Consider the following 57,671-nt stretch of genomic DNA (forward strand, 5'->3'; position numbering starts at 1 on the left):
GGTGACTCCCTTTGACGCGGGCGTCGGCTGGGCGGTCTCGAAGAAGAAGCCCGATTTCGTCGGCATCCGTGGCCTGAAGCGCCCGGACCTCGTCGCCGAGGGCCGCAAGCAACTGGTCGGCCTCAGGACCAAGGACCCGACGGTGGTGCTGGAGGAGGGCGCGCATATCGTCGCCGATCCGAACCAGCCGATCCCGATGAAGATGCTCGGCCACGTCACCTCGTCCTACTGGTCGTCGAACTGCGGCCATTCGATCGCCCTGGCGCTCGTCGCAGGCGGCCAGGCCCGCATGGGCCAGACGCTCTACGTGCCGATGCCCGATCGCACGATCGCGGTCGAAGTCTGCGACATGGTCTTCATCGACAAGGAAGGAGCACGCCTCAATGGCTGACCAAGCATTGCGAAAAGCGCCGCTCGGCGGCTTCCACGGCGGCTCCGGCGCCGCCCAGGTCTCCGCGGCCGGCCCGGCGACGCGCCTGTCATTGCGTGCCCGGCCCGACGCTGTCACCGCGTTGTCTCGCGCGCTCGGCGTCGACCTGCCGACGGACCCGAAGACATCGTCCTCCAAGAACGGGCGTCATGCGCTCTGGCTCGGCCCGGACGAGTGGCTGCTGATCGACGAGAATGGCGCCGATCTGGCCGCTGCGGCGGCCAAGGAGGGCGTGCTGCATTCCGCTGTCGATATTTCCCATCGCAACACGGCGATCGTTGTTGCCGGACCGAAGGCGGCGCTGGCAATCGCTTGCGCCACCCCGCACGACCTTTCGCCGTCGGTGTTTCCGGTCGGCGCCTGCGCGCGGACCGTGCTCGGCAAGATCGAGGTCGTGATCTTCCGGACCGGCGAGGAGGAATATCGGGTCGAGTGCTGGCGGTCGTTCGCCCCTTATGCGTCGGCGATGCTCGCCGAGGGAGCCGAAGACGCAGGCATTTGAGCCCGCGTCTGCATCAGGCTCGCGACAAAGACTGGCCGGTCATGCATCTTCCGGCCGGTCCTTCGGGTCGAACTGGATGATCGTGATCCAGTTCGCCGTCAGCGCCGGCTTGCGTTCGTTCTCGACGTCCACCGTCACGTCGTAGGTGACCATCAGCATGCCGGCGCCGCGAAACCGGGCTTCAGCCATGGTGAACCGGCCGCGAACGCGGGCGCCGCTCTTCACCGGTGTCATGAAACGCACCTTGTCGAAACCGTAATTGATGCCCATCGTCTGCTCGATGACGCGCGGCAGGCAGTCATAGTTCATCGCCGAGAGCAGGGACAGCGACAGGAAGCCGTGCGCGATCGTGCCGCCGAACGGCGTTTCCGCCGCCGCGCGAACCGGATCGGTATGGATGAACTGGTGGTCTTCGGTCGCCTCGGCAAAACGGTCTATCATCGTTTGGTCGACGGTAAACCATTTCGACACGCCGATCTCCTTGCCGACGAGGTCCTTGACGTCGGAAAGGTGTATTTCGGCAGGCATTGGCGATCCTTTCGTTCGGCGCGTGGCGAAGTTTTCAGGCGATGTTTATCGCATGGGCCGCTGAATCGTAACCGGTATTCGTAACAATTGTACCGGGACTACGCATGAGCCGGTCGAGCTATGCGAGGAGAAAATCCACGCTGCGCGGCATCACTTCCGTCACTTCTGCGCTGGAACCTGTCAGCAGGCTGCGCCATTTTTTGTTGGCGACGCAGGGCAGGGACAGCGGCAGCGTTTCATGGCTTCGGTTGAAGCACACTGCAAGTCGCACCGTTTGCCCGCTTTCGGCGTCCGGGCTGTTGAGGATCATGGCCAGCGAGGACGCCGACGGCGTTTGCCAGTCGCGGGCCTGCATCGGCGCACCGTCCAGCCGCCGCCATTCGACGTCACCCTTGCCGTGGTAGAAGGCCGGATCGGCAAAGATGGAGAACCGCCTGCGGATGTCTGCGAGCGCTGCGACATGGGCGATTAGGTCCTCATCGAGTTTTGCCCAATCGAGCCAGGTCAGCGCGTTGTCCTGGCAATAGGCGTTATTGTTGCCCTTCTGGCTGCGCCCGCCTTCATCACCCGCCGTGAGCAGCACGGTTCCCTTCGACGCGAAGAGGCTGGAGAGCAACGCTTTGATGTCGCGTTTGCGCGCCGAGAGCACGGTTGGATCGCCGGTCGCGCCTTCCACGCCATTGTTCCAGGAGTGGTTTTCGTCGTGGCCGTCACGGTTATGCTCGCCGTTGGCCTCGTTGTGCTTTTGGGTATGGGAGACGATGTCCTTCAGCGTGAACCCGTCATGGGCCGCAACGAAATTGACGCTGCGCGTCTGCGTCACGCCATCGTGCTGGAAAATGTCGGCGGAGCCGGAAAGAACGGTCGCGAATGCGCCGAGCCGGTCGGTATCGCCGCGCCAGAACAGCCGGGTGCCGTCGCGGAAACGATCATTCCATTCCAGGAACGGGGCCGGAAAATTGCCGAGCTGGTAGCCGCCGGGGCCTATGTCCCAGGGTTCGGCGATCAGGATGCGGTCGGAAAGGATGGGATCGGTCCGCATTTCCGAAAACAGTGCCGCCTTGGGGTCGAAACCGTTGGCCTCGCGTCCGAGGACCGTGGCAAGATCGAAGCGGAAGCCGTCCACGCCGGCGTTGCGGACGAAATGGCGCATGCTGTCGAGGATCAGTCGCCGGACGACCGGGTGCGCGCAGGCAATGGTGTTGCCGCAGCCCGTGTCGTTGACCAGTTCGCCCGGCCGGCCGGGCCCATGGCGGTAGTAAGTGAGGTTGTCGAGGCCGCGCATCGACAGCGTCGTGCCGAAGCGGTCGCTTTCGCCGGAGTGGTTGAACACCAGGTCGAGGATGACGCCGATGCCCTCGGCGTGCAAGGCGGCGACGGTCGCGGCAAGCTCGCTCATGCCGCCGGGCGCAAGCATGGGGTCGAGCGCCATCAGTGCGATCGGATTGTAGCCCCAGCTGTTGTGCAGCCCGAGCGGGGGAAGGTGTCGTTCGTCGATCCAGGCGACGATCGGCATCAGTTCCACGGCATCGACGCCGATGTGCTTCAGATGGGCGATCACGGAAGGATGGGCGAGCGCGCCGATGGTGCCGCGGGCGTCTTGCGGAATGTCGGGATGGAGCATGGTAAAGCCGCGCACCGCCACCTCGTAGACCAGTCCGCCCGGACGAAATTGCGGCGGCACAGGCGACACCGGCGCATCGGTCGTGACAATGGCCTTCGGCACGAGATCGGCGGTGTCCTCGCCATGCCGGTTGAGGCGGACGTTATGAACGAAGCGCCGGTCCAGCTGCTTGGCGTAGGGGTCGACGAGCAGCTTGGTCGGATCGAACCACAGGCCGTGATCGGGCGAATGGACACCGTCGGCCCGATAGCCATAGCGCGTTCCTGGCCCGGCGCCCTCGACGAAGACCCGATGCACGTCGCCCGCCTCGCGCCGCATCGGCAGCCGCCGCGTTTCCGCCTTGCCGTTGTCGTCGAAGAGGCAGAGATCGATGCGCGCGGCATCGCGGGAGTGGACGGCGAAGGTGACGCCGCCATCCACCACGGTCGCGCCAAGTGGTTCTGCCACCGTCGGCACGGGGGCGGCGTCAGGCACCACGGTCACCTCACGTGATCACGCTCGGGGCGCTGCGGCCGGTGCGGGCCTTGATGCCGGCGATCTCGTCGGCGATGGCGATGAGATCGGCAAGCGCTTCCTGCGTCTCCATGCCATGGCGCGAGGCGTCCGGCTCGAAGCGCTCGATATAGACGCGCAACGTGGCGCCCGCAGTACCGGTTCCGGACAGGCGAAAGACGATGCGCGAGCCGCCGACAAAGAGGATGCGGATGCCTTGATGCTTGCTGACCGACTTGTCGATCGGATCGTGATAGGCGAAGTCGTCCGCCATCTCGACCACGCGGCCGTCGAACGCCTTGCCGGGAAGATCGGCAAGCCGCTTGCGCAAGTCTTCGATGAGACCGTTTGCGGCTTCGGTTTCCACCTCTTCATAGTCGTGGCGGGAATAATAGTTGCGGCCATAGGTCGCCCAATGCTTCTGGACGATGTCGAGCACGCTTTCCTTGCGCACCGCGAGGATGTTGAGCCAGAGCAGCACGGCCCAGAGGCCGTCCTTCTCGCGCACGTGGTCGGAGCCGGTGCCGGCACTTTCCTCACCGCAGATCGTCACCTTGCCGGCGTCAAGCAGATTGCCGAAGAACTTCCAGCCGGTCGGCGTCTCGTACAGGCCGATGCCAAGCTTTTCGGCGACGCGATCAGCCGCGCCGCTGGTCGGCATCGAACGGGCAATGCCGGCAAGCCCCTTGCTGTAGCCGGGCGCGAGATGGGCGTTGGCGGCGAGAAGCGCGAGACTGTCAGACGGGGTGACGAAGATGCCGCGACCGATGATCAGGTTGCGGTCGCCGTCGCCGTCCGATGCCGCGCCGAAATCGGGCGCATCGTCGGCCATCATCGCCTCATAAAGAGCGCGGGCGTGGACGAGGTTCGGATCGGGGTGATGCCCGCCGAAATCGGGCAGCGGCATGAAATTCAGCACCGAGCCCTTCGGGGCGCCGAGGCGGTTCTCCAGGATCTCCTTGGCGTAGGGTCCCGTGACGGCGCTCATGGCATCGAACACCATGCGGAAGCCGCCGGCGAACATGTCGCGGATCGCGCCGAAGTCGAACAACTCTTCCATCAGTTCGGCATAGTCGGTGACCGGGTCGATGACCGCAACGGACATCCCCGCGACGGTATGCTTTCCCTCGAGGTCGAGATTGATATCGGCGGCATCCGCGATCTTGTAGCTGTCGATCACCTTCGAACGGGCAAAGATCGCATCGGTGATCTTTTCGGGCGCAGGGCCGCCGTTGCCGATGTTGTACTTGATGCCGAAATCTTCGGTCGGTCCGCCCGGATTGTGGCTGGCCGAGAGGATGATGCCGCCAAAGGCCTTGTTCTTGCGGATCAGGTTCGAGGCGGCAGGGGTCGAAAGAATGCCGCCGCGGCCGACGATCACCTGCCCGAAGCCGTTTGCCGCCGCCATCTTGATGGCGATCTGGATCACCTCGCGATTGTAATAGCGACCGTCGCCACCGATCACGAGCGTCTGCCCGGCGAACCCTTCAAGCGAATCGAAAATCGACTGGATGAAGTTCTCCGCGTAGTTCTTCTGCTGGAAGATCGGCACCTTCTTGCGCAGGCCGGACGTTCCGGGTTTCTGGTCGTCGTATGGCTTTGTTTTTACGGTGGTAATCATGGCTTACACTCTCGCGAGAAGGCTGGAATAGAGGCCGGCATAGCGTTCGGCGCTTCGCTTCCAGGAAACGTCCGACTTCATGCCCTGATTCTGCAATCGGGCCCAGACCTTGGGGTCCCGAAATGCGGTGAAAGCGCGGCGAAGTGCCTGACGGAATGCGTCGGCCGTGACCGGGGCGAACTGAAAACCGGTCGCGACCCGGGCGGAAAGTGCGGCCTCGTTGGCATCGATCACCGTGTCGGCAAGCCCGCCGGTCCGGGCCACGATCGGCACGCAGCCATAGCGCAGACCGTAAAGCTGGGTGAGGCCGCAGGGTTCGAACCGCGAGGGGATGAGGATGGCGTCTGCGCCGGCCTGCATCAGGTGGGACAAAGGCTCGTTGTAGCCGATGACGACGCCGACCCGCCCGCGATGGCGCGACGCGGCGGCCAGCAGCGCGCCCTCCAGGCCCTGATCGCCGGTCCCCAGCACCGCCAGCGTGCCGCCTTCGGCAACGATCCAGTCGGCGAGTTCGGCGATGAGGTCGATGCCCTTTTGCCAGGCGAGGCGGGAAACGACGCAGAAAACCGGCCCGCCGCCGTCCGCCAGTCCGAACCGATCGAGCAGGGCCTGGCGGTTCTTCGAGCGCGCGCGCAGCGCCCCGGGACCATAGTTGGCGGCGATGTGTGGATCCGTCGCCGGGTCCCACACAGCCGTATCGATGCCGTTGACGATGCCCATCAACTCGCTTGCGCGGGCGTTGATGAGGCCGTCAAGCCCCATCCCGAATTCGGGCGTCCTGATTTCCTGCGCGTAGGTCGGGCTCACGGTCGTCACCTCCCAGGCCGTCCGCAGGCCGCCTTTCAGGAAGCTGACGTCGCCGTAATATTCGAGCCCCTCGATGCTGAAGGCTTGCGCCGGCAAGCCGAGTTCGGGAAAGATTTCGGGGCCGAACTGTCCCTGGAAGGCAAGGTTGTGCACCGTAACGATGCTGGGGATGTGCCCGAGACCGGTATAGCGCATGTAGACGGGAGCCATCGCCGCCTGCCAGTCATGCGCATGGACGATGTCCGGCGTCCAGTCCGGCAGCAGGCCGCGCGCGATCTCCGCGCCCGCATGCGAAAGGGCAGCAAACCGTTTCCAGTTGTCGGGATAGTCCTTGCCGGTCGTATCCACATACGGCCCGCCGCTGCGGTCGAAATAGCCTGGCGCGTCAAGGACGAAAAGGTCGAGCCCGGCATGCTGCGCGGCAAGGATGCGCATCTCGTCGCCGAACACGCTCGTCAGCGTCGCGATCTTGCGCGGTTTTGTCAGTTGCTGCATCACCGCCGGATAGCCGGGCAGCAGCGTCCGCATCCGTATGCCGTTGCCGTCGAGGGCCAGCGGAAGCGCGCCGGTGACGTCGGCAAGGCCGCCCGTCTTGATAAGCGGAAACACCTCGGATGCCACCGAAAGTACGTTCATCGGTAATAATTCCTAGAGTTCCAGCCGGTCGATCATCGGCTGCGTGATCAGGCAAATGCCGTTGTCGGAGCGACGGAAACGCCGGCCGTCCAGTTCCGGATCCTCGCCGACGATCAGTCCCTCCGGAATCACCACGCCGCGGTCGATCACCACATTGGTCAGTTGCGCATGCCGGCCGATCGTCACGTCGGGAAGGACGACCGCACCTTCCAGGCGGGAATAGGAATTGGCGCGAACGCCGGTGAAGAGCAGGCTCCGGTGCAGCGACGAGCCCGAGATGATGCAGTTGCCCGACACCAGCGAGGAGATCGCCGAACCACGGCGGTCCTCGTCGTCATGGACGAATTTCGCTGGCGGTGTGATCTCGGCATAGGTCCAGATCGGCCAGGTGACGTCGTAGATGTCCAGTTCCGGGGTCACGTCGGTCAGGTCGATGTTGGCCTGCCAGTAGGCGTCGACCGTGCCGACGTCGCGCCAATACGCCTCACGCTCGAAATCGGAACGGACGCAGGACGCGGTGAAGCGATGGGCAACCGCTTTGCCGTTCTCGACGATGTAGGGGATGATGTCCTTGCCGAAGTCACGGGTGGAGTTCGGATCGGCGGCGTCGCGGCGGAGAATGTCCATCAGGAACTTCGTGTGGAAGACGTAGATGCCCATCGAGGCGAGCGCCATGCCGGGATTTCCGGGAATGCCGGGCGGATCGGCCGGCTTTTCGACGAAGGCGATGATCTCGTCCTTTTCGTCCACCTGCATGACGCCGAAGCCGGTGGCCTCCACCCGGGGCACTTCGAGGCAGCCGATCGTCACCTGGGCGCCGGAATCGACGTGCTGCTGCAGCATCAGCTCGTAGTCCATCTTGTAGACATGGTCGCCGGCCAGGATCACCATATATTCGACGCCATAGTCCTCGATGATGTCGATGTTCTGGTAGACCGCATCGGCGGTGCCCTCGTACCATTGCGTCTCGGAGACGCGTTGGCTGGCGGGCAGGATATCGAAACTTTCGTTGCGCTCGGGGCGGAAGAAGTTCCAGCCGCGCTGCAGGTGGCGGATCAGCGAGTGGGCCTTGTACTGGGTGGCCACGCCGATGCGGCGGATGCCGGAGTTCAAGGCATTGGAGAGGGCGAAATCGATGATGCGGGCCTTGCCGCCGAAATAGACCGCCGGCTTGGCGCGCCGGTCGGTCAGTTCGTTCAGGCGGCTCCCGCGCCCGCCGGCAAGAACATAGGCCATCGCGTCACGCGCGAGGGGTTGTATCCGCTTCTGCTCCATCGTGTCCTCCCGACTGTCAATTCACGTGTCCTGTTCCAGCATCAGCGTCGCCAGAGGCGGCAGCGTCACCGAGGCTGAAATGGTCCCCCTGTCATCGCGGGTCGCCTGAACGGCGCCTCCATTTCCCTTGCCCGACCCACCATAAATCTCCGCGTCGGTGTTGAGAATCTCCTTCCATCGTCCTTCAACCGGCAACGGAATGCGGTAGTGTTCGTGGTATCCCGGCGTGAAGTTGGCGACGACCGCAATCAGCTTTTCCCCCGGCGCCTTGCGCAGCCAGGCGAACACCGATTGGTCGCGGTCGTCGGCGAGCAGCCATTCGAAGCCCTCGCCCTCGCAGTCGCGCCCGTGCAGCGCCACCTTGCGCCGGTAGGTGCCGTTGAGGTCGCGGACCAGCCGGCGCATGCCCTCGTGCAGCGGATACTCGAGCAGGTTCCAGTCGAGCGCGCGGTCTTCGCTCCATTCTCGCCACTGGGCAAATTCCTGGCCCATGAACAGCAGCTTCTTGCCGGGATAGCCCCACATGAAGGCGTAGTAGGCTCGCAAGGTTGCGAACTTCTGCCAGTCGTCGCCCGCCATCTTGGCGATCAGCGAGCCCTTGCCGTGCACGACCTCGTCATGGGAGAGCGGCAGAACGAAGTTCTCGGAAAACGCATAAAGCAGGCCGAAGGTCATGTCGTTGTGGTGGAACTTGCGGTGCACGGGTTCGCGCGTGAGGTATTGCAGCGTGTCGTGCATGAAGCCCATGTTCCACTTGAAGCCGAAGCCCAGCCCGCCCTCGTGCACCGGATGGGAGACTTTCGGCCAGGACGTCGATTCCTCGGCGATCGTCATCACCCCCGGACGGGTGCCGTAGAGGCGGGAATTCAGCTCCTGCAGGAAGCGTACGGCCTCGAGGTTTTCGTTGCCGCCGTATTCGTTCGGAACCCATTCGCCATGCTTGCGCGAGTAATCGAGGTAGAGCATCGAGGCGACCGCATCGACGCGCAAGCCATCGATATGGAATTTCTCCGCCCAGTAGAGCGCGTTGTTGATGAGAAAGGCGAGGACCTCCAGGCGGCCGAAATTGTAGATCGCCGTGTTCCAGTCGGGGTGGAACCCCTTGCGCGGGTCGGCGTGCTCGTAGAGCGCAGTGCCGTCGAACCAGCGCAAGCCGTGCTCGTCGGTCGGGAAATGCGCCGGCACCCAGTCGAGGATGACGCCGATGCCGACCTTGTGCGCGCCGTTGACGAAGCGGGCGAAGCCCTCCGGCTCGCCGAAGCGGGCGGTGGGCGCATAGAGGCCGGTCGTCTGATAGCCCCAGGACGGGTCATAGGGAAATTCCGAGATCGGCAGGAATTCGATGTGGGTGAAGCCCATATCGATGCAATAGGGGATCAGCCGCTCGGCAAGCTCGTCCCAGGACAGCATCTCGCCATTGTCGCGCCGCTGCCAGGAACCGGCATGCACCTCGTAGATGGAGATCGGCTGGCGGCGCGGATCGGCCGTCGACCAGAAGGCGCGGTGGGCCTCGTCCTCCCACACCTGTGCAATCTCGCCGGTCGTCATCGAGGCGGTTCGTGGCCGCAGTTCCGAGCGCCGGGCATAGGGATCCGCCTTCAGCGGCAGCAGGTCGCCGTTCTTGCCGACGATCTCGTACTTGTAGGCCTGGCCGGCGGTGACGCCGGGAAGAAAGATCTCCCAGATACCGGTGTCGCGGCGCAGCCGCATGACGTGGCGGCGGCCGTCCCACTCGTTGAAGTCGCCGACGACGGAAACCCGCTGCGCATTCGGCGCCCAGACGGCGAAGTGGAAACCCTCGACGCCTTCCAGCGGCAGCGGATGAGCGCCCATGCGGTCGAACAGGCGCAGGTGCGAACCCTGACGAATGTAGTAGTCGTCCATCGGGCCCAGCACCGGGCCGAAGGAATAGGGATCGACGACGATCCACTCGCCTCCGGCATTGCGGGCGCGATAGCGGATCGGTTGCTGCTTGCGAACGGAGATCGGGCCGGCGAAAACGCCGGCGGGATCGAGGCAGTCGAGCGCGCCGATCGCCTTGCCGGCGATCGTTTCGGCAATGACGGTTTCGGCATGAGGGATGAAACAGCGGGCGACGAACGTCTCGCCGGACTGCTGCACGCCCAGGACCGAGAAGGGGTCGGCGTGCCGGCCTCCAAGAATTGCCTCGATATCGGCCTTCGCAAGACCCGTCGATAGCTGTTCCAGCGGGTCCTTTCTCGTCATCAGACGCCCCAGATCTCGGTTGCGTATTGTCGGATCGTCCGGTCGGAAGAGAACCAGCCCATACGCGCCGTGTTGTGGATGGCCTTGGTGTTCCAGCTGACCTTATCGTTCCACAGCCTGTCCACGTTGCGCTGCGCCTGCGCATAGGCATCGAAATCGGCGGCGACCATGAACCAGTCGTGATTGTAGAGGCCGTCGATCAGGCCGGCAAAGCGGTCGCGGTCGTCGGGGGAAAAGACGCCGGAGGAAATGGCGAGCAGCGCCTGGGACAGTTCGGGCGAACTCTCGATGATAGCGCGCGGGTTATGCCCCTCGGCGCGCACCCGGGCCACTTCGCCCGCCGTCATGCCGAATATGACGATGTTGTCCGCGCCGACATGGTCGCGCATCTCGACATTGGCGCCGTCGAGCGTGCCTATGGTCAGCGCGCCGTTCAGGGCGAACTTCATGTTGCCGGTGCCGGACGCCTCCATGCCGGCAGTCGAGATCTGCTCCGACAGGTCGGCGGCGGGAACCATCACCTCGGCCAGCGAGACATTGTAGTTCGGCACGAAGACGACCTTGAGAAGGCCGCGCACGGCCGGGTCGTTGTTGATCACCCGGGCCACGTCGTTGGCGAGCTTGATGATCAGCTTGGCGTTGTGATAGCTCGGCGCCGCCTTGCCGGCGAAGAGCTTGACGCGCGGCACCCAGTCCAGTTCGGGGCGCGAGCGGATCTGGTCGTAGAGCGCCACCGCCTCGATGATGTTGAGAAGCTGGCGCTTGTATTCGTGGATGCGCTTGATCTGGATGTCGAACATCGCGTCCGGATCGAGGCGCACGCCGAGCCGGGCCTGCACGAGATGGGCGAGCTTGACCTTGTTCTCCCGCTTGATCGCGGCGAAGCGCTCCCGGAACGCTGCATCGCCGGCGAACACGTCGAGCGCCTTCAGCCGTTCGGCATCGTCCTCGAAGGCGACGCCGATCGATTCGCGGATCAAATTGAACAGGCCGGGGTTGCACTGCATCAGCCAGCGGCGCGGCGTGATGCCGTTGGTCTTGTTGTTGATGCGGGTCGGATAGAGGCGGTGAAGATCGGCGAAGACCGTCTCCTTCATCAGTTCGGTGTGCAGAGCCGAGACGCCGTTGACCGAATGCGAGCCGACGAAGGCGAGGTTGCCCATGCGCACCCGGCGCTCGCCGCCTTCCTCGATCAGCGAGATGTTGCGGATCCTCTGGTCATCGTAGCCGCGGTCCCTGCGGGCTTCGAGCAGGATCTTGGCGTTGATCGCGTAGACGATCTGCATGTGGCGCGGCAACAGCCGCTCGAACAGCGGCACCGCCCAGCTTTCCAGCGCTTCGGGCAGCAGCGTGTGGTTCGTATAGGCGAAGGTCTTGCGGGCGATGTCCCAGGCGGCGTCGAACTCCAGCCCATGCACGTCGGTCAGCAGCCGCACCAGTTCGGCCACGGAAACGGCCGGGTGGGTATCGTTCAGCTGGATCGCGACGGCATCCGGCAGCGAGGTGAAATCCGGATACTGCTGCAGGTGGCGGCGCAGGATGTCCTGCAGCGAGGCGGAGGAGAAGAAGAACTCCTGCCGCAGCCGCAATTCCTGGCCTGCCGGTGTGGCATCGGCCGGATAGAGCACGCGGGTCAGGCTTTCGGCCTTGTTGCTCTCGCGCAGCGCGCCGATATGGTCGCCGGCATTGAAGGCATCGAGCAGGATCGGATCGATCGGATAGGCGGCCCAGAGGCGCAGCGTGTTGACGCGCTTGGCGCGCCAGCCGACGGCGGGCGTGTCGTAGGCGGTGGCGATGACGCGCTCGGCCGGCTTCCAGACGAAGCGCTGCTGGTTCTCGCCGAGGTCGAGCGTCTCGACGGCGCCGCCGAAGCCGATCTCGTAGGAGCTTTCGCGGCGCTCGAATTCCCAAGGGTTGCCATGCGCCAGCCAGGTTTCCGGCAGTTCCACCTGCCAGCCGTCGGCCATTTGCTGGCGGAAGAGGCCATGGACGTAGCGGATGCCGTAGCCGTAGGCGGGCACGTCGGTCGTCGCCATCGATTCGATGAAGCAGGCGGCAAGCCGGCCGAGACCGCCATTGCCGAGTGCGGCGTCCGGTTCGAGCTCGGCGATGACGTCGAGGTCGACGCCGAGCGAGGTGAACGCCTCGCGCATCTCGTCCATGATGCCGATGTTGGTCATGGCGTCCCGCATCAGGCGGCCGATGAGAAACTCCAGCGACAGGTAATAGACGCGCTTTGCGCCGGTGGCATAGGTGCGCCGGGTCGAATCCATCCACTTGTCGGTGATGCGGTCACGCGCCACCAGGATGGCAGCGGTCAGCCAGTCATGCGGCTTGGCGACCTTCGGGTCCTTGCCGATCCGGTACTTCAGGCGTTCCAGAAGCTCGGTGGCAAGCTGCGACGGCTCGGTGGAGCGCAGCGCCGGGGCGGGGATTTCGTTGGAGGAGACCCTGTTCATCATGGGCGGTAACGAACCCCTTCATTGCAATCGGCCGCCGTCGGGACACGGCCTTCCGACAATTTTGCATTGATCCGAAGCGCTTGCAATACGGGTTCGCCGGATGGGAGGCATGCGGGGGATGCAGGGTCCTTTGAGCATGAAAAAGCAAACCCGCCACGCACGAGGCGCAGCGGGTTTGCAGGGAGTAACAGCATCTAGATTGTAGTATTTAATGAGTCAGGCGGGCGATCGTCGCGGCCGCTTCCTGGCCGATCTTCTCGAAAGCCTTGACGAGGTCCGACATCTTGTCGGCTACAAAGAAGCTTCCGGGTGTTGCGCAGTTGCTCAAGAGCTGCTGGCCGCGCGGCGGCGCCATAAACGCGACCGTGTATATTTTTACTCCGGCGGTCTTCGCGGTCTTGCAGATATTCAGCGTCTTCGTGTCGTCGGAACTGTTGTTATTGTTTCCGTCTGTCATGAATACGATGTACTTTGTCGGTACCTGCTGATTCTTCTTTTGATGTTCTGTGTTTTCGGTAGAGGCCATCAGTTTATCATACGCCGCCTGCATGGCAGCAGTCGAACTCGTGCCGCCTCCGCCCTCGAGCGCATTCACTTGTGTGCGCGATGCGGTCGTTCCCCAATTGATTTTGTAGGTCGTCCCCCGTTCGCTGTTGTAAGAGACCGTACCGGTCCTTACATAGATGGTATCCGGGTCAGCCGCATCCAACGTATCAAACAAGCTGCCTGCAGCGGTCTTGAGAGCCTCGATTTTCTTTACATAGCAGGGGCTGATCGGGTTCTTGTTCAACAGGTTGCCGCTGTCGTTGTACTGGTAGCAGCTTGTTACCGGCACGATTTTCTGTTCGGTGTTCGCCAGCATCGAACCGGATTTGTCGAGCACGAGATACATCGACAGCGCGTTCTTCGATTCCGTTGCGCTCTCGGCTGAGGTGTTGGCCGTTATCGTTGCCTTGTCTTTCACAAGAAGGCGTGTCAGCGGGTTCAGGTCCATGTCCATACTGGCGGTGACGGTGATGACCCAGGCCTTGCTGCTCTTGCCCGTGGGTGTCTCCTCGATATTGACGACCGAGCTGGCGAAGGAACTTGGATCCTTATTGTCCGGATTTTTGGTGTCGGTCCCGTCACCATCGACGTTGCCGCCGCTCCGCATCTGGGTCTCGATGAACCGCAGTGCCAGGAGCTTGGCAGCCTCGATGCTGTACCCATCGTTGGCAAGCGCCGATGCGGCTGCGAGCGCCGCCGAATCGGCCGCATCCTGCAGCCTGTTCTTGGTCATCATCATCTTGGTGACATCGATCGAGATGCCGCCGGCGCCCAGAAGCACCGGCAGCAACAGCGCCGTCATCATTCCGAAGTTGCCACGTCGGTCTTTCGCCAGGCGGGAAAGGACGCCCTGCTTTTCCGTTGCCAGTTTCATCTGTCGCCACCCCATCATCATAATGTTGGGCGGACGGTAGCGCGGAAAAATTATCTTCCCGTTTAGGTGGTCGCTACAATTTGATCGAAACCGTACCGATGTTGGAATTGCAGGCCGTTGTGCGCGGGGCTGCCTGTATGGAAACGGGACTCCCACAGAAAAGAGCAGCGCCATAGCCTGGATCTCGGTGGGGAACCTCGATCGACGGTTCAGGGAGAAGAGACGCGGGCCGGGCTTGATTCGCCATGTCACCCTGGCCAGATTCCGTCGGGCCCGGCCGTGTTTCTCCCCGCGACGGGCCTTGCCGTCTGCAGGGAGCCGTTGTGATGCCGATGGCCTTGCAACCCGTCAGCGCTTCGGCGCGACCAATGAGAAGTGGGCGCCCTGCGGATCGACGGCGTTGATGATCCAGCTGCCGCCGGGGACCTCCATCGGTCCCATCACCACCCTGCCGCCGCCGGCGTTGACGCGCTCGACCGCGGCATCGATGGCGTCGACATTGAAGTAATAGCCCCAGTAGGGCGGCGCCGGCAGGTCCTTCGGCTTCGTCATCATGCCGCCGGATGGCTGGCCGTTGACCTTGAAGATCTGGTAGATGCCCATCTCGCCCATGTCGAGGGCCTGGTCCTTTTCCCAGCCGAAGAGCGAGGAATAGAAAGTCCAGGCGGTGTTCAGGTCGCCAGCCATCAGTTCGTGCCAGCCGACCTGGCCGGGTGCCGCGCGGTCCGCATCCTGGCCCTCTTCGCTGGTCGAGCTGAACAGGCAGAACACCGCCCCGGTCGGATCGCCGACGACGGCGAAGCGGCCGACACCGGGGATGTCGTCCGGCTGGCGATGGACCTTGCCGCCCCTCGCGGCGACCTCCTTCGCCGTCGCATCGACATCGTCGGCGTAGATATAGCCTATCCAGCCCGGCGGCATGCCCTCGGCGTCCTTAGGCATCGCCATCAGCCCGGCGATCATCCGTTCACCGGCGGAGAAGAGAGTGTATGTCATGTCCGGCATGCCGGCATCCTTGGCGGTCCAGCCGACGACGGATTTGTAGAACCGCTCGGCGGCGGCGATGTCGGTGGTCATCAGTTCGTACCAGACGAATTCTCCCTGGTTCGTGGACATTGGTTCCTCCGGTTTTGTTTGGCCCAATGCAAGCACGTGCGGAGATAGGACGGCGCCGGCTGCAGTCAATCACGGGTGGACGACAGCCGGAATTTTCGACCTCCGCGGTCATCCGCGGCAGGGCTGGGCCTGCGGCGCGTCGTCGTATTCGTCGTGCCGCTTGACGAAGCTCAGCGTTCCGGTCTCGTTGCGACCCTTCGGTGCCCGGTCCAGCACCATCAGCGTGCCGAGGATCTCCTCTCCGCCACGCGCATATTCGGAATAGGTATGATAGATGTCGCCCGCCTCGTCGCGGAAGAAGGCGCTCATGCCCGGCAGTTCGTCATGGGCGTCGGCCGAGGGCGTTTCGCGATAGTTGTAGTAGACTTTCTCGCCGGCAAGTTCTTCCTTGGTGAAGGAGACCTGGTAGTCGAAATTGAAGTCGCTGCCGTACGAGGAGTACCACGGGAACTTCCATCCCATGCGCTTCTTGTAGGCCTCGATTTTGTCGAGCGGCGCGCGCGAGACGCAAACCATCGTCACGTCGTGATGGTTCAGGTGCGGCAGCATGCCGTCGATGTGGTCGGCCACGAAGGAGCAACCGCGGCAGCCGGCCTGCCAATCCGGGCCGAACATGAAGTGATAGACCATCAGCTGGCTGCGGCCGTCGAACAGATCGGCCAGCGTCTTCCTTCCCTCGGGCGTATCGAAGCTGTAGGCCTTGTCGACCTTGACCCAGGGCAGGGCCAGACGTTCGGCGCGCACCTTGTCGCGCAACTTCGTTTCTTCCTTCTCCACGGCCAAGAGCGCCTTGCGGGCCTCCAGCCAATCTTCGCGGGAGACGACCTCGTGGTTCGGTCTCATGCGCGTAACTCCTCTTTGTCAGGCATTTTGCCATTAAGAGTTGATGTCAACATTGGGTGATCGTGGCAAATCTCCGGGATTTGGCATTTGTTCCGAAGCCCCGGATTGTTGACGAAGCATGGGGCAGCTTTCCGACACTACCATGTCAAAAAATCGAATCTTTGGGCCCCGCGGCCGTCGCTTGCGAGAAAGCCGGGGGCCGTCGTGAGTCAAGTTTGAGAAATTTGCGTGCAAACCAGCAGTCGTCTCTTGGGGGCAATTGACGCAACGGTTGAAATTCCAGATAAGTTTGCTCGCGGCCGGGTTTCTTCAGGCAGACTGACACGGGTGAAGCGGCGTGCGTCGAGACGGAAATTGCGGGATCGTGTTGCGCTCGCCCTTGAGCGGAGTGCATTGGTGAGCTTCAAGCGATTGTGGATGGACCAGAGGGAGGTCTCGGAAAACCGGAATATCCTCATCACAGGGGGTGCCGGCTTTCTCGGGTCGCACTTGGCCGAGCTGCTTGCCTCCCGTGGCAACCATGTATTTTGCCTCGACAATTTACAGACCGGCCGCCGCGAAAATCTTACCAATCTGGAGGCGAACACTCGCCTGACCTTTGTCCGGCACGACATTATCGACGGCATCCCCGATGCCCTTCCGGCGTTCAGCGAAATCTACAACCTCGCCTGTCCGGCCTCGCCCGTCCACTATCAAGCTGATGCGGTTTCGACCGCACTCGTCAATTCCACCGGCGTCTGGAACGTCCTTCGCAGGGCCGAGCGGGACGGCGCGCGCGTCTTCCAGGCCTCCACCTCGGAGGTCTATGGTGACCCGCATGTCCATCCGCAACGCGAAGACTATTGGGGCAATGTCAACCCCATCGGGCCGCGGTCCTGCTACGATGAAGGGAAGCGCTTCGCCGAGACGCTGTGCACCGATTTTGCGAGGGAACGCGGCCTGACGCTGCGAATGGCGCGGATCTTCAACACCTACGGGCCCCGCATGCGCTGCGACGATGGCCGCGTGGTGTCGAACTTCATCGTGCAGGCACTGCTCGGCCAGCCGCTGACGCTCTATGGTGACGGAACGCAGACGCGATCCTTCTGCTACGCCGACGATCTCATCCGCGGCATCGACCGGTTGATGCAGAGCCCGACCGCCGAGGGGCCGGTCAATCTCGGCAATCCCATCGAGTTCAGCATGGAAGAGCTTGCCCGGCTGGTTCTCGACATCACGGGCTCCGGCTCCCGGATCATTCGCCTGCCGCTTCCGACCGACGATCCCAGACGACGCCGGCCGGATATCGGCAAGGCGAGCCGCCTGCTGGACTGGCAACCGCAAACCGCATTGCGCGACGGCCTCGTCAAGACGATCGAATACTTCAGGGGCGAGCTTGGTCGGCACCCCGCTGCCAGCATCAATGCGGCCGAATGACAGGATTTCCAGCTCAGCCATGACTTCCGGAAGCAGCCATCCGCGGTGTTTCGACGCCATCGAAAACGCTTTCGCCGGGGGCAGAGCATGAGCTGGTTCCGATGGAAGAAGAAGGGCATCATCGCCCTCTCATTCGCGCCGCCGGTGCCGAGACCGGGCCGGCACGGCATCGCGATTGTGGCCTGCGTCAAGAACGAGGCGGCGTACATCGCCGAATGGCTGCGTTTCCACAGGGCGGTCGGCGTTCGCTATTTCATTCTCTACGATCATGGATCGACCGATGAAACGACCGACGAGATCCGCCGCACGCTGCCACCCGAGGCCTTCACGCTGCTGCCTTGGAGCGGTGGCGTTGTCGCACCGAAGCTGGACCGGCTGATCGACTGGCAGGTCGTTGCCTTTGCCCACGCCATTCAGAACTTTGGCGGCGACTATCGACACATGGCGTTCATCGATGCCGATGAGTTCCTCTTGCCGAGGCAGGGCTCGACAGTCGAGGAGGCGCTCGCCGCGACGGGCGGCTTTCCGAATGTGGCGTTGCCCTGGCACATGTTCGGCACGAGCGGGCACAGGACGAAGCCGGACGCGCCGGTGGCGCTGAGCTACACGATGCGCAGCGCCGACCCGATGAGCCGGCTGAAGCACGCGAGCAACTTCAAATGCATTGTCGATCCCTGCGAGGTGGTGCAGGCCAGCGTTCACAGCTTCAAGACGCGCTCATACGGCAACATCGCCTGCAATGACGCCGGCAAGCGCGCTGCGGGCAAGGAGCGCGAGCAGCCCGGCTTCTACTCCAATGCGTTCCTGCAGCTGAACCACTACTACAGCAAATCTGAACAGGAATTTGCGGCGAAGCTGGCCCGCGGCGCGATCTACACGCTGACCAGCAAACTGATTACCGACCGGATGACCACGACGATCCGGAACATCCAGCTATCCCAGGTCGAGGACCGCGCCATGGCGGATTTCGTCGCGCACCGGGGCATTGTGCTTTAGCGAGGAGCGGGATGAATGTCGCTGGCACAGCCAGCGTGGTGCTCGGTTTCGGTTTCATCATCTGCCCTCTGGATTCTTGCAGAGTGGCGAACGCTCCTGCTTCCGCCATCCTGCCCTGAGCCGGGATCCAGCAGCGCCGCGTCTGCGGCGCGAAAAAGTCCTTCGCGCGCAAGGACTTGCGCGCACTGGATGCCGGATCGAGTCCGAGATGACGGAGCCGCTGGAGGCTGCTCAATGAGGGGGAGAGCGGCGGGGGCCTTTGGCCAGTGGCGAAACGGCCGCTGGTTTCGATCAGCGGCCCTTTCGAATGCTTGCGACGTTGCTTGTGCCGCTTATTCCGGCAGGATGCGCACGGCGCCGAGGTCCGCCGAGCTGGCGAAGGCGGCATAGGCCTTCAGCGCCGTCGTCACGTTGCGCTTGCGCGGCTGCGCCGGCTTCCAGCCGAGCTTGTCCTGTTCGGCGCGGCGGGCGGCGAGTTCGCCTTCCGACACCGCCAGGTTGATCGTACGGTTGGGGATGTCGATCTCGATGATGTCGCCCTGGCGCACGAGGCCGATCGCGCCGCCTTGCGCCGCTTCCGGCGAGGCGTGGCCGATCGACAGGCCCGAGGTGCCGCCCGAGAACCGGCCGTCGGTAACGAGCGCGCAGGCCTTGCCGAGACCCTTCGACTTCAGGTAGCTCGTCGGATAGAGCATTTCCTGCATGCCGGGGCCGCCCTTCGGGCCCTCGTAACGGATGACGACGACGTCGCCGGCCTTGACCTCGCCGCCGAGAATGCCCTTCACGGCTGCGTCCTGGCTTTCGAAGACGACCGCCGGGCCGGTGAACTTCAGGATCGATTCATCGACGCCGGCCGTCTTCACGATGCAGCCGTCGAGCGCGATGTTGCCCTTCAGCACTGCCAGCCCGCCGTCCTTGGAGAAGGGGTGCTCGACCGAGCGGATGACGCCGTTCTCGCCGTCGGTGTCGAGCTCGTCCCAGCGGGCTTCCTGGCTGAACGCGACCTGGGTGGGGATGCCGCCCGGTGCCGCGCGGAAGAAGGTGCGGACCGTCTCGCTGTTGGTGCGGGAAATGTCCCAGCGATCGATGGCGTCGCCAAGCGTCGCGGCATGCACGGTCGGGGTATCGCGGTGGATCAGGCCGCCGCGGTCGAGTTCGCCCAGAATGCGCATGATGCCGCCGGCACGGTGCACGTCCTCCATGTGCACGTCGGCCTTGGCCGGGGCGACCTTGGACAGGCACGGCACCTTGCGCGACAGCTGGTCGATGTCGTCGAGCGTGAAGTCGATCCCGCCTTCATAGGCCGCCGCCAGGATGTGCAGCACGGTGTTGGTCGAGCCGCCCATGGCGATGTCGAGCGACATGGCGTTCTCGAAGGCCTTCCTGTTGGCGAGGTTGCGCGGCAGCACGCTCTCGTCGTCCTGCTCGTAGTAGCGCCGGGCCAGGTCGACGATCAGGTGGCCGGCCTCGACGAACAGGCGCTTGCGGTCGGCGTGGGTGGCGAGCGTCGAGCCGTTTCCGGGCAGCGACAGGCCGAGCGCCTCGGTCAGGCAGTTCATCGAGTTGGCGGTGAACATGCCCGAGCACGAGCCGCAGGTCGGGCAGGCGGAGCGCTCGATCGCCTTGACGTCCTCGTCGGAGACGCTGTCGTCGGCGGCGGCAACCATCGCGTCGACGAGGTCGAGCGCCTGGGTCTTGCCGTGCAGCACGACCTTGCCGGCCTCCATCGGTCCGCCGGAGACGAACACGGCCGGGATGTTCAGGCGCATTGCCGCGTTCAGCATGCCCGGGGTGATCTTGTCGCAGTTGGAAATGCAGACCATGGCGTCGGCGCAATGGGCGTTGACCATGTATTCGACGCTGTCGGCGATGATCTCGCGCGAAGGCAGCGAGTAGAGCATGCCGTCATGGCCCATGGCGATGCCGTCGTCGACGGCGATCGTGTTGAACTCCTTGGCGACGCCGCCGGCCGCCTCGATCTCGCGGGCGACGAGCTGGCCGAGGTCCTTCAGGTGCACGTGGCCGGGCACGAACTGGGTGAACGAGTTCACCACCGCGATGATCGGCTTGCCGAAGTCCGCATCCTTCATGCCGGTGGCGCGCCACAGGCCGCGGGCGCCGGCCATGTTGCGGCCGTGGGTGGTGGTTCGGGAGCGATAAGCTGGCATCGGCAAAGTCCTCACATCCGGTCGGGCAGGAATTGGCGGTCGGGCACGGATCTGCAACGTGCGCGCCGCCATTCCTGCCGGTGTCAGCGGTTCCCTACCGCAAATCCCCCGCCGCGTCACGAAAGGAATGACATTATTTGTCGCGGAACGTGGAATTTCCTGTCGCAGGCGGCGCGCGCCGATGACCGCCGTCGGCAGCGGCTTCGGTGAGACTGCCTGCCCCTGAACTGGCGCGCGAAAGGGCGGCGAGGCGGACATGCAGAACTGCGCCACCGCGAAGGGTTTCAGGGAAACAGTGCTGACGACAATGACTGGGTATGGTATACAGGCTGCCAGAGACGAAGTCTTGTCGCCCCTGAGGGAAAACAATCTTTAGCAGCAGGCACGACGGGCGCATAGCGAAGCGTTTTTCGGTGCCTGCAAGAACGTAACATAGCTCATTGTCGGTCGCTCTCCACTCCGGGACTATGCTCCGGTGTGTGGACGACGTGCGCTTTCCTTTGACTTGGCAGCCTCAAGAGGAGCGTGAACCATGAATGTCATGCAAAAGCTATATGTTGGACTGCTATCATCAGCACTCGCCGCAATTGTTGTTGTGCCTGCTGTAGCGCAAGAACCGAAGCCCAACATCGTCGTCATCATGGGCGACGACGTGGGCTGGTTCAACATCGGCGCCTATCACCGCGGCATCATGTCCGGCAAGACGCCGAACCTCGACCGGCTGGCCGCGGAGGGGATGCTGTTCACCGACTATTATGCCGAAGCGAGCTGCACCGCCGGACGGGCGAGCTTCATCACCGGCGAGATTCCCCTGCGCACGGGCTTGACGACGGTCGGCCAGGCGGGCGCGGACGTCGGCATGCCCGACAAGGCCGCCACCATCGCCGCCGCCCTGAAGGTGCAGGGCTACGCCACCGGCCAGTTCGGCAAGAACCATCTCGGCGACCTCAACAAATACCTTCCCACCCTGCACGGCTTCGACGAGTTCTTCGGCTATCTCTACCACCTCGACGCCATGTCGGATCCCTACTGGTACTCGTTCCCGAACGACCAGTCCTACCGCGACAAGGTCGGCCCCCGGAACCTGGTGCACAGCTTTGCATCCGACACCGACGACACCACCGAACAGCCGCGCTGGGGCAAGATCGGCAAGCAGCGGATCGTCGACGAGGGCCCGCTCGCGCCCTACCCGGACATGACCAACGTGCCGAACATGCACGACATCATGCCCAAGGCCAAATACGACATGACCACCTTCGACGAGGTGCTGGTCAAGGCCTCCTGCGATTTCATGGACAAGGCGAAGACCGATAACAAACCCTTCTTCGTCTGGCACAACACGACACGCATGCACGTCTGGACCTTCCTGTCGCCGAAATATCAGGCGCAAATGAACAGCGACACCAACTACGGCCTCGAGGAAGCCGGCATGGCGCAGCTCGACGACAGCGTCGGCGCGATCATGAAATGCATCGACGACGCGGGCGAGACCAACAACACCATCGTTATTTTCACCACCGACAACGGTGCGGAGGTGTTCACCTGGCCCGATGGCGGCATGACGCCGTTCAAGGGCACCAAGGGCACCGTCATGGAAGGCGGCTTCCGGGCTCCGGCGATCATCCGCTGGCCGGGCAAGGTCAAAGCCGGCGCGGTCGAAAACGGCATCTTCTCGGCGCTCGACTGGTTCCCGACGCTGCTCGCCGCCGCCGGCAACGCCGACGTCACGCAGCAATTGCTGAAGGGCGTGCAGCTTGGCGACCGCACCTACAAGAACCATCTCGACGGCTACAACCAGCTGGACCTTCTGACCGGCAACGGCCCGTCGGCCCGCCACGAGTTTTTCTACTTCGGTGGCCCGCACCTCGGCGCCATCCGCATCGACGACTTCAAGTTCCAGTTCTACCAGCAGCCGCAGGGCTGGCCGGGCGCCAAGGTGACAACCGACATGCCGACCATGGTCAACATCCGCCAGGACCCGTTCGAGCGGACACCGTCGATCAGCGAGCAAAGCCTCAACGACCTCGGCGGCGGCTACATGAACGATTTCTACGCACGGGAGTTCTGGCGCTTCGTCTCCGTGCAGGATCGGGTCAAGGAGCTGGCCCTGACGGCGATCGATTACCCGCCGATGCAGGATCCCGCCTCCTTCAATCTGGACGCCGTCAAGAAGCAGATCGACGAGGCGATCAAGAACAAGCCGGGCAACTGAGGCCACTCGGATAAAGCGGGTTCATGCGACCTGCCTAAAGGTTTTGTGTTGATGCTTGGCTCCGACGAAGAGCATTCATCGGCGGGTCAAAGTGGAGAGCGACCTGTGCGGCCGCTCTCCCGCAGGCTTTCGCTAAGCGGCGGAATTGAACCGAAAACTCGCTCCCTCGACAGGCGTGCCCACCTGCGAAGGGTACGTATTCGTTGCCGCCGTCGACGGCTACGATCAGCTACGGCATGGCGTGCGCGCGGGATGGCGCGCTCCGCCGGCGGTGGCGGTCGCCTGACCCCGTGCAGGCGCTGACCAGAGACTGCGCAGGTCACAGCGTGACGCCAGACCAAACCTTATGACTCGACCAGGATCACCAGGGACTCCGGCACCACGCCGTCAAAGTCCATCGCCTCCGCAGCGGCCTTGCTCTCCATGGCTTTTGCGAGGGCGTCCATGTCCGGGACGTCCATGAGGATGGCCACGCGGGTTGGATCCCGCGGGTCAACGAATGTCCGAATGTCCTTTATGCCAAGCTGGCCAAAAAACGCGGTGCGCTTCGGTGATTTGAGCCAATGTTCCGCGCCCTTGGTGATGTTGTGGTGGGCAATAATCGTCGGCATTGCATCGTCCTCCAGTATCGTCGACGTTCTCAGTCGACCATGGGGGCTGAGAGCCTTTCGCGTTGACCACGGAACGCCCTGGCATCCGGGCTGTCAAGCATTTCCGCTGCGCAGCGGCGTTGGGATCGCAATGCCGGGCATGGCTTGTCGAAGATGGGGCGGCCCGCTTCCTCGATCGTCGCGGTGCCGTCGACGATGGTGCCGCGGTGGCAACTCGATCGGCGGATTTCCCACCGGGTCGGCAAAAGTCAAACGCGGTCGCTCACGGCAGAAGCTGGTGCATTCTTAATCGTCATACACATCGCATCTATTGTATGATGAATGAAATTGCGACAGGATGGTCCGGAGCGATCAAGTGGCGCGCTTTGCGCCGGCGAGGGCAGCGTGGACGCGAAGAGCACGCAACGAAAGAGCGAAACGGGTGGCGATGCGGCCCAACCGAGGCGGCCGCGCGTCCAGAAGGACATCACCGCCGCGATCGGCCTCGACATCTGTTCCGAGCGCTATCCCGTCGGCAGCGTGCTGCCCAAGGAAAACGATCTGTGCGACCGGTATGGCGTCAGCCGCACGGTGATCCGGGAATCGCTGAAGGCGCTCGCCGCCAGGGGCCTTGTCCATGGCCGTCCGCGCATCGGCACGATGGTGTGCGAGAAGGAGGAATGGAACATCCTCGATCCGCAGATCCTGGCATGGATGGGACCCCGCATCGAGGAGCTCGACCTGCTCGGCTGCATCCTCGAGACGCGCCGCACCGTCGAGCCGGTCGCGGCTGAATTCGCGGCCGAGCGCGCGACCGTTCAGGAGATCGCCGACCTGGAAAACGCCTGGAAGCGGATGCGTGATGCCGGCGCCGACACCGAGGCCTTCACCCGCGCCGACGTGCATTTCCACGAGCTCCTGCTGAAGGCCAGCCACAACCGGGTGTTCCGCCAACTCTCCTCCATCATCGATGCGGCGATGAAGTATGCGCTGCACTGCTCCAACAAGGCGGTCGACAAGCGCGACGAGGCGCTCGATATCCATCGCGAACTCGTCGAGGCGCTGCGCCTGCGCGACGGGGCGGCGGCCCGCGCTTGCTCCCACCGTATGCTCGACCTTGCCGCCCGCGATCTGGCGCCGGCGATGCGACAGCGCGGCCAGGCCGGCCGCACCCACCTAACCAAAAGCCCGTGAACTGGCGACCAAGCCGGCACCCCGATCATTCAAATCCTCCTTCCAACGGACCTCGCGACCATGAAGATCACCAAGCTCACCACCTATATCGTCCCGCCGCGCTGGCTGTTTCTGAAGGTCGAGACCGACGAGGGCGTCACCGGCTGGGGCGAGCCGGTGGTCGAGGGGAGGGCGCTGACGGTCGAGGCGGCCGTGCACGAGCTTGCCGACTATCTCGTCGGCAAGGACCCGATGCTGATCGAGGACCATTGGCAGGTGATGTATCGCGGCGGCTTCTATCGCGGCGGCGCGGTGCACATGAGTGCGCTCGCCGGCATCGACCAGGCGCTGTGGGACATCAAGGGCAAGGCCTACGGCCAGCCGGTCCACGCACTGCTCGGGGGGCAGTGCCGCGACCGCATCAAGGTCTATTCCTGGATCGGCGGCGACCGCCCCTCCGACGTCGCCAACAACGCCCGCGAGGTGGTCGCCCGCGGCTTCAAGGCGATCAAGCTCAACGGCTGCGAGGAGATGCAGATCGTCGACACCTGGGAAAAGGTGGAGAAGGCGGTCGAGACGATCGCCGCCATCCGCGAGGCGATCGGCCCGCACATCGGCATCGGCGTCGATTTCCACGGCCGCGTCCACAAGCCGATGGCCAAGGTGCTGGCGAAGGAGCTCGAACCTTTCAAGCTGATGTTCATCGAGGAGCCGGTGCTCTCCGAAAACCGCGAGGCGCTGAAGGAGATCGCCAACCATTGCTCGACGCCGATCGCACTCGGCGAGCGCCTCTATTCGCGCTGGGACTTCAAGTCGGTGCTCTCGGACGGCTATGTCGACATCATCCAGCCGGACCTGTCGCACGCCGGCGGCATCACCGAATGCCGCAAGATCGCGGCGATGGCCGAGGCCTACGACGTCGCGCTGGCGCCGCATTGCCCGCTCGGGCCGATCGCGCTCGCCGCCTGCCTGCAGATCGACGCCGTCTCCTACAACGCCTTCATCCAGGAACAGAGCCTCGGCATCCACTACAACCAGGGCAACGACATTCTCGACTACGTCGCCAACAAGGAGGTGTTCCACTATGCCGACGGCTTCGTCTCGATCCCGCAGGGGCCCGGCCTCGGCATCGAGGTGGACGAGGCCTACGTTGCCGAGCGCGCCAGGGAGGGCCATCGCTGGCGAAATCCGGTCTGGCGGCACCCCGATGGCAGCGTCGCCGAGTGGTGAGGACAAGCTGGCTGAGGCACTCGCGAGGGGAAGGGCGCTTGACTGGCCGCACCCGTCTCTGAAGCGCAGGCGATATGCGGGCTGTCTACTCCCGGCACTGCCATTGCCGCGATATCCGATTGCCTGCAAAGAGAACGCCGGTTAAATCAATGCAGCAGGAGCGGTGCCGCTCCGCCGGTGGAGTGGCCGGTCGGGGGGCATCATGGCGGCAACAGGGGGAGTGCCGGAATGCGTGGTGCCTGGCGGGTAGCAGTCGTCCTGTTTCTTTCGGTGGCTCTGGCGGCGTGCGGTGGCAAGAAGGGTTTCATGGTGCCGGTCGCCGAGACCGCTGCCGTGCCGGGCACCTCGACCGTCGAAATGCTGGTGGCGACCACGCGCACGCCCTCCGGCGATCCGAACACGCTTTTTTCCGGCGAACGCAGCGCGCGTCCCTACCTGACCGAGATCGCCGTCTCGATTCCGCCCGCCAGCAGGCGCAAGGTCGGCTCGGTCCAGTGGCCGAAGACGTCGCCGCCCGATCCGTCAAGGGATTTCGCGGTTCTGCGGGTGAAGCAGCTGCCGTCGATCGAAAGCGGCGAGAACTGGCTGCGCATGCACAACCGGAACGGCCATGTGATGGTGTTCGTGCATGGCTTCAACAACCGCTACGAGGACGCCGTCTTCCGCTTTGCCCAGATCGTGCACGATTCGAAGGCGGACGTGACTCCGATCCTGTTTACCTGGCCCTCGCGCGCCCGGGTGTTCGACTATAACTACGACAAGGAGAGCACCAACTACTCGCGCACCGGCCTGGAGCGGCTGCTGCACGTGCTCCAGAACAATAAGGACGTCACGGACATCACCATCCTCGCCCATTCGATGGGCACCTGGCTGGCGATGGAATCGCTGCGCCAGATGTCGATCCGCGACGGCCGGGTCGCGCCGAAGATCGAGAACGTCGTTCTCGCCTCGCCAGACATCGACATCGACGTGTTCGCGCGGCAGTGGTCGGAACTCGGCGGCAAGAAGCCGAATTTCACCATCTTCGTCTCGCAGGACGACAAGGCGCTCGCCCTGTCCCGCTTCATCTCGGGCGACATCCAGCGGCTCGGCCAGGTCAATCCGGCCGACGAGCCCTACCGCGCCCAGTTCGAAAAGGCCGGCATCACGGTCGTCGACCTGACCAAGGTGAAATCCGGCGATCGCCTGGCTCACGGCAAGTTCGCCGAGAGCCCGCAGATCGTCCAGTTGATCGGCGAGCGCCTCGTCAACGGCCAGACGCTGACGGATTCGGACGTCACGCTCGGTGAGGGCATCACCGCCGTGGTCGCCGGCACGGCGGGCGGCATCGGCAGGGTCGCGGCAACGACGGTTGCAACCCCCATCGATCTGCTGACGCTGACGCCGCAGCAGGAACGGCTCGGAGGCGGCCCCGATTCGGGCCTCATCTTCGACCAGGCGGACGAGCCCGCCTCACCGCCGCGGTGAGGCACTCCGGCTTGGCGGCGTTGGCCGAGCCGTCCTAAAAGAACGCTTAATCCGGCTTCGTTTGTCGTGCGGTCGATTGCGCGGTCAGGCGGCCGCGCGAGCGGGAGCGGTTGGCGTTCGCCAGCCGTTCGCGGGCTTCCTTCAGTTCGTCGGCCGAAAACAGCGCCTGGAATTCCGGCTGCAGCATCGTCGCCTCCATCGAAAGCTCCGGCCTGCCGAGATCGATCAATCGCTCGAGCCCCGTCGTGCCCGGTTTGAAGACCAGTTCCCTGGCCGCGGCGACGCCACCGTGCAAGATCACGTAGCGCCGGAACAGCACCGGCCGGAAGCCGAGGGTGGCGCAGGTATCGTAAAGGGCAAGCATCGACTGGTGGAAGCGCTGTTCGGGTCGTTCGCCGGCGTGGCCGGGCCTGACGGATCTCATGGCAGGCGCCTCGGATAAATGAGCAAAAACAAAGGGCTCAGCGGTTGCCCGCTAAGCCCTTTTAAATTCGAATGGTGGGCGTGACAGGGATTGAACCTGTGACCCCTACGATGTCAACGTAGTGCTCTCCCGCTGAGCTACACGCCCATCCGATGTGGGCGCATAGACCAAAAAAGCGGCACGGCGTCAATAGGCTTCATGCAGCTTTTTTCGTCTTCTTCCGGGCCTGCGGCGCAAGGCTCGGATTTGCGCCGGTTCGAGGCGCGTACGCCTGCGTGGATAAAATGGGGATCGCACTCGCCGCGAGAAAATGGCACCCTGTCGAAATGCTGGCGCCTGTGGAGGAGCGCCATCGGGCAGGACGGCAATCGGACGCGCGAATTCTCGGCGCGAACCGGCCGGGCGCCGCAGCGTGTTGCAATTCGGGCAGTTCTCTCGCCCAGAGGGCGAAGGCTGCCGCCGCGGGAGGACCTGACCATGTACACAGCCGGCATGAGCTTCGGGCTGGGCGAAGATATCGAGGCGCTGCGGGAGACCGTGCGCCGCTTCGCCACGGAGCGGATCGCACCGATCGCCGCCGACATCGACCGCAACAACGCCTTTCCGCCGTCGCTGTGGCGGCAGATGGGCGATCTCGGCCTGCTCGGCATCACCGCTGCGGAAGACTATGGCGGGGCGGCGATGGGCTATATCGCCCATTGCGTGGCGATGGAGGAGATCAGCCGCGCCTCGGCTTCGGTGGGCTTGAGCTACGGCGCCCACTCCAACCTCTGCGTCAACCAGATCATGCGGAACGGTACGGAGGCGCAGCGGGCCAGGTACCTGCCGAAGCTGATCGCCGGCGAGCATGTCGGCGCGCTCGCCATGTCGGAGCCCGGGGCCGGCTCCGACGTCGTGTCGATGAAGCTGCGGGCCGAGAAGAAGGGCGACCGCTACGTCTTGAACGGCAACAAGATGTGGATCACCAACGGCCCGGATGCCGACGTGCTGGTCGTCTATGCCAAGACCGATCCGGAGGCTGGCCCGCGCGGCATCACCGCCTTCCTGGTCGAGAAGGGCTTTGCCGGCTTCTCTACGGCGCAAAAACTCGACAAGCTTGGCATGCGCGGCTCCAACACCTGCGAGCTGCTGTTTGCCGACTGCGCGGTGCCGGCCGAGAACGTGCTGGGCGGCGAGGGCCGCGGCGTCAACGTGCTGATGTCCGGCCTCGACTACGAGCGGGTGGTCTTGTCCGGCGGGTCGCTCGGCATCATGGCCGCGTGCCTCGACGTGGTGGTTCCGTACGTGCACGAGCGACGCCAGTTCGAGCGTCCGATCGGCGAGTTCCAGCTGATGCAGGGCAAGGTGGCCGACATGTATGTCGCGCTCAATTCGGCGCGCGCCTATGTCTATGCGGTGGCCGCCGCCTGCGACCGCGGCGAGACCACCCGCAAGGATGCCGCCGGCTGCATCCTCTACGCCGCCGAACAGGCGACGCAAGCTGCGCTGCAGGCGATCCAGGCGCTCGGCGGCAACGGCTACATCAACGACTACCCGACCGGGCGACTGCTGCGCGACGCCAAGCTCTACGAGATCGGCGCCGGCACCTCGGAGATCCGCCGCATGCTGATTGGCCGCGAGATCTTCCAGGAGACCGCGTGATGGCGGTGCTGCGCACCAACATCGTCCCGCGCGGCGAGACCTTTTCAGCCAACCGCCAGGCGATGCTTTCAGCGATCGCCACCGCGCAAGTCGCGGCGGAGGTCGCCTTCGAAGGCGGCGGGGCGAAGGCGCGCGAGCGCCATCTCGGGCGCGGCAAGCTGCTGCCCCGCGACCGCGTGGCGCAACTCATCGATCCCGGCTCGCCCTTCCTGGAGATCGGGCTCGTCGCCGGCCACGGCCTCTATGACGGCGCCTCGCCGGGCGGCGGGCTGATCGCCGGCATCGGTCGCGTGGCCGGCCAGGAGTGCATGATCGTCTGCAACGACGCGACGGTGAAGGGCGGCACCTATTATCCGATCACGGTGAAGAAGCACCTGCGCGCCCAGGAGATCGCCGAACAAAATCGGCTGCCCTGCCTCTATCTCGTCGATTCCGGCGGCGCCAACCTGCCGAACCAGGACGAGGTGTTCCCCGATCGCGACCACTTCGGCCGCATCTTCTACAACCAGGCGCAGATGTCGGCGAAGGGCATCGCCCAGATCGCCGTCGTCATGGGCAGTTGCACCGCCGGCGGCGCCTATGTGCCGGCGATGAGCGACGAGACGGTGATCGTCCAGAACCAGGGCACGATCTTCCTCGCCGGTCCGCCATTGGTGAAGGCGGCCACCGGCGAGGTCGTCACGGCCGAGGACCTCGGCGGCGGCGACGTCCACACGAGGCTTTCCGGCGTCGCCGACCATCTCGCCCGCGACGACGCCCACGCGCTGGCGATCGCCCGGCGGATCGCCGCCGACCTCAACGCCCGCAAGCCGCCGCTGCCGCAAAAGGGCAACGGCGAGCCGCCGCTCTACGATCCGGAGGAAATTCTGGGCATCGTGCCCGCCGACACGAAGATCCCCTACGATGTGCGCGAGGTGATCGCCCGCATCGTCGACGGCTCGCGCTTCGACGAGTTCAAGGCGCGCTTCGGCACCACGCTCGTCTGCGGCTTTGCCGCCATCCACGGCCTGCCGGTCGGCATCCTCGCCAACAACGGCGTGCTGTTCTCGGAAGCGGCGCTGAAGGGAGCGCATTTCATCGAGCTGTGTACGCAGCGTTCGGTGCCGCTCATCTTCCTGCAGAACATCACCGGCTTCATGGTCGGGCGCAAATACGAGGCCGACGGCATTGCCAAGCACGGCGCCAAGCTGGTGACGGCGGTGGCGACGACGAACGTGCCGAAGATCACCATACTGATCGGCGGCTCCTACGGCGCCGGCAACTACGGCATGTGCGGGCGGGCCTATTCGCCGCGCTTCCTCTGGACCTGGCCGAACAGCCGCATCGCGGTGATGGGCGGCGAGCAGGCGGCCGGGGTGCTGGCAACGGTGCGGCGCGAGGGCATCGAGCGCAGCGGCAAGAGCTGGTCGGCGGAAGAGGAGGCGGAGTTCAAGCGGCCGACGATCGAGATGTTCGAGCGCCAGAGCCACCCGCTCTATGCTTCGGCGCGGCTCTGGGACGACGGCATCGTCGACCCACGCAAGAGCCGCGAGGTGCTCGGCCTGTCGCTCTCGGCCGCCCTCAACGCCCCGATCGAACCGAGCCGGTTCGGCCTGTTCCGCATGTAGTTCCTGAATCTGGATCCAACACCTGGAGGACGATCATGAAACGGGAGAATTTAAACGCCAAGAGCGCACCCGATCCGCATGGCGGCTATTCGCAGGCGGTCGTGCTCGAGCAGGTCAAGCGGCTGGTGCTGGTGAGCGGCCAGATCCCGATGGATTCGGACGACAAGGTGCCGGAGGGGTTCGAGGCGCAGGCGCGGCTGGTGTGGCGCAACATTGACGCGCAGCTCAAGGCGGCCGGAATGGACAAATCCAACCTCGTCAAGGTCACCATGTACCTGGCCGATCGGCAGTATGCGACGCAGAACCGGGAAATCCGCAGCGACTACCTCGGCGCCGTCGCCCCGGCGCTGACCGTGGTGATCTGCGGTATCTTCGACGACCGCTGGCTGCTGGAGGTCGAGGCGGTGGCTGCGCAGTAGCCGGGAGAGACGATGTTCAAGAAGATCCTGATCGCCAATCGCGGCGAAATCGCCTGCCGGATCATCCGCACCGCGCGCAGGCTCGGTGTGGCGACCGTCGCCGTCTATTCGGATGCGGACCGCCGCGCGCTGCACGTCGAACTGGCGGACGAGGCGTACCGGATCGGCCCCGCCGAGGCGGCGCGGAGTTATCTCGACATCCAGGCGATCCTCGCCGCCTGCAAGGCGAGCGGCGCGGAGGCCGTGCATCCGGGCTACGGCTTCCTGTCCGAGAACCCCGCCTTCGTCGAGACGGTCGAGGCCGCCGGGCTCGTCTTCATCGGGCCCTCGGCGACGGCGATCCGCGCCATGGGGCTGAAGGACGCCGCCAAGGCGTTGATGGAGGGGGCCGGCGTGCCGGTCGTGCCGGGCTATCACGGCGAGGAACAGGACGGGACGTTCCTCACGCGGCAGGCCGAGGCGATCGGCTATCCGGTGCTGATCAAGGCCCGCGCCGGCGGCGGCGGCAAGGGCATGCGCAAGGTCGAGCGGCCACGGGACTTTGCCGCGGCCCTTGCCAGTGCGGCGCGCGAGTCCGAGGCGTCGTTCGGCGACGGCCGCGTGCTGGTGGAAAAATACATGGCCAAGCCGCGCCACATCGAGGTGCAGGTGTTCGGCGACAACCACGGCAACGTTGTGCACCTGTTCGAGCGCGACTGCTCGGCGCAACGCCGCCACCAGAAGGTGATCGAGGAGGCGCCGGCCCCCGGCATGTCGGCGGAGATGCGCGCGGCGATGGGGGCGGCTGCGGTGCGCGCCGCCCAGGCGATCGGCTACAGCGGCGCCGGCACCGTCGAGTTCATCGCCGACGTCTCGGAGGGGCTGCGCGCCGACCGGTTCTTCTTCATGGAGATGAACACTCGCCTGCAGGTCGAACACCCGGTGACGGAGGCGATCACCGGCCTCGACCTCGTCGAATGGCAGTTGCGCGTCGCCGCCGGCGAGCCGCTGCCGAAGCGCCAGGAGGACCTCGCCATTGACGGCTGGGCCTTCGAGGCACGGATCTATGCCGAAAACCCGGCGCGCGACTTCCTGCCCGCCACCGGCCGGCTCGTGCGCTTCGATACGCCCGAGGGCGTTCGCGTCGATTCCGGCGTCCGCGCCGGCGACGAGATCACCGCCTTTTACGACCCGATGATCGCCAAGGTGATCGCCCATGGCCCGGATCGCACTGCGGCGCTTGGCCGGCTCGCGGCGGCGCTGGCGCAGTGCCGGATCGCCGGGGTGACCACCAACACCGGCTTCCTCGGCCGCCTCTGCCGGGAGCCGCATTTTGCGGCCGCCGACGTCGATACCGGCCTGATCGGCCGCGAGGCCGCGGCACTTCTGCCGAACCCGCCGGCCGGTCCGCGGGTGCTGGCGCTTGCGGCGATTGCCGCACTCGACCTGCTGGAGCCCGCCATCGACCCGGACCCCTGGAGCCGCCTGATCGGCTTCCGGCTGTGGGGGCAGGGCTGGCAAGTGGTCTTCGTCGAGCACGAAGGCGAAACGCTGGAGTTCCGGGTCGCGCCATCGGACCGGCGCCGCTTCGAGGTCGAAAGCGGCGGGAAGCGGCTCGGGCTTACGATCCTTCGCTCCGAGGGCGAGGGGACGGTGCTGGCCGACTTCGGCGACCGGGTCGTGGAGGCCGTCGTGGTCCGGGACGGGCGCGCCATCACGCTGTTTGCGGAGGGAGCGAGCCACCTGTTCCACACGGAAGAGACGGCCGGCCTGCACGGCGAGGAGGAGGCAGGCGGCGACGTCGTGGCCGCGCCGATGCCCGGGCTCGTCCGCCTCGTCGCCGTGGCCGCCGGTGCCGCCGTTACGAAGGGTGACCCGCTCGTGACCATGGAGGCGATGAAGATGGAACTGGTGCTGACCGCGCCGCGCGACGGCGTCGTCGAGGCCGTACCGGTCGCGCCGGGCGACCAGGTCAGCGAGGGCGCGGTGTTGTTGCGACTGGCGGCGGAGGAGCCGGAGCAGGCGGGTTTAGGGAATTGACCCGCTGGGTCGCAGCCCGTCACCTCGATGAGGCATCCTTGACAACCGGACGCGATGCACGTCTGGATGCGCCCAAGGGGCTCTGCTAGATTGGGTCACTGACGCGAAAGGGATAGCATGGCGCCTGTTTCGCAAGCCAAGGGGAGACGTTTCCAGCTCATCCTGATCAAGCCGTCCCACTATGACGACGATGGCTACGTGATCCGCTGGTGGCGGCCGATGATCCCTTCGAATTCACTGGCCGCCCTCTATGGGCTGGCCGCTGACTCCGCCGAGCGCAAGGTGCTCGGCCCGGACGTTGCCATCGATATAACGGCGATCGACGAGACGAATACCCGGATCGATTTCCCGGCCCTTCTGCGCCGGCTTGGGCGACACGCCAATTTCGGCATGGTGGCGCTTGTGGGGGTCCAGTCCAACCAGTATCCGCGTGCCCTCGATATTGCGCGTCCGTTCCGCGGGGCCGGCATCCCGGTTGCGATCGGTGGCTTTCACGTGTCGGGCTGCATTGCCATGCTCGAGGGCACGGCGGTGGACCTCGACTCCTGCCGCAAGATGGGCATCGCCATGTTCGCGGGCGAGGCGGAGGGTCGTCTTGACACGATCCTGCAGGATGCCGCCGGCGACAAGCTGGAGCCGGTCTACAACTTCATGGACGACCTGCCCGGCATTGGCGGCATGCCCGTTCCGTTCCTGCCGAAGGAAAATGTCGCCCGCACGCTTGGCCTCAGCACCAGCTTCGATGCCGGGCGCGGCTGTCCCTATCAATGTTCGTTCTGCACGATCATCAACGTGCAGGGGCGCAAGTCGCGCTTCCGCTCGGCCGATGACGTCGAGAAGCTCGTGCGGATGAACTGGGCGCAGGGCGTGCATAAATTCTTCATCACCGACGATAATTTCGCCCGCAACAAGGAATGGGAGGCGATCTTTGACCGCCTGATCGAACTGCGGGAGAGGGACCGAATCCCGCTCGGCCTGATGATCCAGGTCGATACGCTCTGCCACAAGATCCCGAACTTCATCGAAAAGGCAAAGCGTGCCGGCGTCACCCGCGTCTTCATCGGTCTCGAAAACGTCAACCCCGACAACCTCACCTCGGCAAAGAAAAACCAGAACAAGATCACCGAATACAGGAAAATGCTGCTTGCCTGGAAGGCGCAGGGCATCATCACGCTTGCAGGCTATATCCTCGGCTTTCCGGCCGATACGCCCGAGACCATCCGGCGCGACATCGCCATCATTCAACACGAACTGCCGATCGACGTCGTCGAGTTCTTCATCCTCACGCCATTGCCGGGTTCGGAGGATCACCAGAAGCTCTGGAAAAGCGGCGTGGAGATGCGGGCCGATCTCAACGTGTATGACGTCGAGCATGTGTGCACGGCGCATCCTAAGATGAGCCGGGAAGCGTGGGAGGGCATATATCGCGAGGCATGGCGGCTCTATTACTCGCCCGAGCACATGCAGACGCTGCTGCGCCGCGCGGCTGCGACAGGCGTGCCGATCGGAAGCCTCGTCAAGCTGCTCGTTTCCTTCGCGACGATGGTGCCGCTTGAAAACGTGCATCCGCTGCAGAGCGGACTTCTGCGCCTGAAGCACCCCTCCGAGCGGCGGCCAGGGCTGAAGCAGGTGCATCCGCTGATCTTCTGGCCGCAATTTGCATGGGAGACGCTGCGCAAGCATGTGGCGCTCGCAGGCACCATCATCCGATTGACGGCTGCCGCTTACCGGATCTCCCGCGATCCGGCTTCAAAGGTCTACATGGACCAGGCGCTGATGCCGGTCGGGGCGGACGACGAGGAAACGCACGATCTGTTCACCAAGACCGCCGGCGGCGCGGCAGCGGTGGCGCACGTAAGGAAGGTCGCGGCGCTCACCCACGCCGGTTCGGCCGGCAGTGCCGATCGCCATCCCTGATCCAGGACGTTTCCCGCAGAGGGCATCCACGGCGACGGAAGCTCACGCGCCCCCCGTTACTCCACGAACACCCGCACGCTCGCCGCCCGGCCAACCGCATCGATCACCGTCAGCGTCGAATAGCCGGCGCCGTCAGGCACCCATTCGGCGGTGCGGCGGCGAGAGCTTTCGGCCAGCATCCGGCCGTTGGCGAGCCAGCGGAACGGGGCGCGCCCGCCCTGCAGTTTGAGCGCCAGCGGCGTGATCGCGCTGCCGGATCTGGCACCCAGCTCCACATGGGCCCCTTCCGGCGGATAGACGATCTGCGGCGCCGGTTCGCGCGCGCTGGCCGAAACGAGGCCGCTGTCGGTGCGGCTGAAACGGCGAAGCCCGACCGGCAGCTCGGACTGGGCAATCCGGACCGCACCCGGCGGCGCCTTCGGCAGCGGCGTGATCGCGACGCCGGATTTGGAGAAGGCCTCGAACAGGATCGGCGCGGCCGACCCGTAGCCGGTCAGGCCGGGGACCGCGGCATTGTCGGCGCGGCCGACCCAGACGCCGAGCACGTGGCGGCCGTCATAGCCGACCGACCAGGCGTCCCGGTATCCGTAGCTGGTGCCGGTCTTGTAGGCGATGCCGAGCCTTCGGCTGCCGCGCGGCGGCAGGACGGCGGACAGCACGTCGGACACGTTCCAGGCCGCGACCGGATCGAGCAGGGGATCGCCGACCACAATCTGCGGCGCCGCTTCGACCCCGTCGCCGAGCCGCACGATGCTGCCCTGATTGGCCAGCGCGGCATAGAGCTGGACGAGGTCGCGCAGCTTGATGCCGGCGCCGCCGAGGCCGATCGCCAGCCCCGGTGCCTCGCCGGCCGGCAGCGCCAGCCGGACGTCGGCGCGACGCAGCCGCACCATCAGCCGGGTCGGGCCGACGGCGTCGAGCAGCCGCACCGCCGGCACGTTGAGGGAGAGCTGCAGCGCCTCGCGCACGCTGACGTCGCCCTGGTAGCTCATGTCGAAATTGCGCGGCCGGTAGCCGAAGAAATCGGCCGGCCGGTCCTCGACAATGGTCTCCTGCGCGACCAGCCCCTCCTCGAAGGCGAGCCCGTAGATGAAGGGTTTCAGCGCCGAGCCGGGCGAGCGCACCTGGCGTGTCATGTCGATCCAGCCGGAACGCGACGCGTCGAAATAGTCGGCCGAGCCGACCTCGCCGACGATCGCGCCGGTCCTGGCATCGGCCATCACCATGGCGACCGAGAGCTTTTCGCCGAGCCGGGCGGCCGCCTCGCGGGCGACCGTCTCCAGCGCCTGCTGGATGTCGCGCTTGATCGTCGTCTCGTGGCGCTGGCGCCCGGGGTCCTTGCGCATCGCAAGTTCGGAGAGGTGCGGGGCCAGCGTCGGAAGCTGCAGCCGGCGGCCGGGAACGCCTTCCGCCGAGGCCCGCTCCGCCTCGCCCTCGCCGATGATGGTGGACACGGCCAGCCGCGCCAGCACGCGCGACCGCGCCGCCTCTGCCTCCTTCGGGAAGCGATCCGGTCGGCGGCGCTCGGGCAGTTGCGGCAAGGCGACGAGGAGCGCTGATTCGGCGACCGAAAGTCGCCTCGGCTCCTTGCCGAAATAGGCAAGGCTCGCCGCCCGCACGCCTTCCAGATTACCGCCATAGGGAGCGTGAGTGAGATAGAGGTCGAGGATTTCGGCCTTGGTGAGCCGCCGCTCGATCTGGACCGCGCGGGCGATCTGCCTGATCTTGGCGAGCACCGACCGGTTTTCCCGTGGCTCGATCAGTCGGGCCACCTGCATCGACAGCGTCGAGGCGCCGGAGACGATCCGGCCGTTGCCGACGAACTGGCCGGCGGCTCGCAACAGCGCCAACGGATCGACGCCCTTGTGCTCGTAGAAACGCTGGTCCTCATAGGCGATCAGCATGCGGACGAACTGCGGATCGACGTCCCCTGCCGTCGTCTGCAGCCGCCAGAGGCCTTCGGAGGTGGCAAAGGCGCGCAGCAGCCGCCCGTCCGCGTCGACCACCTCGCGGGACACCTCCTTCGCCTTCTCGATCGGCGGCGGATAGGCCCGGTCGGCCCAGTCAAGGCCGTGCAGGAGCACGGTGCAGAGAACCGCACCACCCACCAGGGCAAACAGGCCATTGCGCAGCCGGGACACGGGCGCCTCCTACTCGGCCAGCACCTGCATGCGCCCGGTTGCCGTGCGGGCGGAGAACTGCGGCCGGTACATGTCCTCAACGGTTGCGGCCGGGTGGTCGTAAGTCCCGGGCGTCACGGCCCGCACGACGTAGGCGAGCGTCATGCCGTTGTTGTTGCCCGCCGAACGGTCGAAGGCGGCGACAAAACGGTCGCTGCGGAACTCGGTATGGGCTGCCTCGACCTCACCGATCCATTCAAAATTGGAAAGGTCGGCGCTGCTGACGAGGCTGGGATTGTCGATCTCGAAGCCGGCCGGCAGCAGGTCGGTGATCAGCACCCGCGCGTGCCAGGGATTGTTCTCGGTGACCTTCAGCACGACGACATAGCGCTCGTTCTGGCGGGCCTCGGAGACGTTCGCCGGTTCGCCGTCGAGCGTGTAGTAGCTGCGCTCGATCGCAAAGCCGTCGCCGCCGGCGGGCAGCGGCCGGGCGGGGGCCGCGACGGTCGTCAGCACGGTCGAGACGGGCTCCTTGCCGCGGTTGACGATGGTGACCGGCGTGCGCTGCAGGTCCTCGCCGCTCATGCGGGCGGCATAGCGGCCGACGTGCGCGGCGCCATCGACCTCCAATTGCAGCGAATCGTCCTCGTTCAGGATCGCGCGGGCGGCAAGCAGCATCCAGGCCTGCTCCTGGGTGCTGGTATAGGCCTTCCGTTCCCACTCGCCGGCGACGAACGTCGCAAGCTGCGGGATGATCGCGGGCGTCGGGTGGCTCTCCGCGGCAAGCGCCAGCACGGCCGCGCCGTCGCGCAAGGCCGAGCCGTAGTCGGATCGTGCGAGGCTGACATTGGTGACGTCCGTCGACATGCGCAGCGCTTCGCGGAAGATCCGGTCGGCGCGCTGCGCGTCGCCGTAGAGCCCGAGGGCTGCGGCGATGTGCGCCTTTGAAAGCGGCGTCGGGAACTCGGCAAGACGCGTGTCGGCGTAATAGCGCAGGTCGCTGATCGCGGCCTTGCGGTTGCGGGCCAGCACGTAGAGCGCATAGGCGATCTCGTTGCCGCGCTCCTGCACGTTGTTATCGTAGGACAGCGCATTCTGGAGGTTGTCGAGGGCCTGCGCCATCGCCTGGTCGGGAACCTCGAACTTCTGCTCGCGGGCGCGCGTCAGGAAATCGCTGATGTAGGCGTCGAGCCAGAGGTCGCCGTAGCCCGGCCCCCAGAGCCCGAAGCTGCCGGAGGAGGACTGGTCCGAGAGCACGCGGTAGATCGCCTCCTGCACCCGTTTCTTCGTCTCGGCGTCGTCGGGAAGCCCGGCATTTTTCGACAGCTCGCTGAGATAGAGCAGCGGCAGCGCACGGCTGGTCGTCTGCTCGGCGCAACCGTAGGGATAGCGGTCGAGCGTCATCAGAATGGCGGGAATGTCGAAGGCGGCGGAGCGCGAGACGTTGAGCGCCACCGAAGCGCCGCCGAGGATGCTGTCGGCGAGCAGCTGGTCGTCGATCGTCAGGCTGCCGCCGGCGGCAAGCTCCAGCACGCGCCGTGTCGTGACGGGCATGGTCGCCGGCCGCACGGGAATGTCGAGCGCCTGCTCCCAGCTGCGGCCGGTGCCATCGGACAGCGCCACCGTAACGACCCCGTTGCCGACCGCGCCGCCGACGAGCGGCAGGGTCAGGTCGGCCTTGCCGCCCGCTTCCAGTCGGACGGTCTGCGCAGCCCCGGTCTGCTCGACCAGCACCGCTTCGTTGTGGATGATCGCCAGCTGATAATCGCCGTCGGGCGCATCGGTGTTGGCGATGTCGAGCCGAAGCGCCGCGCGGTCCCCGGGCGTCAGAAACTTCGGCAGGCTGGCGGTGACGACGACCGGATCGCGGATGATGACGTCGGCCGTGCCGTGGCCGATGCCGTCCTTCGACCAGGCGACGGCCATGATGCGGGCGGTGCCGTTGAACTGAGGGATATCGAAGGAGACCTTCGCCTTGCCGTCGGCGTCTAGTTTCACGGGGCCGGAGAAGAAGGCGACGAGTTTTTGGGTCGGCGGGCTGCCCTCTAGGGCCATCTGTCCGCCGTCGCCGCCGGTGCGCAGCCGGCCGACGGCTCCGAGCGAGCCGTCGATCAGCCGCCCGTAGAGGTCGCGGATCTCAAGGCCGAGGCGGCGCTGGCCAAAGTACCAGCCGTCCGGATCTGGCGCCTCGTAACGGGTGAGGTTGAGGATCCCGACGTCGACGGCGGCCACCGTCACATAGGCGTCTTGGTTGGCGCCGGCGCCTTCGACCGAGACGGCGATGTCCAGCGGCTGGCGCGGCAGCGTCTTCTCCGGCGCGTCGAGGTTTACATTGAGCTTGCGCCCGGCCGGATCGACCTTCAGCCATTTGATGCCGATGGCGCGCATCGGCATGCGGCTCTCCCGGGCATCGCCGGGGCGGTAGAGCGTGGCGGTGACGTAGGCGCCGGCACCCCACTGCGCGGTGACGGGGATCTCGACCTCGCCGCCGGTCTCACCGAGCGAGGCGGTGCTGACGGAGATCAGGCTTTCCGTGCCGTTCGTGACGAGCAACTCGCCGGCATAGCGCGAGGAGATTTTCAGTTTCGCCGTGTCGCCGATCGCATAGCTCTGCTTGTCGAGGGCGATTTCCAGCGCATCCGGCGTCTCCGTCGAGGTCGCCTCGACATACCAGCCGGCATTGAATTCGATGCTCGTCGCCGGGCCGTCGGCGGATGCGGTCTCCACTTCGAGCCGGTAGCGGCCCCAGCTGACCGGCACGGCAACGTCCGCACCGTCGGCGCCGACGTCGATCACGCCGGCCTCGACCTGCTTCGTCGAAAGGATCGGCTCGTAGCGCCACGAGCTGCCGTCACGATACCACTGGTAGTCACGCTGGACGCTGAGCAGCTTCCACGTCAGGCCTGTCATCGCCTGCTTCGTCCCGTCCGGACCGGCGACGATCACGTGGAAGCGGGCGACGGAGTTTTCCGGCACGTCGCCGGACGCGGCCGGCCTGATTCCGATCATCGGCCCCTCGGAGCGGACCGGCAGCGTCAGCGAACGCTCGACGGCGCGGCCCCCGGCCTCGCTCATGCGGATCGTGATGCTTGCGTTGAGCAGCTGTGTCGTGGCGGGGCGTTCGCCGACATCAACCTCGAAAGTCGCCGTGCCGTCGTCATCGAGAGGCTGAAGCCCCTCGATCGGCATGCGGTTTTCCTCCATCGCCTCCTCGTCGGCAAGGCCAAAGACGTAGCCCTTGAAGAGGTCGCTTTCGCGGGTCGGCTTGAGGGCGATGTCACCCTCGATGTCGAGCCCGGTGGCGGGGGCGCCATACAGATAGCGGCCCGCGACGTCTATCGCGACCGGTGTGCCGGCGACGATTTCCTTCGCCGCGCTGGTCAGGTCGAATTCGGTGCGGTCGGGCACGAAATCGTCGACGAGGAATGTCTTGTCGCCAAGCGCGGGCGCCTTCGGATCGGCGAAGACCTGCATCGTCCAGGTGCCGCGCATGGCGTTCGGCTGGATCGCATAGTCCACGGCATATCCGCCGAGCTGGCTGTCGGTGCTGACGATGCGGCGGTCCTCGACCCCGTCGGGGCGGGTGAAGACGAAGGTCAGCGGCAGCTTCTCGATCGATTTTGCCTCGATGTCGCGGGCAAGGGCCGCGGCATGCACGGTCTCGCCGGCGCGGTAGATGCCGCGCTCGGTCCAGGCGAAGAGATCGATCGCGCCCGGCGCCGGCCGTCCGGTGACCCCACGGTCGGACAGATCGAAACCGGCGCGGGTCATGTCGAGGAAGACATAGTCCGACGTGCCGTTCCGCGCCGTCAGCACCGCGGGCATCATCGCGGCGGTGCCGCGGATCAGCCCGGCGGTGAAGGTCGCCCGGCCGTCGGCGTCGGTGATCGCGGTGCCGAGGATTTCATTGTTCCTGGCGAGCAACTGCAGTTCGACGCCCGCCATTGGCCGGGCGCTGCCAAGCGCGCGGGCGAAGACGTGCAGGCCGTCGGTTCCGGCAAAGGTCGACAGCCCGATGTCGGAGACGAGGAACCACTGGGTCGCCTTCGGTTCCCAGTCGCGCTTCGGCCCGTTCGAGGCCGTCGCCGTCAGCACGTAGATGCCGGGCTGGCGCTGCGGCAGCGCCTCGTCGACCGGAAACGAGGTGACGACGTCCTTGTTGAGGTCGCGCTGCATCTCGATCTGGCCCTGCCAGACGAGTTCGCCGAACTCGCTCTCGATGCGGCCGGCGCCGTAGCCGTCGAGCTGGGTCAGGAACTGGGAGCCGGCGAGCACCGCGGTGATGTTGCGGTCGCCGACGCGATAGAGCTTCAGGTCGGCGCTGTCGGTGTTGACCGAAACCAGCGGAATGCCGCGGCGCGCGGTGCTCGGCAGCACGAAGCTGTCGCCGGTGAAGCGCACGCTCGGGCTGCGGTCCTGCACGTAGATGTCGAGCTCGACCGGCGCCTCGAGGCTCTCGTCGACGGAGGACGGCAGGCCCTGACGGAGGGCAAGCTTGTAGCGCTGGCCATGTTGGAGGCCCTCGACGCAGATCTGGTTGTCCTTCGCCTCGACGCCCTTCGGCGCCGTGCCGTCGATGGTCACGAAGCTCGCATAGTCCGCCCCGAACTTCACCAGCGGTTCGGAGAACTGTACGCAGGCACGCGGGCTGACGCTGTCGTTGTCGATCGTGTGCTGGACGACGCGGAAGCCTTGCCGCGCCTTGAGATCGAGATAGGCGGCACGCACAGCCGGGTCCTCGACGAGCGCAAGGCTCGCCTTGTAGGCGCTCAGCCCGGCGCGATAGTTGGCCGACTTGTCCAGCGTTTCGGCGAGAACGGCCAGCGCCTGCGCCCGGCCGGAGGTGGTGCGTGTCAGCCAGTAGGCATTCAGCGCGGCAAGCGGCCCCTGGCCGGCGAGATCGGCATTGTCCGTTGCCTGTGCCGCCGCTTGCGCTATTTCGATCCAGAGATAAAGGTCGTCCGGCGCAAGCGACAATGCGCCCTTGTAGGCGTCGAGGGCTTCCGAGACGCGCCCCGATGATATTTCGATGCGGCCGAGCGAGGCCAGGCTTTCGACGCCCTGGCCTTCCTGCGTGCTCAGCAGCGCCAGGTTGGCCTTCAGCGCCCGCGCTTCCGCTTCCATCCCTTCGGAGATGAAATCGAGCGAGGGCGCGGCACCGACATCGGGCTCGCCATCGCTGAGTGCAATCTTGCCGGCGATCGCGCCGGGGAACCCGTTCAACTGACTGAAGTCGGACTTGAGGAAGCACCACTTCACCTTCGGATTATAGGTGAAAGCGCGACAGGACATGTCATCGATGCAGCTGGTCTTGCACTGGTCGAGCGTGACGTTCTGCACGGTGCGCAGGTCGAAGCCGAAATAGTCGCCGTTTTCCGTGATGACGATCGATCGCTTTGTCTCGGCAGCTTGTCCAGGATATGCGCTTGCTGCGACGGCGAGGACGATTGCGGAAAAACCGATTAACGCACGCATAGACCCACATCCTCCAAACGCTGCCAGCCTCCAGCACTCTTGAGACATCGGCCCGGCATGTCAACCGATGGTCGTGTCCGTTGCCGCACGGTTCAAGATGAGAGTGGCGGCCTGTTTTATGAAGAGTACGGACGCGCCATCGTTTTTATCGCCGGTCACGAGGAAGCTTGCTTGCCTTCGCAGGTGTGATTGTCGACGAGGCTGGCGCGCACCCCTTCATAATAGCGTGAGAGAGCCGGCAGCGCCGCCATCAATTCATTGAAGAGCGGATCTTCTGGCTGCAACGTGCCGGCATAGCGGGCGGCGATGATCCGGTTGTGCCTGGCTGCCGTCCCGGCCGGAACATCGGGCAGGGCCGTGAAGACCGGAGAGGCGACCGTGCGTCCCTTCACCGTGATGCGATCCAGCTCGAGGCTGACGAAACGGTCCGCCAGAAGGGCGGTGCCTTCGCCGATCAGCAGCGGCACCCCGTAGTTTTTCGATGCGCCTTCGAGGCGGGAGGCTAGGTTCACCGAATCGCCCAGTACCGAATAGTCAAAACGTTGGGAGGAGCCCATGTTTCCGACGACGCAATCGCCGGTGTTGATCCCGATGCCGATCCGAAGCTCGTGGTAGGCCGATCCGCGCTCGGCGGCCTCGCGCTTCAGCTCGGCATTCAGCGCCTCCATCCGCGCCAGCATGTCGATCGCCGCAGCGACCGCATGATTGGCGTGATCGTCATCGTCCAGCGGCGCGTTCCAGAAGGCCATCAGGCAGTCGCCGATGTATTTGTCGATCGTTCCGCCGTGACCGAGCACGATCTCCGAGAGCGGCGTCAACAGGCGGTTGATCAGGTTGGTCAATTGCTCCGGGTCGTCTTTCATCGTCTCGGCGATCGTGGTGAAGCCGCGCACGTCGCAAAAGAGGATGGAAAGCGTGCGTCGCTCGCCACCGAGACGCAGTTGCGATGGGTCGCGGGCGAGCCGCTCGACGAGCGCAGGCGACAGGTACTGCGAAAAGGCGCGCGTGATCTGCTTGCGGTTGCGTCGCTCGTCGGCGTAGTCGAACGCAGCCTGACCGACCGCCACCGAGACGAAGGCCAGCGCCGGCCCGAGCGGCGAGACGAAGAGGTAGGCCTGGCGGATCAGCAGGAAGCTGATCGCGGCCAGCGCCAGCGTGACCGCGAGCGCGACCGCTGCGGTCTGCCAGCGGGTTGATCGCCAGACGGTGAAGGCCGCGAGGATTGCCGCAAGCGCGATCCCGATCAGCACCAGGGGCGATTCCGCCCGCCGGATCGCGCTGCCCTTGGTGATGTTGTCGAAGAGCGTCGCCTGGATTTCGACGCCCGCCACCAGGCGGCCGGTGTGCACGGTATAAGGGGTCGCAAACGCGTCGGCGCCGCCATGGTCGATCTCCGGTGCGTTCTGCAGGCTCAGGCCGACGATGACGACACGGTCGCGGAAGAAGTCCTTTGGCAGAAAGTTTTGCGGATCGAGGGCCTGGTAATAGGAAACGGTCGGATAGCTGCGGGCCGGGCCATAGGACTGGATCATCCAGTCGCCCGGCGGCAAATCGTCGGGCAGGCCGGCGACGCGGGCAAGCTGGCGGGCGAGCGCGTCGTCGTAGCGCGGCAGATCGCGGAAGATGCCGTCGCCGCCGAGCGTGATCGAGGCCATGCCGGTGACGGCGCCGGCCTCGCTGAAGAGCGGCAGCGGCGTCGCCCGGACGAGCTGCTCGGCCTGTGGCGTGACGATCACGCTCTCGTCGCCGGCAAGCACCACGTCGGGACCAAGGGCGGCGGCGAGCGCCGCGTCGCGTTCGGGCGTCGATGGCTCGGCGAAGATGATGTCGAGCGCGATCGCCTTGGCGCCGGCGGCGCGCAGCGCTGTGATCAGGCGTGCGTGGATGTCGCGCGGCCACGGCCATTGCACGTTCAGTTCGGCAAGCGAGGGTTCGTCGATCGCAACCACGATCGGGCTGTCTGCGGGTGGGGTGGGATCGTCCAGCGTCGACAGGTAGTCGAAGCTGCGCAGTTCCTGCAGCGACCAGGCCGGCAGGCGCGTGAGCGCGGAGACGACGAGAATGGTGGCAACGGTCAGGAGCGCCAGCCGCAATCTGCGACTGATCTTCGGTGTGCCGGTGACGCCTCTGGCCGGCGGTGGGGGGGACGCGGTCTCCATCAGAACCGGACTTTGACCGCGCCCTTGAAGCTGCGGCCCCAGCCGGGAATGCCGGTCGCCACCTCGAAATCCTCGTCGAGCAGGTTGAACGCCGCAAGGCTGAGCTCGAAGCGCTTGTCGAACGGCTCCCAGGTCACGGCGGCGTCGAGCGTCCAGTAGGCGTCGAGCTCCTGGGGCAGGAGGAAGTCGTCTGTCGGATCGCCTGGTGTGCCGCCGTCGCCCAGGAAGATCGTCTCGTTGCCGGTGCGCTTGCCGATATAGTTTGCCGCTACCGTCGCCTTGATGTTGGCTTCGTTGACCCAGGTCAGGGCAACCTGTCCCGCCCATTCCGGCACGAAAGGCAAGGACCTGCCTTCGTCCAGGCTGCCCGAATCCTGATTTTCCGAATCGACATAGGCGAGTGTCCCAGAGAGACCAAAGCCGTGGCCGATGTGGATATTCGAGGTGATGCTTGCACGGTCGATGCGCCCGTCCGTCAGCCCAATGATGTCCGGCAGGAAAAGCGGATCCCAGATTGCGGGATGTCCGATGTTGAAATCTTCGAGGTCCTGATGCTGGAATTCGACGCCGGTGAACAGCCAGTCGTTCCATTCCGCGTCCCAGCGAGCCGCGATCGTGTCGACGTTTCCGTCGATGGCAAGACCTGCCTGGTTCGGTTGAAGGCCGACTGTGCTGACCGGTGCCAGCGTATTGAGATCGAAATCATAGCTCTGGCCAATGTAGGCGGCGCGCAACCATTGTCCGTCTGTCGGAGCAAAGGCAATGCCGGCGCGCGGATCGATCCGGTGGGTTTCGACGATATCGCTGTCGGCGTACGTGCCAAAAAGGCCATACTCGGCCTTCAGCACAGGATTGATCTCGTGGAGGACGTCCACGTAAAGGCGCCCATAGTCGACGCTGGTGTCGATCGGCTGCGAGGTGAGTGTGCCGCCGTAATCCAGATCGACAACGCCCCCCTCGACACCGTATCGCCACGTCAGGTCACCAGCGGCGACTGTGTGGTTGAGGGCGGCAATATAACTTCTCTGGCGTGAGTCGATGGTGCCGATGGGTGCCACACCCGACCAGGAAAAATCGTCGTGGCTTTCGGCGTCGCCGTAGAAGAAGGCGGCGTTCACGACATTCTCGAAACTGATCGTGTGGCTCCAGCCGATCCCTGCCGCGGTCGACTTCAGTCTTTCGTCGCGGTCGATCGTTAAGAGGGGATAGAACGAGCTGAGATCGAACCGGCTGTCGAAGTGTTGACCATAGGCCACGAAGCGATCGTCCGGCGTCGGCGTCGCGGTCACATAGCCGGTACCGCTGACCAGTTTCGTCTCGCCTTCATAGTCGCCTGGCGGAATGGCGCTGCTGCCGGAAAACGGCGTTTGCACCCATTGGAGACTGGCCAGCGTGCTGACCGGAAAGGGCAGGTTGCTGAAGCTCTGCCAGCTGCCTTCATAAATGGGGCGGGAGTCGCCGTTGAAGGTCGAGATTCCGTAGCCGAGTTCCACCTCGGCGAAGGGATAGCGGATGTAGTACGGCCGGGCTGAGGGACCTGCAAGCATGTGCGGGTCGTACAGAAGGCCCTGCATGAAGGACGAGAACGTCGACCTGTTCTGGGTCGGCTCGATGCCGTCGCTGCCGTAGAGATAGCTGTTCAGGAACGGATTGACGCTGCCATGCAGCGTCTGGTCGATATAGGACGTTCCGGTGAAGGGATCGAAGGTGATGTCGCCGTAGAACTGGCCCCAGGCATTCAGGCCCTGCAGGCGGAAGGCGTTGTTGAGCGTCGATCCCGCGTCATGATTGAAGCTGATTGCCGCACGCTGGCCGCCGCGGGCGCGCAACCGACGCAGATATTCCTGGGCGGCGGCAATCGCGCCGTCCGAATCGTACTCGTCGATGGCGACGCTCGCCCTGAACGATGGGATGACCGGATCGTTCGGGTCCAGGCGATCGGCATTGTCCAATGCCTGCCGAGCAGCATCGCGATTGCGCTGCTCCTGGTGGGCGACGGCAAGCAGGAGCTGCCCTTGGGAGTACGCGGGATTGGCGACGGTGCCCTTGAGCAGGTCCTCGGTCGCCTTTTCCAACTCGCCGGTCTGCAAATGGTAGCGCCCGCGCGCGATCAGGGCGAGGTCGAAGCCGGGGTTGAGCTCCATCACCCGGTCGATCTCGCGCTTGGCTTCGCGCACGCGGTCCTGGTCGAGATAGAGGATGGCGAGGTTGGTGTGGGCGGCGACGTCTTCGGGGTCCAGCTCGATTGCCCGCAACAGCGCCGCCTCGGCCGATTGCATGTCGCCCCGCGTCGACTGGATCAGCCCCAGATCGTTCCAGAGGTTCGTCGAGCCGGGGGCGATCTTCAGCGCGGCGTCGATGTCCTCGATCGCGGCGTCGATGTTTCCCTCGATGTCGGCGCGGTAGCGGGCGCGGGCCTGGAGCGCGACTGGATGGGTCGGATCAAGCGAAAGAGACCGGTCCATGGCCTCCTTCATCTGCTCGCGATCGTTCAAAAGCAGAGCGAAGAAGGCGCGGTAGGCCGGCAGCGACGGGTCGTCGGGGTAGCTCCGTTCCGCGTCCCTGATGATGTCGAGCGCCGCGCGGATACTCTCCAAAAAGCCCGCGGCATAGGCCTTGGTGAAGGCGCCATAGGGCCCGGTGACATGACGCGGCGCCTTCTCCAGCCGGTGGGGATTGGCCAGGGCACGGGCGAAGAAGCCGCCATAGTCGGCAACGCTGCCGCGTTTCGCATCCAGTCCAGGCCGCGCTCGGGCGAAGAGGCGGGCCGCGTCGTCAAAGCGGAGTTCCGCTCCGGCGACGAGCGCATCGAGAAAATCGACCCGCGCGCGCTGAGCGGCCGACAGCTGCATCGCGCGTGCGCGATCGAGCGATTCCACCGCCTTCTGCCGGCCTTCCAACGAGAGCTGGGTTTCGGCCAGCGTCAGCCAGTCCTCGGCGCTGCGGCTTGCTTCCGGCTTCGCAGCGATGCGGTCGATCGCCTGACGCATCTGCGGCACCTTCAGCGGCGAAGCGGGCATGAATGTGAAGGCGTCGCGCAGGGACAGGTAGAACAGCATCTGCTCGCGGTCGTCCGAACTGACGACGATGACCTTCTGCGGTGCCTGGCCGATGCGGGCAACGGCCGCCTCTCCCTGGCCGACCTGCACGCTGCCGTACTCATTCACCAGTTCGACGCTGCCCTCGAGCACGACAAGCGAGGTCTTGTCGCCGTCGACGGTCAGCGACCAGTCCGTTCCGCGGATCGCGGCCGCCGCCGCCGGCGTGTCCACCGTGAGCGCCTGGCCGCCGCGCTGGGCGCGAGCCCAAAGGGTGCCGGCCTGAAGGTCGAGCACGGTATCGCCCGCTGCGCCCATCTGCCGGACCAGCATTGATGAATTGCGGCCGAGGCGCACCTGGGTGTTGTCGGCGAATAGCACGGCAAGCTGGCCGATGGCGTTGGTGCGCAACGCGTCGCCGGTCAGAAGGTCTTGGTTGAGGTCGACATTGCGCCAGCTGGAAGCGTCATGGAAGCGCACTTCCTCGCCCGCCTTGCGGGCGATGACGGACCCGGCGACGGGGCTCACGCGCGGGATCGGCTCGCCATGGGCGGCCGTCAAGCCCCAGGCAGCAACGAGCGGCAGTGTCGCAATTGTCCTCAGAGCGGATGGCATCCTCATCGGCGCAAGAACTGACAGCCATGGCGCAAATGTCAAGCGCGCCCGGGCAATGCTCTTGCTTTTGCCAGCGACTGTATTAACAGGGAAACACAATAGAGAGAGGGTGGTCATGCCATGACGGGCTCTGGTGTTGCCTCGGATATAATAATCGGCGATAAAAAACCCGAAGAGCAGAATGTTTCTGTTGAGCATTTCAATCATGTGAAAAAGATCAACGACGTATTTTACGATCAGGTCAAATCTGCAGACCAGAAAGCCGCCTACATATTTACCTTCATGCTCGCATTTCTGATGTGGTCTGCCGAAGGGCAGGGGGTGTTCAACCTGGCCAGATACACAGCCGCCCACCCTTTTTTCGGGATTTTGTCGGCATTTCTCGCCGTTTCGGTCGTTTTTACTATCCTTTGTGCCATTCTTGTCGTCCTGCCGCGACGGGTGGACCGCGGCACCTCGCTGTTCTGGGGTGCGTGGTCGGCGCAACGCGATCGCCTCGTCGATGCAAACGAAACGGGCGATATGGCCTATCTATTCAGGCAGTACATGGAAAATGCGGACGCGATGGCGCAGCTTGCGATCAACAAGTACCGGATGGTCCGGTTCGCCTTCCGCGGATTGCTGACGACCGTCGTGGCTTACGTCGCGCTGTTGCTCACGCGCGCTTGAGGCGGCCACATCCACGGCGTCGACCGCTTCGGCAAGCGCATCCCTGATCGCTGTCGGCCGGGAAGGGCCGGCGATCCACCATCGCCGGATTACAGGGAACGGCTGCGCGTCGGAACGCGCAGGACGTCTGGCCGGCCGGTCGTATCAATGGTGGCTAAAGCCGTGGTCAGGCGGCGAGCATCTTGTTGACCTCGTCGACGAGGTCGCGCAGATGGAACGGCTTGGACAGAACCTTGGCGTCCTTGGGCGCTTTGGAATCCGGGTTGAGCGCGACGGCGGCAAAGCCGGTGATGAACATCACCTTCAGGTCCGGGTCGAGTTCGGTGGCGCGGCGCGCAAGCTCGATCCCATCCATTTCCGGCATGACGATGTCGGTCAGAAGCAGCGAGAACGGCTCCTCGCGCAGCCGGTCGTAGGCGCTTGCGCCGTTGTCGTAGGACATGACCTTGTAGCCTGCCTTCTCCAGCGCCTTCACGAGGAAGCGGCGCATGTCGTTGTCATCTTCGGCGAGAAGGATCTTGAAACTCATGGTACTCGGAAGCCGTTACTGCTGGTTGTCTTGCCTGTGCGGCGGTTCTGCTACGAGAAACGATTTCGGTAAACATCCGGTGAATGGATGCATTAGCCGATTCGCTGGTCGTTGTGCTGACTATGGACACGTGAGCCCGCCGCTGGCAACATACTAGTGCTCGCGATTTTGTCACATGGTAAAGGACCGCAATGGCTCCGGAATACAGCGAAAAAGGCCTCTTTGAGGTTCTGGAGCCGGCTTCGCAGACCATTCCGCTGGTGTTCAACTCCCCGCACAGCGGCCGTGTCTATCCACAGGGATTTGTCCGTGATTCGCGCCTGGATGCACATTCGCTGCGCCGGTCCGAAGATCACTATGTCGACGAGCTTTTCCATGCGGCGCCCGGTCTGGGCGCGCCGATGTTGCTTGCGCATTTTCCGCGCGCATTCCTCGACGTGAACCGCGAGCCCTACGAACTCGACCCGCGGATGTTCGACGGATCGCTTCCGCCCTACGCAAACGTCAGCTCGATGCGGGTCGCCGGCGGGCTTGGCACGATCCCCCGCGTCGTGGCGGAGAACATGGAGATCTACCAGCGGCGTCTGCCGGTCGGGGAGGCGCTCTCGCGAATCGAAGACATCTACAAGCCGTACCATGCCCGTCTGCGCAGCCTGGTCGTGCAGACTCACCTGAAGTTCGGATTTTCCGTCCTGATCGATTGCCACTCCATGCCCGGCAACATTCGCATCACCGGCGGGGTGCGGCCGGACTTCATCATCGGCGATCGCTATGGTACGAGCGCTGCCGGCGACCTTTCGCGGACACTCGTGCACTTGTTCGAGGACATGGGCTTCGTCGTTGCGCGCAACAAACCCTATGCCGGTGGCTTCATCACCGAGCACTACGGGCGGCCGGCAAAGGGTCTGCATGCCTTGCAGATCGAGGTCAACCGCGCGATCTACGTGGACGAGACGACGCTGACCAAGAAGCCGGACTTCGAAGCGGTTCAGGCCGGAATCTCCTGGGCGCTTTCGGAATATGCAAGCTATGTCGAGAAGTACGCATCCGACACCGCGCTTGCTGCCGAATGAACTGCCGCAGACTTCAGCGAAGGCAAAAAAAACCGCGCTTGGCGCGCGGCAAGTCTAGGGAGGAAACACCCTGGGAAGGGTATTCGCAGTCAAAAATGACTGTAAGAAAATCATAATATTGCAACGCACAATTGTCAATCGCGGCTGCGAAGAATGCCGATGACAAGGTGGGTTCCTTCGGCGGCTGGTGCGAAGGCCGCCGGCGGCTTATTCCGGTTCCGTTTTTCTGCGCATTGCTTTATTGACGCTCCCATCTTTCCTGTTTTGTGAGATCGTCATGCTCCCCGACCGCGCCTTTTTCGATCAGCTCGCCGATGCCGCCAAGGCGGAGACCCTGCCGCGCTTTCGCGTCGGCGCTGACGTGGTGAACAAGGAGACGAAGGGCTTCGATCCCGTGACCGAAGGCGACCGCGCTGCCGAGGCTGCGATTCGCGCCCTGATCACCGAGCGGTTTCCAGAGCATGGCATTCTTGGCGAGGAGCATGGCTCGGTCGGCCTCGATCGCGAGTATGTCTGGGTCATCGATCCGATCGACGGGACCCGCGCCTTCATTTCCGGCGTTCCCGTCTGGGGCACGCTGATCGGTCTCTATCACAGGGGCAAGGCGGTGATGGGTCTGGTCGACCAGCCCTTTACCGGCGAGCGCTACTTTGCCGACGGCAGGCAGTCGAGCTACCGCGGACCGGAGGGATCCCGCGTGCTGGCCACGCGCGCCTGCGCAAACCTTGCCGACGCAACCCTCTTCACCACCTCGCCGCATATGTTCGTCGGAGAAGGGCGGGCGCGTTACGAGGCCGTGCAGGACAAGGTGCGCCTGTTCCGGTACGGCGTCGATTGCTACGCCTACGCATTGCTGGCCGCTGGTCATGTCGACCTCGTGATCGAATCCGGCCTGAAGGCCTATGACGTCGGCGGGCTCATTCCGGTCATCGAGCAGGCCGGCGGCGTCATCACCGCCTGGGATGGCGGTCCGGCCGAGATGGGCGGCAACATCATCGCTGCGGGCAGCCGCGCGGTCTACGAGCAGGCGATTTCGATCCTGCAGGGTTGACCCAGCCCCGATACGGCATCAGACCGCACCTCAGCCGCAAGAGGCCGTGCGCGGCGCGGCTTTTGCGCCTCTTGCGTCAGGCTCCCAGCACGGTGCGCTCGGCCTGGCTACCGGGGATGAACGCGTCTATCGCCGCCATCGCCTGGGCCCGGTAGCGGTCGGCCTCCTGGAAGAGTTCGTGGCGTGCGCCGTCGATCTCGATCAGCCGACCGGCCCGGAACTTTCGTGCAAGCGCGTTGAGCACGGTCCGGGGCACGATCGGGTCGAGGGTCGGGCAGAGCACGAGCGTCGGAATGCGGATGCGCGTCAGGTGGTCCTGGCGCGAGACGCGGGTGATCGCGGCCAGCATTTCCTTCAGCCAGCGCGCTGTCGGCGGGCCGAGGGCCAATTGCGGCTCCGTCTCGCAGATCGCCCGGTTGCGGGCGAAGCGGCGGCGGTCGCTGGTCAAGACGTTGCCCTCGAACGGCAAGCCCGGCGCGTCCCTGCTGAAGGTGCGGCCGCCGAGCTGGAAGAAGCTCGCGGTGTTGGCGATCATTGAGATCGATCGTTGGCTCATCACCTGGCCGGCAAGCGCCAGGAACGGGGCGGCCAGCACCATGCGGTCGATGCGGCTCTCGAGCTCCGGCGCCTGCGACAGCGCCACCAGCGCCCCCATCGAATGGGCGACGATGAAGAACGGCAGCCGGGTGTCGGGCAGCACCACCTGCTCCAGGAACTGCTTCAGGTCCGACTCGTAGTCGGAGAACCGGGCGACGTGACCGCGCCGAGGATCGCGCAGCAGGCGCCCAGACCCGCCCTGTCCACGCCAGTCGAAGGTGGCGACCCACAGCCCGCGCGCGGTCAGGTCGTTGATGGTCTCGAAATACTTCTCGATCGATTCGCTGCGCCCTTGCAGCAGCACGACGGTGCCCTTGGCTTCCGGCATCGGCGAACGGAAGACCGCATAGCGGATCTTTACGCCGCCCTTACCCTCGAAGAAGCCGGCGACATGGTTGCCGGGCACCGGATTGTCGGGTGTAGCGTAGAGGATGTCGTCCATATCCGGCCGGCTCTGCATGCGTTGGGAATGGGAAACGTGGGAGCCGCCTGACCCTAGGTGCTCTGGTGGACGACGTCAAAGAAAAAAGCCGGCCGCGCGGGACGGGGAACGCCGCAGCGCGTGCCGGCCAATTTGACCAGAGCGGAAGGGACGTAGCACTCCGGTCCCGGAAGCCAGGCTTCCGACCATCGCGTTATGGTTGAGGGCAGCTGAACGCAGCCCGAAGGTGGCGTTCATGGAGGGTTCATCGAGAGAGGGAGCGGTTCGGACCTGGTTGGGCCTTGAAGTCGTCAGGCGGCGTCACCATCTCCGGTTTGCGGGCGCCAAACGGGTCCGTGGCAGGGTTCGCACCGCCAAACGGGGTGCGCATCCGAAATCAACCCGCCAGCTGCCTTTGAAATCAGGCTCTGGCTCGAGACAGCTAATCGTCGCTCACAGGAGGACACCATGCGTCACTTCGATTTCTCCCCCCTTTATCGCTCCACCGTCGGTTTCGATCGTCTTTTCACGATGCTCGACAGCCTCGGCCACCCGGACCAGAGCCCGACCTATCCGCCCTACAACATCGAGCGCACCGGCGAGACCGCCTACCGCATCACCATGGCGGTGGCCGGCTTCGACGAGAGCGAGCTTTCCATCGAGGCTCGCGAGCATACGCTCACCGTCAAGGGCGCCAAGGCCGACGAAGCCGAGGACCAGTCTCAGTTCCTGCACCGCGGCATCGCCAAGCGCGCCTTCGAGCGCCGCTTCCAGCTCGCCGACCACGTTGACATCCGCGGCGCCCAGTTGAAGAACGGCCTGCTCCACATCGATCTCGTCCGCGAGATCCCGGAGGCCGCCAAGCCACGCAGGATCGAGATCGCCTCTGTCGGCCGCGAGGCCAAGCAGATCGAGGCGCAGACCGCCTGACGATCCCGGCGTGAATTAAAATGCGAACGGCGCCCTTGGGGGCGCCGTTTTTCGTTTGTTGCCAAAGCCCGCTTCGATCTTTCATTCTTACGAGCAGCGCCAAATTGGCCCGTCATGCCGGACTTTGATCCGGCATCCAGCGCGCTCAAGTCCTTGAGCGCAATAGACTTCTTTTCGCGCCGCAGACGCGGCGCTGCTGGATCCCGGCTCAAGGCCGGGATGACGGAAGGAGAGGATGCTCCGCCTCACGGCGTCAGCTGAATGGACATGCGAACGGCGCCCTTGGCGCGCCGTTTTGCGTTTAACCGCTCAGTCGCAGAGTGACAGAAAGCGCTCCACATCCTCGGGCCTGGTAGCGAAGGAGGTGACGAGCCGAACCATCGTTTCGTCCTCGGCCATCGTCGCCTTGATCTCGGCCGGCGCGGGCCAGTCGTAGAGGGCAGCCCCCTTGTCGCGCAACGCCTTCAGCGTCGTGTTGCGAAGGATGGCGAACACCTCGTTCGAGCCGGTCGGCCAGGCGAGGCGGGCCGATCTGGCTTGCGTGAGACCGGCAGCAAGAGCCGCGGCCATGGCGTTGGCGTGACGGGCGAGTTCGAGCCACAGGCCGTCCCGAAAATAGGCATCGAATTGGGCGGCGATGAAGCGCGATTTCGAGAAGAGCTGCGCCGAGCGCTTGCGCAGGTAGTGCATCTCGCGGGCGCGTGCGGGGTCGAACAGCACCAGCGCCTCGGCGCACCAGCAGCCGTTCTTGGTGCCGCCGAACGACAGGATGTCGACGCCGCGCTTCCAGGTCATCTCCGCCGGTGTCGCGCCGAGCGTCACCAGCGCATTGGCAAAGCGGGCGCCGTCCATGTGCAGCGGCAGCTTTTTCTCGTGGGCGACATCGGCGATCGCGGCGATCTCGTCCAGTTCATAGACGGTGCCGGCCTCCGTCGCCTGGGTGACGGTGACGCCGACCGGCTGTCCGCCATGGACATTGTCCGGCGAAAAGCGGCCAATGGCCGCTGCCAGCGCCTCGGCCGGCATTTTCCCGCGCGCCCCTTCGATGGGGACGAGCTTCGAGCCGGTGGCGAAGAACTCCGGCGCGTTGCACTCGTCGACATTCACATGCGCTTCGGCATGGCAGAACACCTGTCCGCCGGGGCGATTGTAGCTGGCCAGCGCCAGTGAATTGGCGGCCGTGCCGGTGCCGACAAAGAAGACGGCAACCTCTCGCTCGAAAATCTCGTTGAAAGTGTGCTCGACCTTCTTGTCGAGGTCGCTCGTGCCATAAGCCTTGGCGTATCCGTCTGCCGCCTCGGTGAGGCTGCGGGCGATGGCGGGGTGGGCGCCTGCCCAGTTGTCGGAGGCAAAATACATATGAAATTCCGGTTTCCCGGCTCCATTGCGAGGTCGACTCGGACGATAGTCGAGCGCGCGCTTTGATCAATCGGCCAGGATCGCAAACTGCTCATTTTGAAATGAAATGAAATTTTTTGCCGGCATCGCGTAATTAAATTACGAGTACGGATATGCGTTGGCAATTTTTCGTCTCGGAGTGCTATTATTTTAGCAACATGGCCTTGCGGTCCAAAACCGTTTCTGGCATAGATCCACCGAAATAGGACAGTCATGCTGTCCTATTTCGGTCAGAAGACCGAAACAACGCCCACACCCTCCTTTCGGAGGTGTCTGGCTGATGGCGCAAGTATCGCCGTTCACCGAATGAACGGACGCGCTTTGCACTTTGCAACGGTCGCTGACGCTTGCCTGGTCGGCCGGACCTTCTATTTGCCGCCCGATCCGGTTCATGCAACGATAACGCCCGTGGGGCCGGGATGCGAGAACGCTTCCGGCTGGCGCGCGGGTGAGACCCTGCCCGCGCAACTCGGGCCACAGGAGGGATGACGATGGTGGATTTCGCGTCGAACAGTTTTGGTATGAACCGGGCGCAGACGACTGCGACGGACGCCAAAACGACGACGACGCGACGAGCCGGTCATCCGATAAAACAGGGCCTCTACGATCCGAAAAACGAGCATGACGCCTGCGGCGTCGGCTTCGTCGCGCACCTGAAGGGCAAGAAGTCGCACCAGATCGTCAAGGACGGTCTATTCATGCTGGAAAACCTGACGCACCGCGGCGCGGTCGGCGCCGATCCGCTGATGGGCGACGGCGCCGGCATCCTCGTGCAGATCCCCGACCGTTTCTTCCGCGAGGAGATGGCGAAACAGGGCATCACGCTGCCGAAGGCCGGCGAATATGCCGTCGGCCACATCTTCATGCCGCAGGATGATGCGCTGGTGGCGCATTTCAAGAACGTCATCAAGGAGGTGGTCGCCGAGGAAGGTCAGCACCTGCTCGGCTATCGCGACGTGCCGGTCGACAATTCGTCGCTCTCCAAGGCGCCGGACATCGTCGCCACCGAACCGCGCCATGTGCAGGTGTTCATCGGCGCCGGCCGCAATGCCGCCACGACACCGGAGTTCGAACGCCGGCTTTTCACCCTGCGCAAGGTGATCTCCAACCGAATCTATGACGAGTACAAGGGCGAGGAGAGCGGCTTCTATCCCGTCTCGCTGTCGTCGTCGACGATCGTCTACAAGGGCATGTTCCTCGCCTACCAGGTCGGCGCCTACTACAAGGATCTTGCCGATCCGCGCTTCGAGACTGCCGTTGCCCTCGTGCACCAGCGCTTCTCTACCAACACCTTCCCGTCGTGGAAGCTGGCGCATCCCTACCGCATGGTCGCCCACAACGGCGAGATCAACACGCTGCGCGGCAACGTCAACTGGATGGCGGCGCGCCAGGCCTCCGTCTCCTCGCCGCTCTTCGGCGATGATATCTCCAAGCTCTGGCCGATCTCCTACGAGGGCCAGTCGGACACCGCCTGCTTCGACAACGCGCTCGAATTCCTCGTGCGCGGCGGCTATTCGCTGGCGCATGCGATGATGATGCTCATTCCGGAAGCCTGGGCCGGCAACCAGCTGATGAGCCCGGAGCGCAAGGCCTTTTACGAGTACCACGCCGCCCTGATGGAACCGTGGGACGGCCCGGCCGCCGTCGCCTTCACCGACGGCAAGCAGATCGGCGCCACGCTCGACCGCAACGGCCTGCGTCCGGCCCGCTACATTGTCACCGACGACGACCGCGTCATCCTCGCCTCCGAAGCCGGCACCTTGCCGGTGAAGGAAGAAAGCATCGTCCGCAAATGGCGGCTGCAGCCGGGCAAGATGCTTCTGATCGACATGGAGAAGGGCCGGATCATCTCCGACGAGGAGGTGAAGCACGAACTGTCGTCCAAACATCCCTACCGCGAGTGGCTGGATCACACCCAGCTGATCCTCGAGGACCTGCGTCCCGTCGAGCCGCGCGCGCTGCGCCGCGACGTCTCGCTGCTCGATCGCCAGCAGGCCTTCGGCTACACGCTCGAGGATACGAGGCTTTTGATGTCGCCGATGGCGACCACCGGCCAGGAGGCGATCGGCTCGATGGGCACCGACACGCCGATCTCGGCGATGTCGGACAAGACGAAGCTGCTCTACACCTATTTCAAGCAGAACTTCGCTCAGGTCACCAACCCGCCGATCGATCCGATCCGCGAGGAACTGGTGATGAGCCTGGTCTCGTTCATCGGCCCGCGGCCGAACATCCTCGATCACCTGGGCGCGGCGCATGCCAAGCGGATGGAGGTCCGCCAGCCGATCCTGACCAACGGCGACCTGGAGAAGATCCGCTCGATCGGCCACACCGA

Annotated in this window: 38 protein-coding genes and 1 tRNA gene (2 of these 39 cut by a window edge); 18 read left to right on the forward strand and 21 right to left on the reverse strand. The window is 64.7% G+C overall.

The window, feature by feature from the left end:
* A protein-coding gene (locus tag JNC62_RS08050; protein WP_374837644.1) for a sarcosine oxidase subunit alpha crosses the window boundary here: on the forward strand, window positions 1-391 show its 3' portion. 2,603 nt of this gene lie to the left of the window's left edge; the window shows 391 of its 2,994 coding nt (coding positions 2,604-2,994); its start codon lies beyond the left edge, outside the window; the stop codon is at window positions 389-391.
* Window positions 384-932 carry a sarcosine oxidase subunit gamma gene (locus tag JNC62_RS08055; RefSeq protein WP_374837646.1) on the forward strand — a complete coding sequence of 183 codons (549 nt, stop codon included), beginning with the start codon at window positions 384-386 and terminating at the stop codon, window positions 930-932. The genes JNC62_RS08050 and JNC62_RS08055 overlap by 8 nt, the downstream gene beginning before the upstream one ends.
* A 39-nt stretch (window positions 933-971) precedes the next feature.
* On the opposite strand, the gene JNC62_RS08060 is transcribed toward JNC62_RS08055, so the two are convergent.
* The 10 genes from JNC62_RS08060 to JNC62_RS08105 form a co-directional block, all read right to left on the reverse strand.
* Entirely contained in the window at window positions 972-1,460 is a 489-nt protein-coding gene (locus JNC62_RS08060; RefSeq protein ID WP_374837648.1) for a MaoC family dehydratase, read from the reverse strand.
* A gap of 118 nt (window positions 1,461-1,578) precedes the next feature.
* On the reverse strand, window positions 1,579-3,540 hold the full coding sequence (glgX, locus tag JNC62_RS08065) for a glycogen debranching protein GlgX (protein ID WP_374837902.1): 1,962 nt from the start codon (window positions 3,538-3,540) through the stop codon (window positions 1,579-1,581).
* Between the two features lie 28 nt (window positions 3,541-3,568).
* On the reverse strand, window positions 3,569-5,197 hold the full coding sequence (locus tag JNC62_RS08070; protein ID WP_374837650.1) for an alpha-D-glucose phosphate-specific phosphoglucomutase: 1,629 nt from the start codon (window positions 5,195-5,197) through the stop codon (window positions 3,569-3,571).
* A 3-nt stretch (window positions 5,198-5,200) separates the two neighbouring features.
* Window positions 5,201-6,640, reverse strand: a complete 1,440-nt coding sequence (gene glgA / locus JNC62_RS08075) for a glycogen synthase GlgA (protein ID WP_374837652.1) — start codon at window positions 6,638-6,640, stop codon at window positions 5,201-5,203.
* Between the two features lie 12 nt (window positions 6,641-6,652).
* Window positions 6,653-7,915: a glucose-1-phosphate adenylyltransferase gene (glgC, locus tag JNC62_RS08080; protein ID WP_374837654.1), complete on the reverse strand. Its 1,263-nt coding sequence runs from the start codon at window positions 7,913-7,915 to the stop codon at window positions 6,653-6,655.
* A gap of 21 nt (window positions 7,916-7,936) precedes the next feature.
* The gene (glgB, locus tag JNC62_RS08085) at window positions 7,937-10,141 is read right to left on the reverse strand and encodes a 1,4-alpha-glucan branching protein GlgB (protein WP_374837656.1); all 2,205 of its coding nucleotides are present in this window, start codon (window positions 10,139-10,141) and stop codon (window positions 7,937-7,939) included.
* The gene (locus tag JNC62_RS08090; RefSeq protein ID WP_374837658.1) at window positions 10,141-12,603 is read right to left on the reverse strand and encodes a glycogen/starch/alpha-glucan phosphorylase; all 2,463 of its coding nucleotides are present in this window, start codon (window positions 12,601-12,603) and stop codon (window positions 10,141-10,143) included. The genes glgB and JNC62_RS08090 overlap by 1 nt, the downstream gene beginning before the upstream one ends.
* Window positions 12,604-12,811: 208 nt before the next feature.
* Window positions 12,812-14,023, reverse strand: a complete 1,212-nt coding sequence (locus JNC62_RS08095) for a vWA domain-containing protein (RefSeq protein WP_374837660.1) — start codon at window positions 14,021-14,023, stop codon at window positions 12,812-12,814.
* A gap of 348 nt (window positions 14,024-14,371) precedes the next feature.
* Window positions 14,372-15,139, reverse strand: coding sequence for a VOC family protein (locus JNC62_RS08100; protein WP_374837662.1), 768 nt, complete (start codon window positions 15,137-15,139; stop codon window positions 14,372-14,374).
* A 108-nt stretch (window positions 15,140-15,247) separates the two neighbouring features.
* Window positions 15,248-15,982: a DUF899 domain-containing protein gene (locus JNC62_RS08105; RefSeq protein WP_374837663.1), complete on the reverse strand. Its 735-nt coding sequence runs from the start codon at window positions 15,980-15,982 to the stop codon at window positions 15,248-15,250.
* 417 nt (window positions 15,983-16,399) lie between these two features.
* Here JNC62_RS08105 and JNC62_RS08110 point away from each other — a divergent pair, with 417 nt between their 5' ends.
* Window positions 16,400-17,398, forward strand: coding sequence for a UDP-glucuronic acid decarboxylase family protein (locus JNC62_RS08110; RefSeq protein ID WP_374837904.1), 999 nt, complete (start codon window positions 16,400-16,402; stop codon window positions 17,396-17,398).
* A gap of 87 nt (window positions 17,399-17,485) precedes the next feature.
* On the forward strand, window positions 17,486-18,394 hold the full coding sequence (locus tag JNC62_RS08115) for a glycosyltransferase family 92 protein (RefSeq protein WP_374837665.1): 909 nt from the start codon (window positions 17,486-17,488) through the stop codon (window positions 18,392-18,394).
* Between the two features lie 332 nt (window positions 18,395-18,726).
* Here the strand turns inward: JNC62_RS08115 and ilvD are convergent, their stop codons facing one another.
* On the reverse strand, window positions 18,727-20,562 hold the full coding sequence (gene ilvD, locus JNC62_RS08120; RefSeq protein ID WP_374837667.1) for a dihydroxy-acid dehydratase: 1,836 nt from the start codon (window positions 20,560-20,562) through the stop codon (window positions 18,727-18,729).
* Between the two features lie 541 nt (window positions 20,563-21,103).
* Here ilvD and JNC62_RS08125 point away from each other — a divergent pair.
* Window positions 21,104-22,774 (forward strand): arylsulfatase, encoded by a 1,671-nt coding sequence (locus JNC62_RS08125; protein WP_374837906.1) that lies wholly within the window; start codon window positions 21,104-21,106, stop codon window positions 22,772-22,774.
* Window positions 22,775-23,118: 344 nt separating this feature from the next.
* On the opposite strand, the gene JNC62_RS08130 is transcribed toward JNC62_RS08125, so the two are convergent.
* Complete coding sequence (locus JNC62_RS08130; RefSeq protein WP_374837669.1) at window positions 23,119-23,385, reverse strand: hypothetical protein; 267 nt, start codon at window positions 23,383-23,385, stop codon at window positions 23,119-23,121.
* 384 nt (window positions 23,386-23,769) lie between these two features.
* Here JNC62_RS08130 and JNC62_RS08135 point away from each other — a divergent pair, with 384 nt between their 5' ends.
* From JNC62_RS08135 to JNC62_RS08145, 3 genes are all read left to right on the forward strand, one after another.
* Window positions 23,770-24,558 carry a FadR/GntR family transcriptional regulator gene (locus JNC62_RS08135; RefSeq protein ID WP_374837671.1) on the forward strand — a complete coding sequence of 263 codons (789 nt, stop codon included), beginning with the start codon at window positions 23,770-23,772 and terminating at the stop codon, window positions 24,556-24,558.
* A gap of 60 nt (window positions 24,559-24,618) precedes the next feature.
* A complete protein-coding gene (gene dgoD, locus JNC62_RS08140) occupies window positions 24,619-25,767 on the forward strand; it encodes a galactonate dehydratase (protein ID WP_374837673.1) in 1,149 nt (382 codons plus the stop codon).
* Window positions 25,768-25,995: 228 nt separating this feature from the next.
* Window positions 25,996-27,234 carry an alpha/beta hydrolase gene (locus tag JNC62_RS08145; RefSeq protein WP_374837675.1) on the forward strand — a complete coding sequence of 413 codons (1,239 nt, stop codon included), beginning with the start codon at window positions 25,996-25,998 and terminating at the stop codon, window positions 27,232-27,234.
* A 46-nt stretch (window positions 27,235-27,280) separates the two neighbouring features.
* On the opposite strand, the gene JNC62_RS08150 is transcribed toward JNC62_RS08145, so the two are convergent.
* The gene (locus JNC62_RS08150; RefSeq protein WP_374837677.1) at window positions 27,281-27,658 is read right to left on the reverse strand and encodes a hypothetical protein; all 378 of its coding nucleotides are present in this window, start codon (window positions 27,656-27,658) and stop codon (window positions 27,281-27,283) included.
* A gap of 72 nt (window positions 27,659-27,730) precedes the next feature.
* A tRNA-Val gene (locus tag JNC62_RS08155) sits at window positions 27,731-27,805 on the reverse strand.
* A gap of 345 nt (window positions 27,806-28,150) precedes the next feature.
* On the opposite strand from JNC62_RS08155, the gene JNC62_RS08160 reads away from it, so the two are divergent.
* The 5 genes from JNC62_RS08160 (at window position 28,151) to JNC62_RS08180 (ending at window position 35,261) form a co-directional block, all read left to right on the forward strand.
* Window positions 28,151-29,299: an isovaleryl-CoA dehydrogenase gene (locus tag JNC62_RS08160; RefSeq protein WP_374837907.1), complete on the forward strand. Its 1,149-nt coding sequence runs from the start codon at window positions 28,151-28,153 to the stop codon at window positions 29,297-29,299.
* Entirely contained in the window at window positions 29,299-30,906 is a 1,608-nt protein-coding gene (locus JNC62_RS08165; protein WP_374837679.1) for a carboxyl transferase domain-containing protein, read from the forward strand. Before JNC62_RS08160 ends, JNC62_RS08165 begins: the two co-directional genes overlap by 1 nt.
* Before the next feature lie 35 nt (window positions 30,907-30,941).
* The gene (locus JNC62_RS08170) at window positions 30,942-31,325 is read left to right on the forward strand and encodes a RidA family protein (RefSeq protein ID WP_374837680.1); all 384 of its coding nucleotides are present in this window, start codon (window positions 30,942-30,944) and stop codon (window positions 31,323-31,325) included.
* A gap of 12 nt (window positions 31,326-31,337) precedes the next feature.
* Entirely contained in the window at window positions 31,338-33,344 is a 2,007-nt protein-coding gene (locus JNC62_RS08175) for an acetyl/propionyl/methylcrotonyl-CoA carboxylase subunit alpha (RefSeq protein ID WP_374837682.1), read from the forward strand.
* A 117-nt stretch (window positions 33,345-33,461) separates the two neighbouring features.
* Window positions 33,462-35,261, forward strand: a complete 1,800-nt coding sequence (locus tag JNC62_RS08180; RefSeq protein WP_374837684.1) for a B12-binding domain-containing radical SAM protein — start codon at window positions 33,462-33,464, stop codon at window positions 35,259-35,261.
* A gap of 56 nt (window positions 35,262-35,317) precedes the next feature.
* Here JNC62_RS08180 and pbpC read toward each other — a convergent pair whose 3' ends face one another.
* The 4 genes from pbpC to JNC62_RS08200 all read right to left on the reverse strand — a co-directional run bounded on the left by pbpC (window position 35,318) and on the right by JNC62_RS08200 (window position 48,668).
* Complete coding sequence (gene pbpC, locus JNC62_RS08185; RefSeq protein ID WP_374837909.1) at window positions 35,318-37,381, reverse strand: penicillin-binding protein 1C; 2,064 nt, start codon at window positions 37,379-37,381, stop codon at window positions 35,318-35,320.
* 30 nt (window positions 37,382-37,411) lie between these two features.
* On the reverse strand, window positions 37,412-42,856 hold the full coding sequence (locus JNC62_RS08190; RefSeq protein WP_374837686.1) for an alpha-2-macroglobulin family protein: 5,445 nt from the start codon (window positions 42,854-42,856) through the stop codon (window positions 37,412-37,414).
* A 155-nt stretch (window positions 42,857-43,011) separates the two neighbouring features.
* Window positions 43,012-45,015 (reverse strand): CHASE2 domain-containing protein, encoded by a 2,004-nt coding sequence (locus JNC62_RS08195; RefSeq protein WP_374837688.1) that lies wholly within the window; start codon window positions 45,013-45,015, stop codon window positions 43,012-43,014.
* On the reverse strand, window positions 45,015-48,668 hold the full coding sequence (locus JNC62_RS08200) for a FecR domain-containing protein (protein ID WP_374837690.1): 3,654 nt from the start codon (window positions 48,666-48,668) through the stop codon (window positions 45,015-45,017). The genes JNC62_RS08195 and JNC62_RS08200 overlap by 1 nt, the downstream gene beginning before the upstream one ends.
* A gap of 120 nt (window positions 48,669-48,788) precedes the next feature.
* On the opposite strand from JNC62_RS08200, the gene JNC62_RS08205 reads away from it, so the two are divergent.
* Entirely contained in the window at window positions 48,789-49,337 is a 549-nt protein-coding gene (locus JNC62_RS08205; protein WP_374837692.1) for a Pycsar system effector family protein, read from the forward strand.
* Between the two features lie 166 nt (window positions 49,338-49,503).
* On the opposite strand, the gene cpdR1 is transcribed toward JNC62_RS08205, so the two are convergent.
* The gene (gene cpdR1, locus JNC62_RS08210) at window positions 49,504-49,866 is read right to left on the reverse strand and encodes a response regulator CpdR1 (RefSeq protein WP_192246785.1); all 363 of its coding nucleotides are present in this window, start codon (window positions 49,864-49,866) and stop codon (window positions 49,504-49,506) included.
* Window positions 49,867-50,057: 191 nt separating this feature from the next.
* On the opposite strand from cpdR1, the gene JNC62_RS08215 reads away from it, so the two are divergent.
* On the forward strand, window positions 50,058-50,939 hold the full coding sequence (locus JNC62_RS08215; protein WP_374837694.1) for an N-formylglutamate amidohydrolase: 882 nt from the start codon (window positions 50,058-50,060) through the stop codon (window positions 50,937-50,939).
* A gap of 277 nt (window positions 50,940-51,216) precedes the next feature.
* Complete coding sequence (hisN, locus tag JNC62_RS08220; RefSeq protein ID WP_374837696.1) at window positions 51,217-51,990, forward strand: histidinol-phosphatase; 774 nt, start codon at window positions 51,217-51,219, stop codon at window positions 51,988-51,990.
* Window positions 51,991-52,066: 76 nt separating this feature from the next.
* On the opposite strand, the gene JNC62_RS08225 is transcribed toward hisN, so the two are convergent.
* On the reverse strand, window positions 52,067-53,029 hold the full coding sequence (locus JNC62_RS08225; RefSeq protein WP_374837698.1) for an alpha/beta fold hydrolase: 963 nt from the start codon (window positions 53,027-53,029) through the stop codon (window positions 52,067-52,069).
* Window positions 53,030-53,476: 447 nt separating this feature from the next.
* Between JNC62_RS08225 and JNC62_RS08230 the strand changes: the two genes are divergently transcribed.
* Window positions 53,477-53,938, forward strand: a complete 462-nt coding sequence (locus tag JNC62_RS08230; RefSeq protein WP_374837700.1) for an Hsp20 family protein — start codon at window positions 53,477-53,479, stop codon at window positions 53,936-53,938.
* Window positions 53,939-54,247: 309 nt separating this feature from the next.
* On the opposite strand, the gene JNC62_RS08235 is transcribed toward JNC62_RS08230, so the two are convergent.
* The gene (locus JNC62_RS08235; protein ID WP_374837702.1) at window positions 54,248-55,297 is read right to left on the reverse strand and encodes a threonine aldolase family protein; all 1,050 of its coding nucleotides are present in this window, start codon (window positions 55,295-55,297) and stop codon (window positions 54,248-54,250) included.
* Between the two features lie 530 nt (window positions 55,298-55,827).
* Here JNC62_RS08235 and gltB point away from each other — a divergent pair.
* Window positions 55,828-57,671, forward strand: partial view of a glutamate synthase large subunit gene (gene gltB, locus JNC62_RS08240; protein ID WP_374837703.1) — the 5' end (the start) only. The gene runs 2,881 nt beyond the window's last position; the window shows 1,844 of its 4,725 coding nt (coding positions 1-1,844); it begins with the start codon at window positions 55,828-55,830; its stop codon lies beyond the right edge, outside the window.

Source organism: Mycoplana ramosa (assembly GCF_041930185.1).
Classification (GTDB): Bacteria; Pseudomonadota; Alphaproteobacteria; order Rhizobiales; family Rhizobiaceae; genus Mycoplana; species Mycoplana ramosa.

Coding starts and splice junctions, on each gene's coding strand:
- JNC62_RS08055 (WP_374837646.1), top strand. CDS start 384: ATGGCTGACCAAGCATTGCGAAAAGCGCCGCTCGGCGGCTTCCACGGC.
- JNC62_RS08060 (WP_374837648.1), bottom strand. CDS start 1,460: ATGCCTGCCGAAATACACCTTTCCGACGTCAAGGACCTCGTCGGCAAG.
- JNC62_RS08070 (WP_374837650.1), bottom strand. CDS start 5,197: ATGATTACCACCGTAAAAACAAAGCCATACGACGACCAGAAACCCGGA.
- glgA (WP_374837652.1), bottom strand. CDS start 6,640: ATGAACGTACTTTCGGTGGCATCCGAGGTGTTTCCGCTTATCAAGACG.
- glgC (WP_374837654.1), bottom strand. CDS start 7,915: ATGGAGCAGAAGCGGATACAACCCCTCGCGCGTGACGCGATGGCCTAT.
- glgB (WP_374837656.1), bottom strand. CDS start 10,141: ATGACGAGAAAGGACCCGCTGGAACAGCTATCGACGGGTCTTGCGAAG.
- JNC62_RS08090 (WP_374837658.1), bottom strand. CDS start 12,603: ATGATGAACAGGGTCTCCTCCAACGAAATCCCCGCCCCGGCGCTGCGC.
- JNC62_RS08095 (WP_374837660.1), bottom strand. CDS start 14,023: ATGAAACTGGCAACGGAAAAGCAGGGCGTCCTTTCCCGCCTGGCGAAA.
- JNC62_RS08100 (WP_374837662.1), bottom strand. CDS start 15,139: ATGTCCACGAACCAGGGAGAATTCGTCTGGTACGAACTGATGACCACC.
- JNC62_RS08105 (WP_374837663.1), bottom strand. CDS start 15,982: ATGAGACCGAACCACGAGGTCGTCTCCCGCGAAGATTGGCTGGAGGCC.
- JNC62_RS08110 (WP_374837904.1), top strand. CDS start 16,400: ATGGACCAGAGGGAGGTCTCGGAAAACCGGAATATCCTCATCACAGGG.
- JNC62_RS08115 (WP_374837665.1), top strand. CDS start 17,486: ATGAGCTGGTTCCGATGGAAGAAGAAGGGCATCATCGCCCTCTCATTC.
- ilvD (WP_374837667.1), bottom strand. CDS start 20,562: ATGCCAGCTTATCGCTCCCGAACCACCACCCACGGCCGCAACATGGCC.
- JNC62_RS08125 (WP_374837906.1), top strand. CDS start 21,104: ATGCAAAAGCTATATGTTGGACTGCTATCATCAGCACTCGCCGCAATT.
- JNC62_RS08130 (WP_374837669.1), bottom strand. CDS start 23,385: ATGCCGACGATTATTGCCCACCACAACATCACCAAGGGCGCGGAACAT.
- dgoD (WP_374837673.1), top strand. CDS start 24,619: ATGAAGATCACCAAGCTCACCACCTATATCGTCCCGCCGCGCTGGCTG.
- JNC62_RS08145 (WP_374837675.1), top strand. CDS start 25,996: ATGCGTGGTGCCTGGCGGGTAGCAGTCGTCCTGTTTCTTTCGGTGGCT.
- JNC62_RS08150 (WP_374837677.1), bottom strand. CDS start 27,658: ATGAGATCCGTCAGGCCCGGCCACGCCGGCGAACGACCCGAACAGCGC.
- JNC62_RS08160 (WP_374837907.1), top strand. CDS start 28,151: ATGAGCTTCGGGCTGGGCGAAGATATCGAGGCGCTGCGGGAGACCGTG.
- JNC62_RS08165 (WP_374837679.1), top strand. CDS start 29,299: ATGGCGGTGCTGCGCACCAACATCGTCCCGCGCGGCGAGACCTTTTCA.
- JNC62_RS08170 (WP_374837680.1), top strand. CDS start 30,942: ATGAAACGGGAGAATTTAAACGCCAAGAGCGCACCCGATCCGCATGGC.
- JNC62_RS08175 (WP_374837682.1), top strand. CDS start 31,338: ATGTTCAAGAAGATCCTGATCGCCAATCGCGGCGAAATCGCCTGCCGG.
- JNC62_RS08180 (WP_374837684.1), top strand. CDS start 33,462: ATGGCGCCTGTTTCGCAAGCCAAGGGGAGACGTTTCCAGCTCATCCTG.
- JNC62_RS08190 (WP_374837686.1), bottom strand. CDS start 42,856: ATGCGTGCGTTAATCGGTTTTTCCGCAATCGTCCTCGCCGTCGCAGCA.
- JNC62_RS08195 (WP_374837688.1), bottom strand. CDS start 45,015: ATGGAGACCGCGTCCCCCCCACCGCCGGCCAGAGGCGTCACCGGCACA.
- JNC62_RS08200 (WP_374837690.1), bottom strand. CDS start 48,668: ATGCCATCCGCTCTGAGGACAATTGCGACACTGCCGCTCGTTGCTGCC.
- JNC62_RS08205 (WP_374837692.1), top strand. CDS start 48,789: ATGACGGGCTCTGGTGTTGCCTCGGATATAATAATCGGCGATAAAAAA.
- cpdR1 (WP_192246785.1), bottom strand. CDS start 49,866: ATGAGTTTCAAGATCCTTCTCGCCGAAGATGACAACGACATGCGCCGC.
- JNC62_RS08215 (WP_374837694.1), top strand. CDS start 50,058: ATGGCTCCGGAATACAGCGAAAAAGGCCTCTTTGAGGTTCTGGAGCCG.
- hisN (WP_374837696.1), top strand. CDS start 51,217: ATGCTCCCCGACCGCGCCTTTTTCGATCAGCTCGCCGATGCCGCCAAG.
- JNC62_RS08225 (WP_374837698.1), bottom strand. CDS start 53,029: ATGGACGACATCCTCTACGCTACACCCGACAATCCGGTGCCCGGCAAC.
- JNC62_RS08230 (WP_374837700.1), top strand. CDS start 53,477: ATGCGTCACTTCGATTTCTCCCCCCTTTATCGCTCCACCGTCGGTTTC.
- JNC62_RS08235 (WP_374837702.1), bottom strand. CDS start 55,297: ATGTATTTTGCCTCCGACAACTGGGCAGGCGCCCACCCCGCCATCGCC.